This window comes from Citrifermentans bremense (genome assembly GCF_014218275.1).
In the GTDB taxonomy this organism is placed as follows: Bacteria; Desulfobacterota; Desulfuromonadia; order Geobacterales; family Geobacteraceae; genus Geomonas; species Geomonas pelophila.
In genome coordinates this window covers 2,744,282-2,801,952 of record NZ_AP023213.1, presented here as the reverse complement: position 1 = coordinate 2,801,952, position 57,671 = coordinate 2,744,282, and the positions used below count along the sequence as shown (strand labels likewise).

The 57,671-nt window shown below is 59.1% G+C and carries 44 protein-coding genes, 1 pseudogene and 2 riboswitches (2 of these 47 running past the window's edge); of the genes and pseudogenes, 37 read left to right on the top strand and 8 right to left on the bottom strand.

Annotated features, from left to right (window positions below; genetic code table 11):
- Both GEOBRER4_RS12275 and mutS read right to left on the bottom strand, forming a co-directional pair.
- A protein-coding gene (locus GEOBRER4_RS12275) for an N-acetylmuramoyl-L-alanine amidase (protein ID WP_185242536.1) crosses the window boundary here: on the bottom strand, positions 1 to 424 show its beginning. It extends 818 nt beyond the left edge of the window; the window shows 424 of its 1,242 coding nt (coding positions 1–424); the start codon lies at positions 422 to 424; its stop codon lies beyond the left edge, outside the window.
- A gap of 3 nt (positions 425 to 427) precedes the next feature.
- A complete protein-coding gene (gene mutS / locus GEOBRER4_RS12270) occupies positions 428 to 3,037 on the bottom strand; it encodes a DNA mismatch repair protein MutS (protein ID WP_185242535.1) in 2,610 nt (869 codons plus the stop codon).
- Positions 3,038 to 3,393: 356 nt separating this feature from the next.
- On the opposite strand from mutS, the gene GEOBRER4_RS12265 reads away from it, so the two are divergent.
- Both GEOBRER4_RS12265 and GEOBRER4_RS12260 read left to right on the top strand, forming a co-directional pair.
- Positions 3,394 to 4,680, top strand: a complete 1,287-nt coding sequence (locus tag GEOBRER4_RS12265) for a nucleotide sugar dehydrogenase (RefSeq protein WP_185242534.1) — start codon at positions 3,394 to 3,396, stop codon at positions 4,678 to 4,680.
- A 27-nt stretch (positions 4,681 to 4,707) separates the two neighbouring features.
- Positions 4,708 to 6,078, top strand: coding sequence for a putative sensor domain DACNV-containing protein (locus tag GEOBRER4_RS12260; RefSeq protein WP_185242533.1), 1,371 nt, complete (start codon positions 4,708 to 4,710; stop codon positions 6,076 to 6,078).
- Between the two features lie 6 nt (positions 6,079 to 6,084).
- Here the strand turns inward: GEOBRER4_RS12260 and dinB are convergent, their stop codons facing one another.
- Genes dinB through lexA form a run of 3 tightly spaced genes read right to left on the bottom strand, consistent with a single transcriptional unit; the run spans position 6,085 to position 8,182 of the window.
- Positions 6,085 to 7,314, bottom strand: coding sequence for a DNA polymerase IV (dinB, locus tag GEOBRER4_RS12255; RefSeq protein WP_185242532.1), 1,230 nt, complete (start codon positions 7,312 to 7,314; stop codon positions 6,085 to 6,087).
- Positions 7,315 to 7,326: 12 nt separating this feature from the next.
- Entirely contained in the window at positions 7,327 to 7,572 is a 246-nt protein-coding gene (locus tag GEOBRER4_RS12250; protein ID WP_185242531.1) for a hypothetical protein, read from the bottom strand.
- Between the two features lie 4 nt (positions 7,573 to 7,576).
- Positions 7,577 to 8,182: a transcriptional repressor LexA gene (gene lexA, locus GEOBRER4_RS12245; protein ID WP_185242530.1), complete on the bottom strand. Its 606-nt coding sequence runs from the start codon at positions 8,180 to 8,182 to the stop codon at positions 7,577 to 7,579.
- A gap of 174 nt (positions 8,183 to 8,356) precedes the next feature.
- Between lexA and GEOBRER4_RS12240 the strand changes: the two genes are divergently transcribed.
- Positions 8,357 to 9,733, top strand: a complete 1,377-nt coding sequence (locus GEOBRER4_RS12240; RefSeq protein ID WP_226377778.1) for a porin — start codon at positions 8,357 to 8,359, stop codon at positions 9,731 to 9,733.
- A gap of 194 nt (positions 9,734 to 9,927) precedes the next feature.
- Here GEOBRER4_RS12240 and GEOBRER4_RS12235 read toward each other — a convergent pair.
- Positions 9,928 to 10,544 (bottom strand): annotated as a pseudogene (locus GEOBRER4_RS12235) (ChaN family lipoprotein).
- Between the two features lie 231 nt (positions 10,545 to 10,775).
- Between GEOBRER4_RS12235 and GEOBRER4_RS12230 the strand changes: the two are divergent.
- Together GEOBRER4_RS12230 and GEOBRER4_RS12225 are read left to right on the top strand one after the other, a co-directional pair.
- Positions 10,776 to 12,827 (top strand): M1 family metallopeptidase, encoded by a 2,052-nt coding sequence (locus GEOBRER4_RS12230; protein ID WP_226377777.1) that lies wholly within the window; start codon positions 10,776 to 10,778, stop codon positions 12,825 to 12,827.
- A gap of 278 nt (positions 12,828 to 13,105) precedes the next feature.
- Positions 13,106 to 13,315 (top strand): GSU3473 family protein, encoded by a 210-nt coding sequence (locus GEOBRER4_RS12225; RefSeq protein WP_185242529.1) that lies wholly within the window; start codon positions 13,106 to 13,108, stop codon positions 13,313 to 13,315.
- 322 nt (positions 13,316 to 13,637) lie between these two features.
- Here GEOBRER4_RS12225 and GEOBRER4_RS12220 read toward each other — a convergent pair whose 3' ends face one another.
- Together GEOBRER4_RS12220 and GEOBRER4_RS12215 are read right to left on the bottom strand one after the other, a co-directional pair.
- Positions 13,638 to 14,348, bottom strand: a complete 711-nt coding sequence (locus GEOBRER4_RS12220) for a CAAX prenyl protease-related protein (protein WP_185242528.1) — start codon at positions 14,346 to 14,348, stop codon at positions 13,638 to 13,640.
- Between the two features lie 181 nt (positions 14,349 to 14,529).
- Positions 14,530 to 15,228, bottom strand: a complete 699-nt coding sequence (locus GEOBRER4_RS12215) for a PEP-CTERM sorting domain-containing protein (protein WP_185242527.1) — start codon at positions 15,226 to 15,228, stop codon at positions 14,530 to 14,532.
- A gap of 784 nt (positions 15,229 to 16,012) precedes the next feature.
- On the opposite strand from GEOBRER4_RS12215, the gene prsT reads away from it, so the two are divergent.
- From prsT to GEOBRER4_RS20090, 32 genes are all read left to right on the top strand, one after another.
- Positions 16,013 to 18,661, top strand: coding sequence for an XrtA/PEP-CTERM system TPR-repeat protein PrsT (gene prsT, locus GEOBRER4_RS12210; RefSeq protein WP_185242526.1), 2,649 nt, complete (start codon positions 16,013 to 16,015; stop codon positions 18,659 to 18,661).
- A 121-nt stretch (positions 18,662 to 18,782) separates the two neighbouring features.
- Positions 18,783 to 20,159 (top strand): TIGR03013 family XrtA/PEP-CTERM system glycosyltransferase, encoded by a 1,377-nt coding sequence (locus GEOBRER4_RS12205; RefSeq protein ID WP_185242525.1) that lies wholly within the window; start codon positions 18,783 to 18,785, stop codon positions 20,157 to 20,159.
- Between the two features lie 18 nt (positions 20,160 to 20,177).
- A complete protein-coding gene (locus tag GEOBRER4_RS12200) occupies positions 20,178 to 20,984 on the top strand; it encodes an XrtA/PEP-CTERM system exopolysaccharide export protein (protein ID WP_185242524.1) in 807 nt (268 codons plus the stop codon).
- A gap of 66 nt (positions 20,985 to 21,050) precedes the next feature.
- Positions 21,051 to 22,550: an XrtA system polysaccharide chain length determinant gene (locus GEOBRER4_RS12195; protein ID WP_185242523.1), complete on the top strand. Its 1,500-nt coding sequence runs from the start codon at positions 21,051 to 21,053 to the stop codon at positions 22,548 to 22,550.
- Between the two features lie 22 nt (positions 22,551 to 22,572).
- On the top strand, positions 22,573 to 23,418 hold the full coding sequence (locus tag GEOBRER4_RS12190) for an XrtA-associated tyrosine autokinase (protein WP_185242522.1): 846 nt from the start codon (positions 22,573 to 22,575) through the stop codon (positions 23,416 to 23,418).
- 64 nt (positions 23,419 to 23,482) lie between these two features.
- Positions 23,483 to 24,601, top strand: coding sequence for an XrtA/PEP-CTERM system-associated ATPase (locus GEOBRER4_RS12185; RefSeq protein ID WP_185242521.1), 1,119 nt, complete (start codon positions 23,483 to 23,485; stop codon positions 24,599 to 24,601).
- Entirely contained in the window at positions 24,598 to 24,963 is a 366-nt protein-coding gene (locus GEOBRER4_RS20095; protein ID WP_226377776.1) for a hypothetical protein, read from the top strand. The genes GEOBRER4_RS12185 and GEOBRER4_RS20095 overlap by 4 nt, the downstream gene beginning before the upstream one ends.
- Positions 24,936 to 25,856: a porin family protein gene (locus tag GEOBRER4_RS12180; protein ID WP_226377775.1), complete on the top strand. Its 921-nt coding sequence runs from the start codon at positions 24,936 to 24,938 to the stop codon at positions 25,854 to 25,856. The genes GEOBRER4_RS20095 and GEOBRER4_RS12180 overlap by 28 nt, the downstream gene beginning before the upstream one ends.
- Positions 25,857 to 25,915: 59 nt before the next feature.
- Positions 25,916 to 26,755 (top strand): XrtA system polysaccharide deacetylase, encoded by an 840-nt coding sequence (locus GEOBRER4_RS12175; RefSeq protein WP_185242520.1) that lies wholly within the window; start codon positions 25,916 to 25,918, stop codon positions 26,753 to 26,755.
- Between the two features lie 10 nt (positions 26,756 to 26,765).
- On the top strand, positions 26,766 to 27,800 hold the full coding sequence (locus GEOBRER4_RS12170) for a FemAB family XrtA/PEP-CTERM system-associated protein (protein ID WP_185242519.1): 1,035 nt from the start codon (positions 26,766 to 26,768) through the stop codon (positions 27,798 to 27,800).
- 6 nt (positions 27,801 to 27,806) lie between these two features.
- Positions 27,807 to 28,742 carry a glycosyltransferase gene (locus GEOBRER4_RS12165; RefSeq protein ID WP_185242518.1) on the top strand — a complete coding sequence of 312 codons (936 nt, stop codon included), beginning with the start codon at positions 27,807 to 27,809 and terminating at the stop codon, positions 28,740 to 28,742.
- Positions 28,739 to 31,150 (top strand): glycosyltransferase family 2 protein, encoded by a 2,412-nt coding sequence (locus GEOBRER4_RS12160; RefSeq protein ID WP_226377774.1) that lies wholly within the window; start codon positions 28,739 to 28,741, stop codon positions 31,148 to 31,150. The genes GEOBRER4_RS12165 and GEOBRER4_RS12160 overlap by 4 nt, the downstream gene beginning before the upstream one ends.
- The gene (asnB, locus tag GEOBRER4_RS12155) at positions 31,150 to 33,039 is read left to right on the top strand and encodes an asparagine synthase (glutamine-hydrolyzing) (RefSeq protein ID WP_185242517.1); all 1,890 of its coding nucleotides are present in this window, start codon (positions 31,150 to 31,152) and stop codon (positions 33,037 to 33,039) included. Before GEOBRER4_RS12160 ends, asnB begins: the two co-directional genes overlap by 1 nt.
- Positions 33,027 to 33,554 carry a serine O-acetyltransferase gene (locus GEOBRER4_RS12150; RefSeq protein WP_185242516.1) on the top strand — a complete coding sequence of 176 codons (528 nt, stop codon included), beginning with the start codon at positions 33,027 to 33,029 and terminating at the stop codon, positions 33,552 to 33,554. Before asnB ends, GEOBRER4_RS12150 begins: the two co-directional genes overlap by 13 nt.
- Complete coding sequence (locus GEOBRER4_RS12145; RefSeq protein ID WP_185242515.1) at positions 33,551 to 34,780, top strand: glycosyltransferase family 4 protein; 1,230 nt, start codon at positions 33,551 to 33,553, stop codon at positions 34,778 to 34,780. Before GEOBRER4_RS12150 ends, GEOBRER4_RS12145 begins: the two co-directional genes overlap by 4 nt.
- A gap of 1 nt (position 34,781) precedes the next feature.
- Positions 34,782 to 37,286, top strand: a complete 2,505-nt coding sequence (locus GEOBRER4_RS12140; RefSeq protein WP_185242514.1) for an RIFT barrel domain-containing protein — start codon at positions 34,782 to 34,784, stop codon at positions 37,284 to 37,286.
- A 17-nt stretch (positions 37,287 to 37,303) separates the two neighbouring features.
- A complete protein-coding gene (locus tag GEOBRER4_RS12135) occupies positions 37,304 to 38,359 on the top strand; it encodes a polysaccharide deacetylase family protein (protein WP_185242513.1) in 1,056 nt (351 codons plus the stop codon).
- Between the two features lie 22 nt (positions 38,360 to 38,381).
- Positions 38,382 to 39,512, top strand: a complete 1,131-nt coding sequence (locus GEOBRER4_RS12130; RefSeq protein WP_185242512.1) for a GNAT family N-acetyltransferase — start codon at positions 38,382 to 38,384, stop codon at positions 39,510 to 39,512.
- A complete protein-coding gene (locus tag GEOBRER4_RS12125) occupies positions 39,509 to 40,387 on the top strand; it encodes a formyl transferase (protein WP_185242511.1) in 879 nt (292 codons plus the stop codon). The genes GEOBRER4_RS12130 and GEOBRER4_RS12125 overlap by 4 nt, the downstream gene beginning before the upstream one ends.
- Before the next feature lies 1 nt (position 40,388).
- Positions 40,389 to 41,459, top strand: coding sequence for a DUF362 domain-containing protein (locus GEOBRER4_RS12120; RefSeq protein ID WP_185242510.1), 1,071 nt, complete (start codon positions 40,389 to 40,391; stop codon positions 41,457 to 41,459).
- Complete coding sequence (locus tag GEOBRER4_RS12115) at positions 41,456 to 42,589, top strand: radical SAM/SPASM domain-containing protein (RefSeq protein WP_185242509.1); 1,134 nt, start codon at positions 41,456 to 41,458, stop codon at positions 42,587 to 42,589. Before GEOBRER4_RS12120 ends, GEOBRER4_RS12115 begins: the two co-directional genes overlap by 4 nt.
- A 13-nt stretch (positions 42,590 to 42,602) precedes the next feature.
- On the top strand, positions 42,603 to 43,772 hold the full coding sequence (locus tag GEOBRER4_RS12110; RefSeq protein WP_185242508.1) for a glycosyltransferase: 1,170 nt from the start codon (positions 42,603 to 42,605) through the stop codon (positions 43,770 to 43,772).
- Positions 43,760 to 45,100 carry an O-antigen ligase family protein gene (locus GEOBRER4_RS12105; RefSeq protein ID WP_185242507.1) on the top strand — a complete coding sequence of 447 codons (1,341 nt, stop codon included), beginning with the start codon at positions 43,760 to 43,762 and terminating at the stop codon, positions 45,098 to 45,100. The genes GEOBRER4_RS12110 and GEOBRER4_RS12105 overlap by 13 nt, the downstream gene beginning before the upstream one ends.
- A complete protein-coding gene (locus GEOBRER4_RS12100; protein WP_185242506.1) occupies positions 45,097 to 46,518 on the top strand; it encodes a phosphotransferase in 1,422 nt (473 codons plus the stop codon). Before GEOBRER4_RS12105 ends, GEOBRER4_RS12100 begins: the two co-directional genes overlap by 4 nt.
- The gene (locus GEOBRER4_RS12095) at positions 46,511 to 47,653 is read left to right on the top strand and encodes a glycosyltransferase family 4 protein (RefSeq protein WP_185242505.1); all 1,143 of its coding nucleotides are present in this window, start codon (positions 46,511 to 46,513) and stop codon (positions 47,651 to 47,653) included. The genes GEOBRER4_RS12100 and GEOBRER4_RS12095 overlap by 8 nt, the downstream gene beginning before the upstream one ends.
- 47 nt (positions 47,654 to 47,700) lie before the next feature.
- Positions 47,701 to 49,215 carry a flippase gene (locus tag GEOBRER4_RS12090; RefSeq protein WP_185242504.1) on the top strand — a complete coding sequence of 505 codons (1,515 nt, stop codon included), beginning with the start codon at positions 47,701 to 47,703 and terminating at the stop codon, positions 49,213 to 49,215.
- A 380-nt stretch (positions 49,216 to 49,595) separates the two neighbouring features.
- The gene (locus tag GEOBRER4_RS12085; RefSeq protein ID WP_185242503.1) at positions 49,596 to 50,879 is read left to right on the top strand and encodes a phenylacetate--CoA ligase family protein; all 1,284 of its coding nucleotides are present in this window, start codon (positions 49,596 to 49,598) and stop codon (positions 50,877 to 50,879) included.
- Between the two features lie 2 nt (positions 50,880 to 50,881).
- On the top strand, positions 50,882 to 51,865 hold the full coding sequence (locus tag GEOBRER4_RS12080) for a glycosyltransferase (RefSeq protein WP_226377955.1): 984 nt from the start codon (positions 50,882 to 50,884) through the stop codon (positions 51,863 to 51,865).
- Positions 51,855 to 53,036, top strand: a complete 1,182-nt coding sequence (locus GEOBRER4_RS12075; RefSeq protein ID WP_185242501.1) for a sugar-transfer associated ATP-grasp domain-containing protein — start codon at positions 51,855 to 51,857, stop codon at positions 53,034 to 53,036. The genes GEOBRER4_RS12080 and GEOBRER4_RS12075 overlap by 11 nt, the downstream gene beginning before the upstream one ends.
- 886 nt (positions 53,037 to 53,922) lie before the next feature.
- Positions 53,923 to 55,107: a fibronectin type III domain-containing protein gene (locus GEOBRER4_RS12070; protein WP_185242500.1), complete on the top strand. Its 1,185-nt coding sequence runs from the start codon at positions 53,923 to 53,925 to the stop codon at positions 55,105 to 55,107.
- Between the two features lie 17 nt (positions 55,108 to 55,124).
- The gene (locus tag GEOBRER4_RS12065) at positions 55,125 to 55,613 is read left to right on the top strand and encodes a hypothetical protein (RefSeq protein WP_185242499.1); all 489 of its coding nucleotides are present in this window, start codon (positions 55,125 to 55,127) and stop codon (positions 55,611 to 55,613) included.
- 238 nt (positions 55,614 to 55,851) lie between these two features.
- Positions 55,852 to 55,928: riboswitch (cyclic di-GMP riboswitch) on the top strand.
- Positions 55,929 to 56,317: 389 nt separating this feature from the next.
- Positions 56,318 to 56,393, top strand: a riboswitch (cyclic di-GMP riboswitch).
- A 1,013-nt stretch (positions 56,394 to 57,406) separates the two neighbouring features.
- On the top strand, positions 57,407 to 57,671 hold the start of the coding sequence (locus tag GEOBRER4_RS20090; RefSeq protein WP_226377773.1) for an Ig-like domain-containing protein. It continues 1,229 nt past the right edge of the window; only the first 265 of its 1,494 coding nucleotides appear in the window; it begins with the start codon at positions 57,407 to 57,409; its stop codon lies off the right edge, out of view.

Below are 57,671 nucleotides of genomic sequence, written 5' to 3'. Positions count from 1 at the left end.
ATGGGTCGGAGAAGGTGAAGACCTTATAGTCCTTTATGCTGTCCAAGTCGAGCACCACACGGACGGTCGACGCCTGGAACTGCGCGATCCTCACGCTTTTCAAAAGGCCGTCCCCGATGCTCAGGTCTTTCACCCCCGGGTTCAGCTTGGCGCCCTGCAGGTCAAGGTAGAGGCGGTTCGGGAGTTTGTGATGCTCGTAGGGGAGTTCGCTCCCTGTCGTGATGGCGATGCGAGTGTAGTCTGGAGTGGACCAGTGCTTCAGTTCGGTGACCGGGACCAGCCCTGCGGCGGTGGCAGCGCCGGCTTGCGCCGGGAGAAAAGGTGTGAGCAGAAGCGACCCCTGTGCCGCCAGCATCCGGCAGGATAGCCACTGGTAGTAGGGGAGCGAAAGTCCCAGGTATTTTACGAAGTCCCTTCTGTCCATCGTCTAGATCATCCTCTTCAGTTCATCCACGAGATTCAGCGCTTCCAGAGGCGTCAGTAGCGCCACTTCGACATCCTTGAGCCTCTCCCTGATCTGGTCGTCGCCGCCGCCAAAGAGCGAGAGCTGCGGGGACGGGGGAGGAACCTTCTTGCCGCGCGCAAGGCGCGGAACCCCTCCTTCGCCGTACTCACCCTTCTCCAGGTTGGTGAGGATCTCCTTGGCCCGGTCGATCACCGCCTGGGGGAGTCCGGCCAGTCGGGCGACCTGGATGCCGTAGGAGTGCGAGGCGCCGCCTGGAACGATCTTCCTCAGAAAGATGATGCGCTCGTTCCATTCCCTGACGGCTATGTTGAAGTTCTTGATTCCCTGGCGGGTTACGGCGAGCTCGGTCAGTTCGTGGTAGTGGGTGGCGAAGAGGGTCTTGGCCGCGTGCGTCTTGTTGTCGTGCAGGAATTCCGCCACGGCCCAGGCGATGGAGACGCCGTCGAAGGTGGAGGTGCCGCGGCCGATCTCGTCCAGGATGACCAGGCTCTTGGCCGTAGCCCCCCTGAGTATGGCGGCGCTCTCCATCATCTCCACCATGAAGGTGGAGTGGCCGCGGGCCAGGTTGTCCGACGCGCCGACCCTGGTGAAGATGCGGTCGACCACCGGGATGAGCGCCTTGTCCGCCGGGACGAAGCTCCCCATCTGGGCCATCAGCGTGATCAGGGCGACCTGGCGCATGAAGGTCGATTTACCGGCCATGTTCGGGCCGGTGATGATGATGAGCTGGTTCTCTCCGTTGTCCAAAAGCGTGTCGTTGGGGACGAAGCGCTCGGAAGAGTGCATGTCCTCGATGACCGGGTGCCTCCCCTCCGTGATGCTGAGCTCGCTCCCCTCGTGCACCTCGGGACGGCAGTACCCTTTGTCGTGGGCGAGTTCGGAGAGGCTGACCAGGACGTCGAGGCAGGCCAAGCGGTCGGCGGTGCGGGCGATCCTCTCCCCTTGCGCCGCGGCTGCCTCGCGCACCTCCTGGAACAGTGAGAACTCCAGGTCCTTGATCCGGTCCTCGGCTCCGAGCACCTTCTCCTCGTATTCCTTCAACTCCGGGGTGATGTACCGCTCGGCGTTGGCGAGGGTCTGTCTTCTGATGTAGTCGTCAGGGATGGCCGAGACGTTCGCCTTGGTCACCTCGATGTAGTAGCCGAAGACCTTGTTGTAGCGGATCTTGAGCGAAGAGATCCCGGTGCGCGCCTTCTCCTGCGCCTCAAGCCTTGCTATGAACCCTTTACCCTCGCGGCTGATGGCCCGCAGCTCGTCGAGTTCCTGGTTGTAGCCGTCCGCGATGATGCCGCCGTCGCGAAGGACGAAGGGTGGGTCGTCCACGATTGCCCTGGCGACGAGGTCGCAGAGTTCGTCGAGCGGGTCGACTCCTGCGTCCAGTTCCTTGATAAGCGGGGCGCCGCAGGACGCCATCTGCTCCTTAATTGCGGGGAGGCGGCTGAGCGAAGACCTCAGGGCGGAGAGGTCCTTGGCCGAGGCGGAGGCAAGGCTGATGCGGCCGTTCAGGCGCTCGAGGTCGTAGACCCCGCCCAGGAGAGACTTGATCGTTTCGCGGGTCCCGGGGGCCTCCATCAGCTCCTGAATCGCCTCTTGCCGCTGCCGGATCTTCTTCAGGTCCATGAGCGGGTAGTTGATCCACTGTTTGAGCTTTCTCCCTCCCATGGCTGTGACGGTACGGTCCAGAAGTCCCAAAAGCGATCCCTTGCGCTTTCCCTCTGAGAGTGTCGCAGTCAGCTCCAGGTTCCTCCTGGTCGACTCGTCCAGCAGCAGATGCTCGCTCTCGTTGTACGGGGTGATGCCGGTGACATGGGGAGCGTGCCCCTTCTGGGTGTCCACCAGGTAGTGCAACACGGCGCCGGCGGCGAGAAGGGCGGTGGGGAGGCCGTCGCACCCAAGGGACTCGGCAGTAGCCCCCTTGAACTGGTTTGCCACCAAGCGTTTGCAGTAGTCTGGGTCGAAGACCCATTCCTCGAAGTAGGTGATGCTGCGGTCCACGAGGACGTGGGCCACTCCCTTTCGCTTCGGTTCCTCACGGAAACTGACCGGGAGGATGATCTCACGGGGGCCTATGCAGGTCACCTCGGCCAGAGCCGCCTGGAGCCCGTCGAGTTGCGTGACCCGGAATTCGCCCGTGGAGAGGTCGAGGTAGGAGAGCCCGTAGCACTCGCCGTCACAGCAAAGGGCGAGCAGGTAATTGTTTTCCTTGGGGGAGAGAGAAGCGTCCTCGATGACCAAGCCGGGAGTGATCACCTTCACCACCTCGCGCTTGACGATCCCCTTGGCCTGCTTCGGGTCCTCGGCCTGTTCGCAGATGGCGACCTTTTCCCCTGCCTCGACGAGCTTTGCGATGTAGGGGGCGCAGGAGTGATAGGGGACGCCGCAAAGAGGGACCTCGGAGCCGTCGGCGTTCTTGTTGCGCGAGGTGAGGGTGATGCCGAGGATGCGGGAGGCTTTAACCGCGTCCTCCAAAAACATCTCGTAGAAGTCGCCGCATCTGAAGAAGAGGATGGCGTCGGGGTGTTCAGCCTTGATCTCAAGGAATTGCCGCATCATGGGCGTCATTTCAGACATTTGGGAACCTTTGTGGGAGATAAAACGGTGGCCATCTTAACAAAATAGCCACACCATGTAAAGCACCGCCAGCTGCGCTGTTGACCTTTTGTTCCGCCTTTTTCGGTTCGATAGAAGGTGCAGGATGGGCTTGCCCTGAGCATGAAGCGGGCAGAGGCGATGGCAGGCCCATTCTTTGGACCGAATCCCGAACTTTGCGACAAAATATTTAAAAATAAGCTAATATTTGAAGCTGCTGATGACACGGAAGACGTTTGGCAAGGTATCGGGGTAACGGACCAGGCGAGATTGTCGAGCACGATGCGCTCACAACCGCAGAGGCATATTGAAAGATGTGCCGCATAGGGAGGTGCAACATGGCGCATAATCGCAAGATTTCCGTGGTAGGTCTAGGGTACGTCGGGCTTCCGGTGGCGGTCGCCTTTGGCAGGGTGCAGCGAACCATCGGGTTTGACATCAGTTCGAAGAGGATCGAGGAGCTGCGCTCCGGGCTGGACCGCACCGGGGAGGTTTCCTCCGAGGACCTGCTCAGCGCGGAGATCTGCTTTACCGACAAGATTGAAGATCTTGCGCTGGCGGATTTTCACGTTGTTGCGGTGCCGACTCCGGTAGACCCGGCGAACCAGCCGGACCTATCCCTGCTCTGCAGCGCGTCGGAAACCGTGGGCCGGGCGCTAAAGAAGGGGGATATCGTGGTCTACGAGTCGACCGTTTATCCAGGCGTGACGGAGGAGGTCTGCCTCCCCATCCTGGAGTCGGTATCGGGGCTGAAGAGTCCAGATGACTTCACGGTCGGCTACAGCCCGGAACGGATCAATCCCGGCGACAAGGAGCACACCTTCACCAGCATCCTCAAGGTCGTTTCCGGTCAGGACCAACGTACCCTGGAGCAGGTGGCCGCAGTATACTCCTCGGTTGTCAAGCCGGGGGGGCACCTTGCTCCCTCCATAAAGGTCGCCGAGGCCGCCAAGGTCATCGAGAACACCCAGCGGGACCTGAACATCGCGCTCATGAACGAACTGGCGCTGATTTTCGACCGCTTGGGGATAGATACCAGCGAGGTCTTGGCTGCGGCGGGGAGCAAGTGGAACTTCCTGAATTTCAAGCCGGGTCTGGTAGGGGGACACTGCATCGGCGTTGACCCCTACTATCTCACCTACCAGGCGGAAAAGATCGGCTACATCCCCCAGGTGATACTCGCTGGGCGGCGCATAAACGACGGCATGGGGAAATTCATCGCACAGCGGGCGGTGAAGGAGATCATCAGGGCAGGGCACCACGTTCTTGGCTCCTATGTCACGGTGCTGGGGCTCACCTTCAAGGAAAACTGCCCTGACCTGCGCAACTCGAAGGTCGTTGACATCCTCACCGAACTCAGCGACTACGGCTTGAAGGTGCAGGTGTGCGACCCGATAGCAGACCCGGCGGAGGCACAGCAGGCGTACGGGGTGACGCTCCATGAGCCGGAAAGACTCCATCCCGCAGTTGCAGTTATCGCTGCGGTCGCCCACGATTCATACCGTGCCTGGGGGGCAAAGAAGTTCGCGAGCCTCATGGTCGAGAACCCTGTGCTCATAGACGTGAAGGGTATCTACGACAGCCGGGCCATGTCTGCGGCAGGCATCCGGGTCTGGTGCTTGTAATCGCGGGTGCAGGCTGGGGAGAGGAGAATGAATAAGATAAAGGAATCGCTCACGCGCACCCCATCGCCGTTTGGTCACAGTTATCCGAGAGACCTGGTCTCCTTCATCTTCGAGCGCTGGGAGGATGAAGCTTTCGTGGCGCGCCTTTGCCGGGAAGAGGGGGGGGAGTTCCAGCTTCCGGACCGGGGGACACTGGAACAGGTGATCTCGACCTGCTACCAGGCGAGTCTTTTGCGGGAAGAAGAGCGACCGGTGATGTTTCGACTCATCATAAGGGACTCCTACCTGTTCGCCGCCAATGAAGGGCCGCCCACCGGGATGCATCGACTGATCTTCTCCAGGACCCGTCCCTTTAACGAGTACGAATTGCACCGTCTGGCGCCGGCGGCTGATTTTTACCGTACCTTGATCGGGATCTTCGTTGAGCCGGCGCTGGGTGCCCAGATCTGGGGGCTGCTGCATTCCGGGACCCGCTGGATGCACGCGGTCTACGGCGGGAGGAAGACTTCGCCTCCCATGCCGTTGAGCCTGGTGGTGTACGTTACCGGCCCCGGGCAGATCTCAGTCTGTATTGGAGACAACATCATAGCGTCTTTGAACGGTGGACAGATCAACTGCCCCACGCTCGACGTCTTCAACTCGAAATGGCTCAATACAAGCCTTGGCGCTCTCAACGCGGAGACTTGGGCTCTGCACCAGGCCGCTCGCGTCCGCACTGAACGCGCTTGGGCAGAGTTGGACCCGGAATTCGGCAGCAGCATAGGGCAACAGGCCATACGGCGGATCATCAGCGTGATCAGAAACTCGAACCATGGTGGCCTGCTGGTTTACCTTCCTCCTGAGATGGCAGAGGAGATTCTGGAGGAAAATCCTTACCTGACCCTCAAATACCAGTTCCTGGAGTACGATTCCAGGCAGCGCTTCCTGAGCCTGACCCTGCGAATCATGAATACCTTGGCTGAGATCCACGGGGACCCAGATGCTCCAGAAAAACAGGTGGGGTGGCAAGAGTACGTAAACAGCAAGAACGAGAACATAGCCCTTCTGGACGAGGCCATTTTCGATGTCGCACATTTCATAGCCGCGCTTTCCGCAGTCGACGGCGCTGTGGTGATAACCAAAAGGCAGGAACTTCTAGGTTTCGGCGGGGTGATCTCCGGTGATCTGGACAGCGTAGGCATGGTGGCGCACGCACTTGATACGGAAGGGGAGCAGTCCGAGCCGGTCCTAAGCGAGGGTGTCGGGACCCGCCACCGGGCGGCCTACCGTCTGTGTCAGAAGCTGCATCAGGCTATAGCCATAGTGATCTCGCAGGATGAGAGCGTACAGATAGTGAAGTGGCATAACGGCATGGTCACCTATTGGGACCAAGTGCCGACGGGGGTGCCGGGGTTCTGACAGGGATCAGTCGGCGTCGACGTTCCTGACGCCTTCCGGCCTCCACGCGGGCGAGATCACCTTCGCCCCTTTTTCTTTGCCGATAAGGCTCCCAAAGGTGACGGCGAAATCTCCGAACTTGTTATTCACATCGTCCATGGCGCTCGCAACGAGCGCCTTTTTGCGTTCCTCGGCAAAAAGCGGCAACTGTTCGGTGTGGTGTCTCAGGTTGGTGATCTTAACGCCCAGGAGCCGGACCGGTTGCGTCAGGTCCAGGGTGTCCAGGATCTTCACCGCAGCCCGGTAGATCTCCTCGCTGTTGTTGGTGTAGTCTCCGCGGCTTTGCTGCTTGGAGAATGTGGTGAAGTCGGCATAGCGGACGGTGAGAGTGACGGTTCGACCAGTAACCTGGTACTTCCTGGCGCGCCTTCCCACCATCTCTGAGAGCTGCAGCAGTTGGAGCAGAATCTCGCTGCGGTCCGTTATGTCGCGGTCCAAGGTGGTACTGTGGCCGACGCTTTTGACCTCTTCTGCCTCGTCTTCAGGGACAACAGGCGAGTCATCCACCCCGAGCCCCATGAAATGAAGCCTTTCCCCGGTTACGCCGAAATGCTTCCTCAGTGTCTCGACCGGAAACCTCCCGAGTTCTCCACAGGTCTTGATGCCGAATTTGGTCAAGTGCTGCTGCATCTTCGCGCCGATGCCGCAAAGCGCCTGGATCGGCAGGCGTTCCATTACCTGGGCCACCTTTTCCGGCTCGATTATGGTCAGTCCGTCGGGCTTTTGCATGTCGGAGGCAAGCTTGGCCAGCAGTTTGTTCGGGGCTATCCCCACCGAGCAGGTGAGGCCGAAACGTTCCCTGATCTGCAGCTTGATGAGATGGGCGATCTTCTCTGCGGAGCCGAAGAGCGAGAGGCTTGCGGTGACGTCTAGGAATGCTTCGTCTATGGAGAATACCTCTACCTGCGGGGTGTACTGCCGCATGATGGCGATAATCTGCTTCGAGGTGTAGCTGTATTTGCGGTTGTTGCCGACCACGAAGATGAGCTGGGGGCATTTTTGGCGTGCCTCCCAGCTGTTCATGCCGGTCTTGACCCCGAAAGCGCGCGCTTCATAGGAACAGGTGGTGATAATGGTTCGCTTTGCCGCACCTATCACGGCGACGGGCTTGCCTGAAAGCGCCGGGTTCGACTGCTGTTCCACCGAGGCGAAGAAGGCGTTCATATCGATGTGTAGGATGATGCGGTTTTGTTCCAAGTCTCGATCCGGCTACTGCGCCTCGACTCCCACCAATGTCCAGCTCTGATCGGAGGTGTCGAACATGAGCTCAAAGAGATTGCTGCCGTCGCTTACCGCGAAGTGCAGCCGCGTCGCGGCGCCGAGGGAGTCCTTCCAGAAGTAGGAGGTCGCGGCAATCGCGTGCTTGCGGCAGCGCCACTCGAACCATACCGGCTTGATCTGTGTCCCGGGAGTGAAGATAGCGGCGACTCTGATGCTTTCGGCAACGGGCTGCATCAAACTACTCCATCTGCCGGTAGATGCCAACAACTTTCCCCACTATGGAAACCTCCTGCTTGCCCTTCTCGATGATGATCGGCTCGTAGTTCGGGTTCTCCGGCTGCAGCCTGATGCGGTCCGCTTCACGGTAGAACCTTTTCAACGTCGCCTCCCCCTCCACCATGGCCACGACTATGTCGCGGTTGGAGGCATGGGGTTGAGGGCGAACCAGGGCGAGGTCCCCTTCCACGATGTGGGCATGGACCATCGAGTCTCCCTTGACCCGCAGAAAGAAAGCCCCACCCGACGCCAGCTGGGAGCGGTCAATGGCGAAGTGCCCTTCGATATCCTCTATGGCCGGATGCAGCAGACCAGCGCGCACCACTCCGACAATGGGGAGGCTTGCGGCCTGGTTTTGGTGGCACAGGGTTATCCCCCTCGTACTTCCCTCTTGTCGACGCAGGTATCCTTTCTTCTCCAAGGCTTCCAGATGCTTCATCACTCCCAGTGTCCCCGAGATGCCGAGCTTCGTTGCGATCTCGCGCAGGGTAGGGGGGTAGCCGTACGTCTCCTGATGCTGCGTGATGATCCGAAGCACCTCTGTTTGTCTTTCCGTTAGCTGTTCCATGGGTATCCTCCCTTGGTTTACTTATGGTAACCATAGCAGATGACAACCATGCGTTGTCAAGTCGCAAAATGCCCCTTTGTGGCCGGTGCGTTAGTTTTTCTTGAGCAACAGGATTTATCCATTATAGTGTAGCGTGTTCACGGTTCAGGAGCTGACTTCAGGTGGAGGGAAAACATGCGTAAAGCCGAAAGCTTCCTAAAGATGGCAGCAGCGGCGCTCCAAATGGAAAAGACGAGCGGATACGGTGGCTTTGGCAGGCGTCAAAACAGCTCGTGCTCGGCTTCGCCAATCAGGGGGGGCACCCTGATCAGCATGGCGCTGTTGTTTTTCCTCACTCTATCTACGCCTTGTGCGGTTTGTGTCCGCGCGGACGACAGCTCTTCGATTTACCATACTCCTCTTGCAGGAGAGCCAGGCGAAGTGGTCTTCATGGGTGAGAAAGTCGCCATCCCTCCGCTTGATCGCAGCGATATGACCTCCATCACCCTTGGGGCATCGTTACTCACCCCGCAACAGGGGGGGACCACTGCTTTGCCGGTGGCTGTTTTCTACCACCGCCGTATCAAGGAACATTACCGCGCCCGCTATACGGTCAGCCTCTTTGTGAATGAACTGGAGTACGACAAGAACCTTGGGGGTGTCGAACTCGTCACCCACTTCGAGAACTACACACTCCCGGTGCAGCAAAGCGAGGTGCTTGAAGGCGCGGAAATGAAGGGGACTTCTCTTTACTGGGGAACGCTCCTGGGCTCGATGGGGGTGGGGTGGCGAATTCCGGTGCACCCGTTGGAGGTGGATAATGACCTGCGACTGCAACTGCTGGGACGGGTAGGATATTTTTATGCCAAGTTGGGTAGTGACACGGCGGCTGACCTCTCAGTCCCCAGCGACACCATGCTCTATGGCGCCAGGGGGCGCGTTCACTATGATACGATGCGCCGCAACCTGCTGGAACTGCCGCACAAAGGATTTGCCGCAGGAGGGGATCTGGACTTTATGCATCGGGACAGGTGGAGTGATCAATCAGCTACCGCGACGCTTGATGGAAACCGCAACTACCTGCAGCTTAGCGGCTACCTTGCCGGTGCCGCGGGCATTCCGGGCCGGTCGGAGCGGGATCGCCTCATCTACTGTGCATATGCCGGTCATACCTTCAACAACAACGGGGACAGGTTTAACGCCTTTCGCCTTAATGGAGCCTCTTTTCCGAGTGAAGCCGACGATGTGGTGCGTCCTCACTACACCGGCATCATCTACGACAATATACCGGTGACCTCCTATGCCACTGTATCCGCAGGATACCGCCGGGAGCTTACCTTCTTTCTTTACCTGAGCCTTTATGGGTCCTACATCTGGGCCGACCGTGCCACAGTTGAGGGAGGAAACCGCGTGGTTTTCCGAGACAAGGAAGCAGGCGCGGGTACCATCACCCTCGATAGCGCTTTCTTGTGGGATTCCTCCTTTTACCTCGCGTATACGTGGGAGTCGGGTATGATTCGGAACGGTCGGTCTGGCGGGGGGTACACGGTGATGTGGAACAAACTCTTCTGATGTTTTTACCGCGTGGGATTCCCTGCTAAGGAAATGGTAACGGGAATAGGGTATTGCTGCCGTGCAGGACATAGCCCAGGCCCCTTGCCTTCATAGGCGCAGGGTAGAGGCCTTTCCCCTTTTACTGTGACGGCAGTTGGACAAGGTAGTCTATCAGGTCGGCAGTTCCCTTTCCGCCGCTGAACTCCTGAATCTCAGGCAACTACGCTGCTCAGCTTGTTGCCCTTTCGGTCCAGCTGTTCGGGGACTGCGTTTTTGATGGCATGCCAAATCCCGGCGAGAACTACCATTCTTGTTTTTGGGTGTTGTCCCACGTACTGCGCGAGGTTCATCGCCATGCCGCTGTTGCGCAGTGTCTGTGCTTCAACGCCCGCTTTAAAAATTCGGTGTGCGTGTTGTTGAGATCGGCGTTGGTGCCCGGGGGCAGGTTTTTAATTTCCTCCTTGCTTAACGCCTTGTACCCCTGTCGTGAGACTTTTACCACTATCTCCTTGGGGACGTTCAGCGCGATCAGGGGGATCTTGTTGTCCCGTGCAAAGATGAAGATGTCGCGGTACAGGCGCCAGTCGTAGGACCAGTTCTGCGCGAATACAGGCTGGAACTGCTCCTCTGTCATTTTGCCGCTGACCCAGTCATCGAGTTGCTGCTGGCTGTTGGACTGCATTACCTCCAGCCCGATCGCCATCGGTTGTTTTTTGTCCTGAAGCGAACGTATTATCGACAGTTGCAAATCGTGGACGGCAGGTTTGTCATGGACCTCTCCTATCAGTACCAGATCAACTGCTTCTGCCTTTGCCGTTAACTGTTGCATGGTGACCGTCTGGTGATCGCTCACTCGGGTTATGGCACCTGCATGGGCCTGGGCGGAAAAAAACAGGCATAAAAGCAGGAGTACTGGTATACGAAACGTTTTGGACATCTGCATTCTCCCCTTGGGTATGGCGTCGAAAAGGAAACTGCAGAGCTGTTCGAGAAAAAGGTAAAAACGTCCCGCCGCAGGAGCTTGCGGCTGCCCGGAAGGTGCATAAGTAAAGGGGGGAGTGTGAGATTTTCATTGATCTATGGTGCTATGGTTCTCTTTGTAATGGCTGGGGGAGGGGGGGCTGGCGCTGCCGAACTGGGGCCACGGGTGAAGGTGCAGGAGATTTCCATCTCGCTGGAGCCTGAGCGCCACTTGGTAACGGGGCAGAGCGACGTTATTTTCGACCATGGTGCCGATCGGGTTTCGCTGGATTTGGCTGCAACGGCGCAAGTAGAGTCAGTTCGCGCCGCTGGCAAAGAAATCCCCTTCAACTTTGCGCGGGGGAAACTCGTTTTGGATCTCCCTGAAGGGGACAGCTTAAAAGTAACGGTCTACTATCGGGCCGAGTTCAACGATCCCGTTTCTCGAAGCCCTGCGGCAAGTGAGGATCCAAGTTACGGTGTCAATGCTGCGATCACTGCAGGGGGGACTTTTCTGGGTGGCGCGTCGCACTGGTACCCCGTTCCGGCGCAGGTGCCTCTGAGCCGCAAAATCACCATAACCGCACCGGCTGGCATAGAGGGCATCACCAACGGAGCCAGGGTGCTCAGGGAAACATCAGGGAAAGTGACTAAGTCAGTCTGGCAGGAGTCCCGGCCGGTTGGGGTGCCATCTGTCAGTGCCGGGCCATACCTCGTCGAGGAGAGGCAGGTATCTGGTGTCAGGCTTTACAGCTACCTATACCGCAGCAACGCCAATTTGGCGCCTCGTTACCTGGAGGCGGCGGCGAAATACCTGTCCTTTTATCAGGACCTCATTGGTCCCTATCCTTTTGAAAAGTTTGCGATCGTGGAAAACTTTTTCCCGACGGGGTATGGTTTCCCCTCCTTTACGCTTCTCGGTGGGGCTGTGATCAGACTTCCCTTCATCGCCGACACCAGTCTTCCCCATGAGATAGCGCATTCTTGGTGGGGTAACGGGATAGACGTCGACCTGAGTCAGGGGAACTGGTGCGAGGGGCTCGTCACCTATCTCGCAGATTACCTGCTAAAGGAGCGCAGGTCACCAGCCGAGGCGTTGGAATACCGCAAACAACTCCTGATCGACTACGCCTCGCTGGTTAATGCTGAAAACGATTTTCCCCTCACAAGTTTTGTCAGTCGCAACGATCCTGCTTCCCGGGCAATAGGTTACGGCAAAGGAGCGATGCTGTTTCACATGATCCGTTCTGAAATAGGTGATGATGCGTTTTTCAATGCCCTGCGGGCATTAGCTCGCGACCGCATGTATGCTTCGGCTTCCTGGCGGGATATTGTTGCCGCGTTCTCACGTAGTGCTGGCCGTGACCTTCATCATTGGCTTGAGCCGTGGCTGTCCCGCCCTGGTGGACCACGTCTTTCACTTGCACAGGTGGAGAAGAAACGCCAGGGGGATGGATGGCTGGTGACCGGAACCGTCTTGCAGCCATCTCCTCCATTCGAGGTACGATTGCCGCTACGGCTTGAGATGGAGAGCGGAGCAATTGAAAAGGTGGTGCCGGTGCCAGATCAAAATGCAACCAGGTTTGCCGTATTCACGTCTGCACGACCAAAGCGGATCCATCTTGACCCTGCTGCCTCAATTTTTCGAATAATTTCCCCAACAGAGATCCCTGCTACCGTAAACAGCTTAAAAGGGTCAACGTCGCTACTCGGTGTCATTACACAAGATTGCCAGGTGCAACCCGAGATATTTAAGGCGATGCTCGCATCGCTTTCCCAAGGTGACGCGCGAGTAATGGTAGAATCCGCCTTGGACCAGGACCAGGCTGCTTCACACGATGTCGTCTTTTGCGGAAAGCCACAGAGGTTGTCTCTGCCTTCCATTCCTCCGGAAGTAGAAACAGCCTATGAGTCAGCAATTGCAGTCGCAGGCGGGGACACCCTTCTTTTCGTGGTGCTAAAACGGCCTTCCACGGAAAGAGGAGTTGTCGCGTTGTTTCAGCCGGAAACAGTTGAATCAGCTAAAAAATATGCGTGGAAAATTACCCATTATGGCAAATATGGTTTTGTCATTTTTTCTGCTGGCGCCATTCAATCCAAGGGGACCGGTAACGCAACCGGAGAAGGTGGCGTAGTAGACTTATCAGACTAAACCTGCAACAGGCTTAGCGAGTGCTCTCTCTGTAGATCCCACTGTCTTCCTATCGAGGTGGGCGGCCACCATTTCTGTCTTACCGCATCATTTGGTTGACCTTGCGGCGCAAAGTATGAGATCGCGATCAGAACCGGTCATTGAAGCGCGATCTATGACCTTTGGCTTACGTTTAGTATGTCGAAGCTGGCCCAGTTACGACCCCTATGGGGCCTGATATTTGCATTATGGTTTGCGTCTTTTTAGAATGGTTACACTGGCGGGTTGAGGAGGGGCGCATGCTTGTTCAGGTGAATTGGACAAACAATCGTTACGACTACGTGAATGATTACATGCTTGACAGTCTGATAGAGGCTGGAGTTGTCGCCAGATTCCTTCGCTCCACAGGTTGGGTCACCGTCGGCGTTGATCCCATCCGCTCCGCAAACCACCCCCAGATGTATAACGGTCCCGAGAGAAGAATGTTCGGTGAGTGCAACACCCAGTGATGCCAAGCGCATGTCGGATCCTTTTACAACGATCTCACAGACGTGTCGGCTTCTTTTACAGCTTCGAGTATGCAGTGCCCTCCACCGATGTTTCCATCTAACTCCTGTTATGTGTCAGGACCTTGATGAGGTACTGGCTGATTCTGAATTAATGAAACTATACCTGTATCGGTTCTAGAGTCGCTTTCAGTCGAGCGTGACGCCAGCAACCTTGTCAGACTTCTCACCACTTCCAGAATGGTACGGCATAATCTGTGGTTCAGAAACTTAAACTGCTACAGTTCACTCAACCCCAGCTTTAACCGTAATCCCGAGCATCCCTTCACCAGAAATACCATTTGCCAGTGTAGAGCACATAGCAGGCGAGGGCAAGGTTGGTGATGGCGTGTGCCAACACGCATTGCACAATGCTTCTTGTCTTGTACACTATCAGGCTGTAAATAACGCCGGCTATCATGCCTGCCACAAAAAAATGATGTTCCAACCCGAACAAAACTGTGGAGATGATGAAGGAACTCCAGGTGAAGGAACCGATAGGAATGGACTCGAAGTCAGTGTCCACTAGGTAGCGTAACAGGAAAGACCTCCAGAAGATTTCCTCCATTAGAGGCACGACAAATACGGCGCCGCCAAACCTAAATGCCGTCATTACTACCCTCACTGCTCCGTCCGAGAGCATTGTTGGATTGAAACCTGGGGCGGGGGTAAGCGTGACGGCCCAATCCGCGGATATCCAAATGACGAAAGTTAAAATACCCAATACTACGACACAGACTGTGCTCCTCAGTTGCCAAAGATCCTGGAAGCGCAGTTCATGATAACGACTTAAGAACTTGTATAACAGAAACCCAACAGTGACAGTTTTCACAGGATACAGGTAGTACAACAGTGTGACAGGAAGATTCAGCCAATGCTGTTGTGCTGCAAACCGTATGGCCTCTTCTACTGCGATGAATGCCATGAACATGGCGAACGGCGCTGTACGTTGGAAGGTGGCAGAGTTAAGTCGCCCAAGAAACCGGCTATCTGTCATGATTGTCCTTTTTAAACCTGAGTTTGCCCCGTACTCTTGCAGAAGAGGGGTGTCGGGATATTTTACAGCTACTGTTGGGTGTCGGTTTTTTTTACAAGGCATGTATCGTTAATGCAACTGATTTAGGTAAAAAAAAGGCGGCACTAAAGAGTGCCGCCATCACAGCTGGTTGCCTGGCGTCCTAAACGTTTTTCCTTCGTTTGCAGTAGATAGCAAGGCTAAGAAATCCTGCACCGAGCAGTACCATGGTTGCAGGTTCCGGAGTGGGGATGATGTTTACTGCAGCGTCGAAACTTGAGGTTCCTGGATTACGCCCAAAATCTATAGTCACGACTTCGCTAATGGTGAAGGGGTTTGCCAGATCCACCAATGCATTATCCTCTGCTTTGAACGACATCCCAGAGCCTATCAAGGATAGTCCTGGGAGCTGATTTGTATCAGTGCCATTCGTGCTGTAAGTTATGGTGTTGGTGATTTCGTCGCCTTTTTGGATGGCGCCACCGATCCCATACTGCATGATGGCATTCGGCGATAAGTCAGATCTCAGATTCGGTAACGACAGGCCAGAATCAGTCAGTATGAATGTGAGGGATCCTCCCGGTGCGGTTGATGTGAAAGCAGCACTCAGATGAAGGGCTTGTGGCCAAGAAATGTAAGGGTGGCTGAATCCCAGGGCTGTATCAACTGTTATCAAGTAGTTGCCTACAATCATATCATAGACTCTAATCTTGCCTTCCGTGGAACTCATGTCGCCGGCTTGGCCGTCTGTGATTGTCTTGGAGTCAGTTCCGCTTGTAACTGTTAAGGTGAGCGCTTGTGCCGTGGTTCCGACTCCTAACATCAACATCACACCTGCCAGGATTGCAGCCATGCGTTTCATAGTAATTTCTCCTTTATTGACACTCGCTATCGAATTCGCTAAGACGTGGATGCGGTGTTTCTGCAATAGGGGTACCAACCTCGTCAACGTGCCAGAATGCCGATGTTTATGCACAAAGGTGGTCTGGAAGAGGAGTTGTGTGTAAAAAAAACCGACAGTGTCGGGCTGGGAGCGAAGGCAAAGCTATATCAATCTGCAGGCTCTTTTAACTAAGGGGGGTGCACCTCTTTGGAGGAATTGTGGAAAATACATATGAGGGAGTAATATGCCCCACGCGAGCAACTACCTCGGTATTTCTGGCTAAAATTCAGAGAGTTAATCAAAACTCTTCATCATCTGTACCTGCAAAAAACTGCGGACACATGCCACTTGCAAAATTCCCAAACTTGGCGCACAACGCGTTTCAGCTCTCATCGGGCTTATGCTGGCACGCGAGATGCTACCAGACGAGGTTCGGCTAGGACCGAGATTGCTGCTGACGTCACCTTTAACATAAGTTGAAAATAGATAATTTGAACTTGCCAATGATTTGATTTTATCGATTGTGCAGCCAACTTAGCTACTGTAGTCGCTCGATGTCCCGATGCTAACAACATCCTATGTCTTGGGGGCCGCTTATGGCAACTCGTTGTTTTACCGGGTATAAGTGGGGCAATTCCACCTAGTCGAATCAAAAAATTAACTTGATAATTAGAGCCCCTTCTGTTAAGAAACCCGACAGCAACCTTTAATATTGTTTCTCTAGCAGAAGTTTTCAACTTTCGGCTATCTCCGAGGTGTAATTATGCTGAAGAAGTTTTCTCTCGTGTTGGTCATACTGCTTACCTGCATTGGATGCGACAGCAAGACGAAAGAGTCCCTTTACAACGAGGGGGTGCAACAATTAGAGGTTTCAAATCCCGGTGCAGCAATTGTCTTTTTCAAGAACGCGCTGGAAAAAGACGGAAACTACTTAGACGCACGTTTCCAACTGGCCAAGGCATACGCCGCTCTTGGAAAGTATGAACAGGCTGAAAAGGAGTTCACCAAAGTCCTTACACAGAATCCGTCCCGTGACGAGGTGCTGCTGGAACTGGCTAGGCTGAACAACGCGGCAGGAAAAGGTGACCTGAGTTTCGGATATGCAACCCAATACCTCTCAAGACATCCAGGAACGGTCGAGGGGCTTGAGGCAGCTGGAATTTCCTGTCTAGTTCAGAAAAAGTATCAGGACGCGCGCCAGTACCTGATCCAGGCACTCAACGTCGATCCTTCCCGGAGTACGACTAAACTTAAGTTAGCCTCCGTTGATATGGCCACGGGAGACATTGAAAAGGCCAAGGCGCTCCTGAACGAGGTAGCTCAGGCCGACCAGAAAAATTTCAAGGCGCTCTACATGCTGGCAGCGATAGAGAACAGCTCGGGCCATGGCGAGAGGGCAGCCACCCTGTACCAGAGAATTTTGCAACTGGATCAGAACCAGATCAACGCCCAATACAAGCTGGGGCTGTTGCTATTGGAGAAGGGAGAGGTGGACAAGGCGGACCAAAGTGCCGATCAGATGATCAAGACTTTCCCCAGTAAGGGGGATGGATATCGCTTGAAAGGATTGGCCGCGTTCTATCGCAAGAAGTTCGACGAGGCTATCACCTCGCTGCAGCAGTCTGTGAAGCTCTCTCCGACCCTTGAGGCGTATCACTTCTTGGGGCTTAGCTACTACAGCAAGGGCGAGTTGGAGAATGCCCTGAGCCAGTTCCGCGTAGTCCTGGACCGGGTGCCTGAAGCGCGCAAGTCGAGGCTGATGACCGCACAGACCCTGCTGGCGCAAAAACGTACTGAGGACGGCATAACCGAGATCAAGAAAGTTTTGGCTTCCGACGACAAAGACGCTTTGGCTCACAACCTTCTGGGAGGGGCCTACATGTCACAGGGGCTCTTCGAGGATGGGATGCGAGAGCTGAACCTCGCGACGAAACTCGATCCAAAGATGGTAAATGCCCACCTCAAGAAGGGTGCTTTTTACTTCAGCAAGGGAAGGTATGCCGAAGGGGAAACCGAGCTTGCCACCGCCGTTCAAGCCGCTCCCGACGCGCAAAACAACCGGCTTCTCCTTGCCTCCTATTACCAGAGTCAGAAAAAAACTGCCAAGGCGCTTTCCACTTTGCAGTCCGGCCTGAAAGGTGGCAAGACGGATGCCCCGCTTTATAATGCCATCGCATCACTGCAGCTTTCCGCAGGGAAGAAAGCGGAGGGGATCAAGACTCTGGAGCAGGCCAAACAGGTTGATCCAGCGTTTGCCGCAACCTACCAGAACCTGGCCGGCGTTTATGCCGCAACCGGCGACTATCCCCGCGCCATGGCAGAGCTAAACCAGTTGCTGGCCCGCAATCCCGGGAACCTGCGCGCCCTGCTAGGATTGGCAGCGTTGAGCGACATCAGTGGCAAAGAGGCGGACGCAGTCGCCTATTACCAGAAGGCAACCCAGACCAAGGCACCGGAAGCGTTCCTGGCCCTGGCCGGCTACCATCAGAAAAAAGGCAATACCGCGAAGGCTATCGCCGTTTTGGACGAGGAGATAAAACTTGATCCTCGCGCCATTTCAGCTCTCGAAGCAAAAGGACGCATCCTGGCGTCCCAGAAGGAATACCAGAAGGCCCTCAAGGTATTCGACCAGGTCGAGGCCCTGAATGAGGAGCGTGGCGTCGCCCTGAAGATCGGCGCATACGTCGCGATGAACGACTCCTCCAAGGCCATCGAGCAGGCAGGGCGTCTCATCGCCAAGCGCCCCGGCTCCAGCCAGGGTTACCTGCTCCTGGCCACGGTGCACCAAAGCCTGAAGAACATTCCAGCCGCTATCAACGAGGTCAATAAGGCGATCCGCGCCGATGCAAAGAGCGTGGAGGCTCGGGTCGCCCTCGGAAACCTGTACCAGGCGACCAAGGAATACGACAAGGCGCTTGCTTCCTACCAGTATGCGCAGAGGCTAAATCCTGATTCCGTAGCGGCCCAGTTCGCCATCGCAGCCTTTTACGACGTAACAGGTAATAAGAAGCAGGCGGTGGGAAATTACCGCGCCGTGCTGCAAAAAAACGACAGTTACGTGCCTGCTCTAAACAATCTCGCCTACCTGTGTGCCGACGGCTACGGCAGCAAGGAGGAAGCCCTGCGACTTGCCATCAACGCTTTCAAGTTGCAGCCGGGTAACCCAGGCGTCATGGACACAGTCGGCTACGCTCTCGCCAAGAACGGCCGCAGCGCAGATGCCGTGAAGGTTATGGAGCGCGCCGCAGCGCTGCTTCCTAACGACCCTACGGTACGCTACCACCTGGGGCTCGCCTATTATCTTGCCGGGGACAAGGCCAAGAGCGAACAGGCGCTGCAGAAATCGCTCTCCCTTGGGCAGTCGCCAGACGCCAAGGCAGCACAGACGCTCCTTTCCCAGTTGAAGAGATAGACTCTCGCTGCATCGGCGCCGAAAGGGTTTCCTGTGACCAGGGGACGGCAGGCCGCGTGTTTCGACGGTTTCCTGTTATTGCAGAAGGCCCCTATAACCAGCAGACCGGGAACGATATTTTATGAACCTGCGCGTAGCCCTCAATCTTTTCACCGACGCCCTCATGGCCGTGGCCGCACTGATCTTTGCGGCCGGGGTCCGTTTTGGCGGCTTCGACCTGCCCGATGACTGGCAGGCGGAGCGGGGAATTACCGCCGGCATCATCTTCGTCGGAGTAAACCTTTTTTCCTCCTACCTGATGGAGGTCCATGCCCTACCCAAAGAGAGCCGCAAGCGCGAGATCTTCACGGCCTGTCTGCAGTCAGGCTGCGCGGCCTTCTTCCTGCTTTCCGTGCTTTACTACCTGAACCCGAGCCTCATGCTCGGGCGCGGCGTCCTGTTCTTCGCCCTCGGCTTCTTCATCATCTTCCAGTTCTCCTGGTACGCGATTTCGGGGATGGGAGCCCGCGCCGTTCCCTTCGCCCAACGCGTCCTGATCCTTGGCACCGGCGACCTTGCCTGGCAGTTGGGGGAGATGATCGGGTCGCAAAGCGGTTCCTTCACCCTGGCCGGCTACCTGGAGTGCGGCGATGCGGTTGGGGCAACGGTGCCCCATTGCGAACGCCTGAAGTCGCAAATGATACCTCATGAGGGGGATCTGCTGCAGATCGCGCGCACCCACAGGGTCTCCATCATAGTGGTCGCGCTCACCGAGAGGAGGGGAGTCCTGCCGCTGCAGGACATGATGCGCTGCAAGCTAAACGGGATAGAGATCGTCGACGCCCCAACCTTCTACGAGATCGTGCAGGGAAAGCTCATGCTTGAAGAGATGACTCCGAGCTGGATCATCTTTTCCTCGGGATTTCGCAGGAACGCTCTCATCAACGTCTACAAGCGTTGCGTCGACATCCTACTTTCCGTCTTCGGGCTCTTTTGGGCCGCCCCCTTCTTCCCCTTGATCGCCCTGGCCATCAAGCTGGACTCCCCGGGGCCGCTCTTCTTCAAACAGGTGCGCGTCGGCAGCGGGGAAAAGCCGTTTCTTTTGTACAAGTTCCGCTCCATGTGCCAGAACGCAGAGCGAAACGGCGCCGTGTGGGCCGCGAAAAATGACGCCCGAATCACCCGGGTGGGGAAGTTCCTGCGCAACTCCCGTATCGATGAAATACCCCAGCTCTATAACGTGCTCAAAGGGGAGATGAGCTTCATCGGTCCCAGACCCGAGCGCCCGGAGTTCGTGGAAAACTTGAAAAAGGATATTTACTACTACTCCAAACGGCACACCATCAAGCCAGGGCTCACCGGATGGGCCCAGGTCCGTTACCCCTACGGCGCCACGGTGGAAGATGCCAAGGAAAAGCTCCGCTACGATCTCTACTACATCAAGAACCTCTCCTTTCTCCTTGACACACAGATCATCTTCGAGACTGTGAAGGTGGTGCTGTTTGGCAGGGGGCGGTAGAGGGCAGGAGGTGCCCAGATGAAGCTGAAAGTCCTGCTTTTCTCCGTCGTGCTGATCATGTGCTTCCCCCTATTTGCGCTTTCGGCCGACTACCAGATCGGCGAGGGGGACAGCCTGGATATCGCCGTGTGGGGGGTGAAGGAGCTGAATTTCCCGGTAAAGGTGCGCCCTGACGGAAAGATCACCGTCCCGGGGCTTGGCGAGGTGGTTGCGAGCGGCATGGCCCCGAGCGCTCTGCAGGCGCATCTCGCGTCTAGGCTCAAGGAACTGGTGAAAAACCCCATCGTCACGGTAACCGTGCGCGAGATCACCAACTCCAAGGTCTACATCTTCGGCTCCGGCGTCAAGGCTGCCGTATACGACCTTTCGCGCCGCACCACGCTGTTGCAGCTTCTTTGCACCCTGCCGGACGTGAAGACCGCCGATCTCCGCAACGCCTATCTGCTGAGGGGAGGGCAAAAGGTGAAAACGGACCTGTACCGGCTCTTCACCCTGGGTGACATCGGTCAGGACCTGCTCCTCGAATCCAACGACTCCCTCTTCATCCCGCTTCTGACCGACCGCAGCGTCTACGTCCTGGGCGCGGTCAACACCCCGAAGGCGATCGAGTACCGGGAGGGGATGAAGGTGATGGAGGCGATCCTGGAGTCCGGGGGGTTCAACAAGTTCGCCAACCAGAACGAGGTGCTGGTGCGCAGGAAAAACGGCGCCCAGGAGCAGTCGCTGGAGGTTAAGGCGAAGAAGCTTTTCAAAGACGGTGACCTGAGCCAGAACATCGAGCTTAAGCCGGGCGATTACGTGCTCGTGAAAGAGAGTTTCTTCTAGACGCTGGAAAACTTCCCGAAGCAGCGCCCCGAAGCCTGAGCAGCAACATTTAAGGACAGGAGCTTTATGCAGTCGCCAGAGACGGATTACAAGAAATACCTGCAACTGTTGATCAGCAACAAGGAGCGTTTCGTCGTCATCGCCCTGCTGCTTATGACCTTGGTGTTCGTCGTGAGTTTTGTACTTCCGCGCAAGTATGAGGCCACAAGCACCGTCTTCATCGAGAAGAATGTGATCAGCGAGCTGGTCAAGGGGATTACGGTGACCCCCTCCATGGAACAAACCATAAATGTCCTCACCTACGAGATCACCAGCCGCACCCTCCTCACCAAGGTCGTCGACAGCCTAGATTTGAACTTGGGGAAGAGCGACAGCGAGACCGAGGAACTGATCAAACAGCTGCAGCTTAGCACCAAGGTGAAGGTGAAGGACAAGAACCTTTTCACCATCTCCTTCACCCACACCAACCCCCGCGTCGCCAGGGACTACGTGAACACACTGGTGCGCCTGTACATAGAGGGGAACATCTCTTCCAAGCGCGGCGAGTCCTATGACGCCACAAAATTCCTCTCCGAGCAGATCGACACCTTCAACACCAAACTGCAGAAAGCCGAGAGCGAGGTGAACGCCTACAAGCGCGACAAGGGGGGGATCATCGCCATCGACGAGGGGAGGCTCTTCGAGGAGATCAATACGGCCCAGCAGAAGCTCTACGACCTCGAACTCAGGCGCCGCCAGTTGGAAGGGATGCGCCAGATCACGAAGAGAACAGGGGATCCCCTGCAGAGCAGGCTGGCCGCGCTGCAGAAAAGGCTGGACGAACTGCTGGTGGAGTACACCGAAAGCTTCCCCGAGGTGTTGAAGATCAAGGGTGACATCGAGACGGTCAAGGCGCAACTGTCGGAGCGCCGGGGGCAACAGTCCCAGCCGTTGGACCCGGGGGAACTGGCCAAGATCGAGTCCGAAATCGCCGCCATCAAGATCACGGAGAGCGGCCTCAGGCGTTACATAGAAACCAACCGTTCCCTCTTGCAGACCATCCCTTCGGCGAAGGCGGGGCTTGAGAAGCTGGAACTGGAGAAGAAAAACCAGAAGAACATCTACGACCAACTCTTTGCCCGTCACGGGCAGTCCGAGGTCTCAAAGCAGATGGAGGTGCAGGACAAGTCCACCACCTTCCGCATCGTCGATCCGGCCCTGCTCCCGGTGAAACCCTCCAGTCCAGACCGGCTCAAGCTGATGCTGTTGGGCATTGTAGGGGGAGTGGCCGGAAGCCTTGCCCTCATTTTCCTCCTCGACCACCTGAACAGCACGGTGAAAGAGGTGGAGTTCGTAAAAGGGCTGGGGGTGCCGGTTCTGGCCGTCGTTCCGAGGCTGCACGACCCGGCGGTCGAGGCGAAGCGACGCAAGCGCTCGCGGCTGATCTTAGGGTGCGCGCTGTTCTACTTCCTGGTGCTGATGGTATTCCCGGGGATGGAGCTTTTGGGGCTTCCCTACATGGACAAGGTGCTGGACATGCTCTCCGGGCCCGAAACCCGGTTGCAGCTCAAGGGGCTTTTGCAGTGACCGGCGCAGAAACGAGGTTGATATGAGCAGAATAGAGGAAGCGATGGAAAAGGCTGCGCGCATGCGGCAGGGGATGGACCAGTCGCCGCCTGCAAGCGCGCGGCAGCCAATGGAAAGCCCGGCGCTCCCCCCCCTCCCGCCGAGGGTGCCGGCGATCTCCCCGCAGTACGGCAGGCTTGAGCCGCAGAACCCCTTTCTGGTCAACCTGCACGACCCGCACTCCGCTGCGGCCGAGGAGTACAGAAAGCTCAAGTCGGCGCTGGTGAAGATGACCACCGGCGAAGTGTTTCGCAACTGCCTCATGGTCACCAGCTCGATTCCCAGCGAGGGGAAGAGCCTGACCGCGCTGAACCTGGCCTTGAGCCTCGCACAGGAGCTGGACCACACGGTGCTCCTGGTCGACGCCGACCTGCGCCGCCCGTCGGTGCACCGCTATCTAAACGTGGAGCAGGGGGTGGGGCTGTCCGAGCTTCTCACCGGCGAGGCCCAAGTGGGCGAAACCATAATCCCCACCGGCATCGGCAAGCTCTCCATAATCAGGGCCGGGCGCGCCATCGAAAACCCCGCGGAGCTTTTCACCTCCCAGCGCGGCAAGGCGCTTTTAACAGAGTTGAAGCTCCGTTACCCCGACCGCTACATCATCCTGGACACCCCGCCGGTGCTTCCCTTCGCCGAGGCGCGCTCCCTGGCGCACCTGGTGGACGGGGTGCTCTTCGTGGTCATGGAGCGGCTCGTCTCTCAGGAGAACCTCAAAGACGCGCTGGAATCGCTCAAGGCGTGCCCGATTCTCGGGATGGTGTACAACGCGGCTACGGTGGACCACAACGACGGGCGCTACTCCTATTATCGCTCCGCCGAAAACCAGTAGCTTACCGGCGCACCAGGCGCCCGTGGCCGAGAAGCTCCGGCCTCCGCAATACCCGGGAGTGAACATGTACGAAGCGTTTTTCCGACTGCAAAAAAAGCCGTTCGAGCTGATCCCGGACCCCGAATTCATCTACCTGAGCCGCTCGCACAAAAAGGCCCTTACCTACCTCGACTACGGCATCAGGGAACGGGTGGGGTTCATCCTTTTGACCGGGGAGGTGGGATCCGGCAAGACCACCATCATCAGGGACCTCCTGAACAAGCGCTACGAGCGGGTGGTCCTCGCCAAGATCTTCAACACCCGGGTCAATTCGGAGCAGTTGCTGGCCATGATCAACGACGACTTCGGGCTTCCGGTCGCCGGCAAGGACAAGGTCTCCCTGCTCAGGGAGCTCAACGATTTCCTCCTGGAGCAGTACGCCCTGGGGAACCACCCCATGCTGATCATCGACGAGGCGCAGAACCTGGAGGCGGATCTCCTGGAGGAGATCAGGATGCTCTCCAACCTGGAGAGCGCCCACGGAAAGCTCTTGCAGATAGTGCTGGTGGGGCAGCCGGAGCTGCGCGAAACGCTGGCCAGGCCCGAGCTTTTGCAGCTCAGGCAGCGGATCAGCATCAACTGCCACTTGAAAGCGCTCTCCCTGGACGAGATGTCGGAGTACATAGAGCACCGGATGACGGTGGCGGGAAACAAGGAGGCGCTCACCTTCCCGCCGGGAACACTCGACCTCGTCTACCAGTTCAGCAGGGGGATCCCCCGCCTGGTCAACATCATCTGCGACTTCCTGATGCTCTCCGCCTTCGCGGAGGAGAGCAACGTAGCCTCGGTCGAGATGGCGCGCGACGTCCTGGGGGACCTGGAGTTCGAGCAGCATTTCTGGGGGGACGGCAAGACCGGCACGAGGCCTGCCACCGAGGACGCGGTGCGGATGGCGGGCGGGGCGGATAGCGAGCGGCTCTCGGCTGCCCTCTCCGAGGTCTGTGCTACCCTCGCCTTGTTGCGCGAGGATTTCAACAGCCACGTGGCGAAGGTTGACACCGAGGTGGCGCAGTTGGGGCGCTCCGTGGCGGGGCTTGGCGCAGCACTCGAGCAGATACGGGAACAGGCGGTTCAGGAGGTTAACGTAGAGGGAGGCTTCGTGCGCAGGCTCTTCGGTTCCAGCGCGGCGAATGGAAGCAAATGAGAAAATGCCCGGGAAATAGATCCAAGCTTTTACGGCTCGGCCTGGCCGGCGCCGCCCTTCTTGCGGGTGTCGCCCCTGCCGTTGCCGGCGACCTCACTTTCACCCCGCTTTTGACGCTCTCCGAGGAGTACAACGACAACGTCTTCGAGGTGGCCCACGACAAGAAGTCCGATTTCATCACGAGGGTGCAGCCCGGCGCGGCGCTGCGCTGCGCTACGGCTCCCGGTTTCTATCGGGGGATGCGAGCTACAACTTCGACTACCACTACTACGCGCGCGGGACCCGAGACGAGGAGAAGAACCACTACGCCACCCTGCACGGCAGCGCCGAGATCGTGGAGAATTTTTTCTTCCTGGAGGTGAGCGACACCCTGAGCCGCGTCTCCCTGGATGTTACGCGCGACGTGACCGGCGAGAGCCTCTTCGCGAACCAGTCCGACCAGAATACGGCCGTGGTTTCCCCGTACCTGCTGTGGCGCCTGGGGGAGAAGGGGACGCTCAAGACCGGGTACCGCTTCCGCGACACCTCCTACTGGGGCTCGACCGCGATCAGCAAGCGGGAGAACCAGGGCTTTGCCGACCTGAGCGTCGAAGCCTCGCCGAAGCTTACGCTTTCGGCCGGGTACCGCTTTGCCACCGTCGCCACCGACATCGTCGACTACGATCAGCACGACCTGAACGGCGGGTTCAGATACGAGTACGCCGACAAGTCCTTCCTCTTCGGCGGCATAGGAAACAGCTGGCAAAACTTCTCCGACTCGCGCGACGTGAGCAACCTGTTCTGGAACGCCGGGATCAGCAAGGATTTCGGGCAGCTGACCGCGACCGTGCAGACCCGGGTCGTCTTCACAGAGGACCCGCTGGCGATCTCCACCAAAGAGAACAACTACGAAGCATCGCTGGAGAAGACCCTCGAAAACGGTGCCTGGGGTGGGGCGGTCGGCTACTCGAAGTACACCGACACCGGGACGAGGGCCCCGGACAGGAAGAAGGCCTACGTCAGCGGCTTTCTGCGCCAGGAGCTCGCCCCGCGCCTGAGCAGCTCCCTGGTGCTGCTCCTGGATAAGGTGAGCCGCCGCGACGCGGCCGACTATGCCTACCACCTGAGCGGAACCGCCGGGTTGAACTACGCCTTCAACGACGACTTCTCCGCCTCGCTCAGCTACAGCTACATCGACTACCGCCGCGACTGGGAGAGCTCGGCCGACGCCAGGGCGACCAACCGGCTCATCCTGGCCTTGAAGAAGCTCTTCTGAAGCTTCCTGCCTGATCCGGATCAACAGACCGCGCCGCCATTGCGCCCGGGAGGTGAACAGTGCTGAACGCGCTCACCATAGACGTCGAGGACTACTTCCAGGTAAACGCCTTCGAGCCGTACATCCCCCGTGAGTGCTGGGACCACTATCCCCTGCGGGTAGCCGACAATGTGGCGCGTCTGCTCGATCTTTTGGACGAGTACCAGGTCAAGGCGACGTTCTTCGTCTTGGGGTGGGTGGCGGAGCGCGTTCCGCGCACGGTACGGGAGATCCAGGCCCGCGGCCACGAGGTGGCAAGCCACGGCTACGGGCACCAGCTCATCTTCCGGATCGGGCCTCAGGCGTTCCGCGACGACATCCGCAGGGCCAAGGAGGTGCTCGAGGATATAACGGGGAGCGCCGTCCGGGGGTACCGCGCCCCGACCTATTCGATCACCAGGGAGTCGCTTTGGGCTTTCGATCTCCTCCTGGAGGCGGGGTTCAGCTTCGATTCCAGCGTCTTCCCGGTCTATCACGACACCTACGGGATACCCGACGCCCCCAGGTTTCCTTACCTCGTGCGGCGCCCGGCGGGAACGCTGCAGGAGTTCCCGCTTACGACGCTTCCCCTGAAGTTAGCGGGAAAGAGCGTGCAGCTTCCCATCGCCGGGGGGGGGTACCTGAGGCTTTTGCCGGTGGCGCTCATCAAGTGGGGCATCGACCGGATCAACCGGGTGGAGCAAAAGCCCTGCGTCCTTTACCTGCACCCCTGGGAGATCGACCCGGGACAGCCGCGCATCAAGGCGGGGTGGAAGTCGCGCTTTCGGCACTACAACAACCTCGAAAGGACCGAGGAGAAGCTCCGCTACCTGCTCAAGGGGGTCCGTTACGGCACGATGAGCCAGGTGCTGGGGCTCTAAAAGGAGCGAGATGCCAGGCTACCGCGTCACACAAGAACTCGACCCCTCCCGCTGGGATGCCTACGTCGACTCCATGCCGGCGGCGACCTGCTACCACCTGAGCGCCTGGGGGAAGATCATACGCGAGAGTTTCGGGCACCCGACCCACTTCCTCGCGGCGCTGGATCCGGGCGGGGAGGTAGCCGGGGTGCTCCCGCTGGTGCAGATGAAGAGCGCCCTCTTCGGCAACTTCCTGGTGTCGGTCCCCTTCGTGAACTACGGGGGGCTCCTCTGCCGGGACCCCGGGTGCGTCGAGCCCCTTCTGGGTGCGGCGGAAGAGCTGCGCCGGTGCTGCGGCGCTGAACATGTGGAACTGCGCCACCTGGGAAGCGGCATCGAGGGGCTCCCCACCCGGGAGCACAAGGTGACCATGGTGCTTTCGCTCAGCGCGGACCCGGACCAGCAGTGGGCTAAGTTCAACGCGAAGCTCAGGAACCAGATCCGCAAGGCGCAGAAAAGCGGGCTTTCCTTCCGGACCGGCGGCTTAGAGCTCTTGGACGGCTTCTACGACGTCTTCGCCCGCAACATGCGCGACCTGGGGACGCCGGTGTATGGCAAGGGGTTCTTCGCCAGCGTCCTCGGCTCGCTCCCTCAGACCACGCGCATCGCGGCGGTGCAACTGGAAGGGAAGGTGGTCGCCGCGGGGATCTTGTCCCGCTACAAAGAGACCATGGAGATGCCCTGGGCCTCCTCCATCGCCGAGTACAAGCCGCTTTGCCCCAACAACCTCCTCTACTGGGAGTCGATCCGCCTGGCCATCTCTGAGGGGTGCGCTTTCTTGGACTTCGGGCGGTCCACCCCCAACGAGGGGACCTACAACTTCAAGAAGCAGTGGGGGGCGGAGCCGGTGCAGCTTTACTGGCAGTACCTGCTGGAAGAGGGGAAGGCGCTTCCCGAGTTGAACCCCAAGAACCCTAAGTTCCAGGCCGCCATCGCGATCTGGAAGCGGCTGCCGGTGCGTTTCACCCGGCTGATCGGCCCCGCCATCGTGCGCAACATCCCGTGAGGGTCCATGCAATTCTCCGTGATCATACCGGCAAAAAATGAAAGGGAGAACATCGGGCGCTGCCTCGACTCCATCTTCCAGGTCGACTGGGACCCGGCGCAGTACGAGGTGATCGTGGTCGACAACGGCTCCAGCGACGACACCCCGCTTATCGCCGCCCAGAAAGGGGCCAAGGTCTACCTGCAGCCGGAGCTCACCATCTCGGGGCTGCGCAACTTCGGGGCTTCCATGGCCAAGGGCGAAATCCTCGCCTTCATGGACGCCGACTGCACGGTGGATCCCTCGTGGCTCGGTGCGGCCTCAAGGTACCTTGACGCAGAAGAGATCGTCTGTTTCGGCAGCCCCCCTCAGGTCCCGCCCGACGCGACCTGGGTGCAAAAGGCCTGGTACCAGGTGCGCAGGAAGAAGGAAGAACTGGGGGAGACCGCCTGGCTCGAGTCGATGAACATGTTCGTCAGGCGGGAGGCCTTTTCCCGCTGCCGCGGCTTCGACGAGGAGCTCGCGACCTGCGAGGACTACGACATCTCGCTGAGGCTCAAGGCGCTGGGTAAGGTGTACGCCGACTCACGGCTGGTGGCCTACCACCACGGGGAAGCGCGCACCGTGGCCCACTTCTTCCGCAAGGAGAGGTGGCGGGGCATTGGGAACCTGAAAGGCGTTTTCCGTCACGGGATAAAGACCGGGGAGCTCCCCAGCGTCATTTTGCCGGTGCTGCACTGCCTGGCGCTTTTTTCCCTGCCGCTTGCCGTCTTGCTCCGCGTCCCCCTGGGGGATGCGCCCCCCGTTTTTCTTGCTGCGCTTTTCCTCGCCTGGCAGGCGTTCCTGCTCTTCGTTTCCCTGGCCAGGTACTACCGCAAGTCTCCGCGCCACGTGCCCCAGATATACCTTCTTTTGAACGTCTATTACCTGGCACGCGGCATGGCGATGCTGAGGCAACCATGATGGCCTGGACCGAAATCATCATGATGGCGCTGCTTTTGCTCCTGGGATACATCTACCTGGGGTACCCGATGCTCCTCTGCCTTCTGGCGCGCTTCTTTCCCACCCCCCATCGGTTCGACGACGGTTACCTCCCCACGGTCACCCTGGTCATCTCCGCCTACAACGAAGCGGCGGTGATCGGGGCCAAGCTGGAAAACTCGCTCGCCCTCGATTACCCGCCGGAGAAGCTATCCATACTGGTCGTGTCCGACTGCTCCAACGACGGGACCGATGCCGAAGTGCTCCGTTTCGCTGAGCAAGGGGTGAAGCTCCTCAGGGCAAAGGAGCGCCGGGGGAAGACCTCGGCCCTCAACACCGCCCTTGCCGGGGTGGAGAGCGAGATGGTCGTCTTCTCCGATGCCAACGCCATCTACGACGCCATGGCCATCCGTCGCCTGGTGCGGCATTTCGCCGATCCCTCCATAGGGTACGTCGTCGGCTGCGCCCGCTACGTGGAGGAGACCGTCAGTGCCGCAGGCGGCAGCGAAGGGACCTACTGGGACCTCGAGGTGATGCTGAAGCGCTGGGAATCCGCCTTTTCCTCCGTGGTCGGAGGGGACGGGGCCATCTACGCCATCCGCCGCTCGCTCTACGACCCCCTCAGGGAAGAGGACATCAACGACTTCGTCAACCCTCTGCAGATCGTCGCCAAGGGGTACCGCGGCATTTTCGACGAGGAGGCCTGGTGCACGGAGCACCCCGCAGGCGAGTTCCACAAGGAGTTCTCCCGCAAGGTGCGCATCGTGAACCGCAGCTTCAGCGGCTTTCTTCGGGTGCCGCAGGCGGCCAACCCGCTGGTCACCGGCACCTTCGCCTGGCAGCTCGTCTCGCACAAGGTCTTGCGCTGGTTGTCCCCTTACTTCATCTGCCTGTTCTTCGCCTTGCTGTTGCTGGACCTGCTGCTGCACCCTGGCTCCCTCACCGGGGAGGTCTTGCTGACCTTGACTGTTGTGGGCGCGATTCTCTCCATGCTCGGCGCACTCCTGAACCGTTTCTGGCGGCTCCCCCTCCCGCTGCTGCTTCCCTACTACTTCGTGCTGGTGAACGCCGCCTCCGCCCTCGGCGTCTTTTACCGCCTGATGGGACGGACCATCGTCACCTGGAGCACGGTACGAGAGGGGGAGAGGGCACCAGCACCGGCGCCGCTTCTGCCGCGCCTGACCTTTTTCTGCGCGGCTGGGCTGCTCGTTGTGACGGCAAGCGGGCTGGCGCTGGACGAGGAGTACCTGGGCGCAGCCGCCATCCTGCTGATGCTGCTGCTGGTTCATACCTTCGTCGGCTACCAGCTCCTTCTCCTGCCCTTGTCGCGCTTCTCGGGCAGGGAACCGGCGCGCGACGAAAGCTACACCCCGACCGTGACCCTGCTGGTGGTCGCCTACAACGAGGCGAAGGTGATCGAAAGGAAGATCCAGAACTCGCTCGAGCTTCAGTACCCCGGCGACCGGCTGCGTATCCTGGTCGCCTCGGACGGGTCCCAGGACGGAACCGACGAGATCGTCTCCCGCTACCTGGATCAGGGGGTGGAGCTCATCTCGTTCCCGGTGAACCGCGGCAAGATCTCCGCCCTGAACGACGCCATGCGGATGGTCGACTCGGAGATCGTGGTCCTCTCCGATGCCAACGTCTACTACATGCCCAGCGCCGTCAGGAAGCTGGTGCGCAATTTCGCCGACCCGGGCGTCGGGGCGGTTTCCGGGAAGGTGGTGCTTTTAAACGACACCCTGAGCTACAGCGCCGCCGAGAAATCGTACTACTCCATCGAGCATCTGATCCAGGAGTTGGAGGGAAGGCTTGGCGCCCTCATCGGCGCCGACGGTGCCATGTACGCCATCCGCAGAAAGCTTTTCACCCCCCCAAGCCCCGACACCATCCTGGACGACCTGGTGATCGCGATGGACATAGCCCGCCAGGGGCACCTGGTGCTGCACGAGAAGGAGGCGTTAGGTTTCGAGGAGAACCTCCTTGAGATAGTGGGCGAATTCCGCCGCAAGGTGAGGATCATCGCAGGCGGCTACCAGTGCCTTTTGCGCGGGATGGTTACTCCCAGGCTTTCCCAGCCGCTGCTCATGTTCTGCTTCGTCTCGCACAAGCTGCTGCGCTGGGTGAGCGGCTACCTGCTCCTGGCCCTGGTCGCAGTGCTCGTGCAGATCCAGCTGCGCCATGCCTCCTCCAGTTTCGCCCTGGTGCTGGCAGTGCTTTTGGCGGCCCTGGTGCTGGCGCTGTTGGTGCAGTTCTTCCCGAGGCTCAAGTCGGTCAAGATCGCCTCGCTTTGCCACTACTTCTACATGCTGATGGCCGCATCGCTTTTGGGTGGGTACCGCGGCGTTACCGGCAGGCAGAAGGTTACCTGGCGCGGGGGAGTCGCCTGATGTGCGGCATAGCCGGCTTCTTCAGGTCCCTTTGCCCCGAGGGGGACGCGCGCCTTTTACGGCGCATGGGCGAGGTGATCAGTCACCGCGGCCCCGACGCCTCGGGCGAATTCCTGGACGACGAGGTCGGGCTTTCCCACAGAAGGCTCAGCATCCTCGACCTCTCCCCCCAGGGGAACCAGCCGATGCACTCCCTGGACGGAAGGTACGTCATTGTCTTCAACGGCGAAATCTACAACTTCCTGGAGTTGCGCGGGGAACTGGAGCGGGAAGGCGTTCCCTTCCGGACCAGAACCGACACCGAAGTGATACTCGCCCTCTACGCGCGCGAAGGGGTGGCCTCGCTCAAACGCCTGAACGGGATGTTCGCCCTTGCCCTTTGGGACCGGGAGAGTAAGATGCTCCTTCTGGCCCGGGACCGGATCGGCAAGAAGCCTTTGTACTACTACCACGCCGGCGGCGACCGGATCGCCTTCGCCTCAGAGATCAAGTCGCTCCTCGAGGTCCCAGGGGTGGAGCGGCGCGTCGAGCCGACTGCGGTTGCCGACTACCTGAAGTACCTCTACATCCCGGCCCCGAAGACCATCTACCGGCAGCTCTACAAGCTTCCCCCCGCGCACTACCTGGAGCTTAGGGCAGGGGAGGAGCCAAGGATCAGCGAGTACTGGGACGTGGAGTTCGGGAGTGCTCCCGGCCTCGACCAGGAGGAGGCGGAAGAAGAGCTTTTGGAGCTGCTGCAAAAGGCGACGGCCTGCCGCATGATCGCCGACGTGCCGCTGGGCGCCTTTCTTTCCGGCGGGGTCGATTCCAGCGCGGTGGTGGCCCTCATGGCGCGCGCGGCGCGTGAGCCGGTGAAAACCTGCTCCATCGGCTTCGACGACAAGCGCCACGACGAGACCCCCTACGCTCGCGAGGTGGCCCGGCTTTTTAACACCGAGCACAAGGAGTACCGCGTCAGCGCCGACCTGGCGGGGACGGTGGCGCTCCTGCCGCGCTATTTCGATGAGCCGTTCGCCGACTCCTCGGCGCTCCCCACCTACCACGTCTCGCGCCTGGCGCGGCAGTCGGTGACCGTGGCGCTGGCGGGAGACGGCGGCGACGAGAGTTTCGCCGGGTATGAGAAGTACGCCATCGAGCTGAAGGAGGACCTGACGCGGCGCGCTGTCCCCAAGGCGCTCCTCTCCCTCGTCGGCAAGGCCGCAGGGGCCGTGCAGCACCCGCTGTTCCGAAAGGCCCGCTCCCTCACCCGGAGTGCGCTCCTGGAGCCTGCTGCGGCCTACTACCGGACCAACACCTTCGTGGAGGACGACCTTTTGGCTGAGCTTCTGTCGGAACCCTTCCGGCGCGCCTGCGCCGGTTACGACCCCGCCGGCCAGACCACGCGCTACTTCAGCCGGATGCAGGGGGCCGATCACGTCACCGCAATGCTCTACACCGACTTGAAGAGCTACCTCCCAGGCGATATCCTCGTCAAGGTCGACCGGATGAGCATGGCGCATTCGCTCGAGGTGAGGGCGCCGTTTCTCGACTACCGGATCGTCGAGTTCGCCGCGAGGCTTCCCTCCCGCTGGAAGATCGACGGCGGGGAGAAAAAGATCATCCTCAGGAAGACCTTCGGGCGCCTGCTCCCCGAAAGCGTGCTGAATCGCCCGAAGCAGGGGTTCACCGTGCCGCTTGATGCCTGGTTCAAAACCGATCTGAGGGAGTTTGCGGAAAGCCGCCTCCTGGATGACCCGACCCTGTCGCAGTACCTCTCCCTCAACGTGGTGAGGCGGGTCTGGGAGGAGCACCAGCAGGACCGCGCCCGGCACGGGACGCTCCTTTGGAGCCTTTTGATGCTGGCGCTCTGGCACCAGCAGTACCAGGGAGGTGCAGCATGTTCGAACTGATCAGCAAGGACCTGGCCCGGCTCGACCCGGACGGCAACGCCTCCGCGAGGACGCTCGTGGCGGGTCTCCTCTCCCAAGGGTTCCAGGCCATCCTCGTCTACCGCTTTTTCCACTGGCTGCAGCAAAAAGGGTGGTCCGGGCAGCCGCTGCGCTTTTTCTGCGAGCGCTTCATCGAGATAACCGCTGGGATCTCGATACCGGCCAGCTGCCGCATCGGGGAGGGGTTCCGCATCCACCACTTCGGCGGGATCATCTTCCACCCAACGGTCCAGATCGGCCACAACTGCACCCTGTACCAGGGGGTGACCATCGGCGACCGCGGGGGGAGCGGGGGCGCAGCCAGGATAGGGGACAACGTCCTGATCGGCGCCGGGGCGAAGATCATCGGCCCCATAGAGATAGGAGACAACTGCGTGGTGGGGGCGAACACCGTGGTGACCAGGAGCATGCCGGCCGGAACCACGGCCCTTGGCGCCCCCTGCCGCCTGAAACACCCCGACGGAAGGATCGAATGATGGAACCGAGACCGACACAGGGGGTGCCGCGGGTGATGGACCTGCGGGGAACCTACAAGGGTGGGGGAGGGCCGGACAAGACGGTTCTTAACTCCGCGGCGCAGCACGACCCGGCGCGGGTCTACGTGCTGGTGACCTACCTGCGCCAGCCCGGCGACCACGAGTTCCAGATCCCGGAGATGGCCAAAAAGCTCGGCATCGACTACGTCGACCTCTGCGACGGCAGCACCCTCGACTTCGCCTGCCTGCGCGGGCTGGCGGCGCTATTGGACCGGCACCAGCTGGAGCTGGTGCACGCCCACGACGACAAGACGCTTCTCTACGCGTTCATCCTGAGGCTGATGCGCCCGGGGCTGCGCATCCTCTACACCTGCCACTCCCACGCCATGCTCAAGCGTGAGGATTTCTCGTCGCTTGCCGGCTACCTCAAGTTCCGGGCCCGCCAGAGGCTGCAGATCTGGCTGATGCAGCATTACCTGTGGCCGGTCATCGCCGTCTCCAACGACACCCGCGACCGGCTGGTCACGAACGGTCTGGACGAGTCCGCAGTCGCGGTGCTGCATAACGGCATCGACACCTCGGTCTGGCGGCGCGCCGGGAGCACGCCGGTACTGCGCCGGGAACTCGGGATAGGGGAGGGGGGGCTTCTGGTGGGGACCGTGGCCCGCATCACCCCGGAGAAGGACCTGGATACCTTCTACGAAGTGGCCAGGCGCGTGTCACAGAAGCTTCCCAGGGTGCGCTTCGTGATCGTCGGTGACGGCTACGGCGACGAGCTGGACCGGGCGCGGCGCGAAGTGGCGCGTCTGGGGCTCGAGGAGGTGGTGCATTTCACCGGACACCGAAACGACCTGCGCGACGTCTACGTCTCCCTCGACGTCTTCCTGATGACCTCTGTCACCGAAGGGCTCCCCAACACGCTCCTTGAGGCGATGGCCTTGGGGATACCCTCTGTCTCCACCAACGTCGGGGGGATCCCGGAGCTCCTCTACGACGGCGAGGGGGGGTACCTGGCGCCGGCCGGAGACGCGCAGGAACTGGCGCGGCGGGTGCTGGAGCTGCTTGAAAGCCCCAAGTTGAGGGAGCGCTGCGCGCGGGAATGCCGCGAGCGGATCGAAGGGCATTTCTCCTTCGCGCGGCGGGTGCGCCTCATGGAGGATTACTACCACTGGTTTGCCGGCAGCGGGGAACTCCCGGACCCGGCAGCGGCGATGGGGGAGCCCTGATATGCAGGTTAAGGAGATCGTAGTCAGGGAGAGAGCCGGAGTGGCGAGGACGGCCGAGCCGGTGCGGGTCTCGGTCCCCTTTGCCAAGGGGGAGCTGGCCGATCCGGGTGCCATGTGCCTGAAGGACGCGGCAGATGAGCCGGTCCCGTCACAGATGCAGGTGTTGAGCCGCTGGAAAGACGGCACCGTGCAATGGCTTCTCTGCGACTTCGCAGCCAGCATCTCGGCGCAGGCGGAGCTCCGTTACCGTCTGGCGCCAGGGGAGCCTCCGGCTCCCGGTTCGGCATCCCGGTTGTGCGTGACGCCCGGAGAGGAGAGCTGGCAGGTCGATACCGGAACGTCCCGCTTTCGGATCGATGCGAGGACGCTCCGCCCCTTCCTCCAGGTGCAGCGGGAGGAGGTAGCCGCTTCCGGCGCCGGGCGTTGCCGCCTGGTTGGCCGCGCCGGCGAGGATCTGCCGGGAACCATCGAGCAGATCACCCTGGAGAGCTTCGGGGCGCTGCGGGCGACGCTGCGGCTGGACGGCTCCTTCGCCGCCGCGGCGCGCTTTTGCTGCCGGCTCCACTTCTTCGCCGGCAAAAGCCTCTGCCGCCTGGAACTCACCCTGCACAACCCGCAAAGGGCACGCCACGACGGCGGGCTGTGGGATCTAGGTGACGCCGGCTCCTTCCTTTTCCGCGGACTCTCCTTCGAGCTTCCCCTTGAGCGCCCCGGTGAGCGCCTGGTGATGCCGGAGCAGGGGGGGAGACGGGTCCTGCCGAAAAGCGGCGCTTCGCTGTCGCTTTCCCAGCTTTCCAGCGGGGGAAGCACGGTCCAGGGGGGGTACCGGCTGCTGGAGGGGGACGAGCTGTTGCTGGAGGGGAAAAGGGCGACGCCGCTTGTCTGGTGCGGCATCGGTTCGGAGGGGATCGGGGCGCTCTTACCCCGCTTCTGGCAGGAATTCCCCAAGTCAGTCGCGGCCGGGACCGCGGGGCTTTGCCTCTCGCTCTTCCCCGAGTGCAGTCAGCCGCACGAGTTGCAGGGAGGGGAGCGGAGCACCAGTTCCTTCTGGCTGGACTTCTGCTGCACCCCGGAGGACTTGGCGCCGCTAGCCTTGCCGCTTGCGCTTTATCCCGCCCCGGAGACGGTGCAGGCCTCAGGTTTCCTCAAGGATCTCCCGCCTGCCGCCGGCGATTTGGTGGACCGGTTCCTCCCCGGGCCACAGGCGCTCTTCGAGCGGCGCGAGGCGATCGACGAATACGGCTGGCGCGACTTCGGGGACATCTACGCGGACCACGAGGCGGTCTACCACCAGGGGACGGATCCCTTCGTCTCCCATTACAACAACCAGTACGACGTCTGCGCCGGGCTGTACCGCAAGTTCCTCGCCACGGGCGACCCGCGCTGGGGGGAGCTCGCCTCGGACCTGGCCCGCCACGTGCTCGACATCGACATCTACCATACCGGCGAGGACCGGGAGGAGTACAACGGCGGGCTCTTCTGGCACACGGACCACTACATCAGCGCCGGAAACGCGACCCACCGCACCTACTCGAAGCTGCACCTGGGGGTGAAGGACCCCCGCTACTGGGGAGGGGGGCCTGCCGCCGAGCACTGCTACACCACCGGGCTCATGCTGCACTATTACCTGACCGGGGAGGCCGATTTCCGGGATGCCGTGCTGACCCTTGCCGACTGGTGCTACGGCGCGCTAGCCGGTCCCAGGCTGCTGCTAGCGACGGCGAAGAGGTCGCTTCGCTACCTGTCGCTTTTGCGCTACGGCAAGGGGAGCCTCTTCCCGCGCTATCCCTTCACCAGGGGGACCGGAAACGCGCTCACCGCATGTCTTGACGCCTTCGAGCTCTCCGGGGACCGGGTCTACCTCGCCCGGGCCGAGAAGCTGATCAGGGGCTCGCTGCACCCGATGGACGACATCGATGCGCGCGGGCTGGGAAACCCGGAACTGGCTTGGTCCTACACGGTGCTCCTGGGGGCGGTGGCGAAGTTTCTGGACAAAAAGAGCGAGCTTAACGAGCGGGACGAAGCTTTCGCCTTGGCCCGGGCGGGGCTATTGGCCTACACGGAGTGGATGGAACAAAACGAGTTCCCCTACCTGCGGCGGACCGAGCTTCTGGAGTACCCGAACGAGACCTGGGCCGCGCAGGAACTCAGAAAATGCGTCGTCTTGTACCATGCCGCCCGCTATGCGGGGAGGCAGAGGGGCCTGGCGTTCCTGGAGAAGGCGCGGCGCCTGCTGGATGAGGCCCTTATCGACCTGGAGCGCTTCCCCACCAGCAGCTGCACGCGGCCGGTGGCGCTCATGCTGCAAAACGGCTGGATCGCCGCCGCGCTGAAAGATGGGCCTGACCTGCAGGGTTTGGATGAAGAACCCGTCCCCCCCGCCGGCGCGGGGACCCCCAAGGTGTCGGGGGCGGCCGTCGCGGCCAGGATTGCCCGGGAACTGGGGGATGCGCTTCGGGAAACCACGCTTGAAAGGGAGCTGGCCTGGCTGAAGTCACGGCTTTAGCCGGCTCGGGGTGAGACATGGAAGCTGTCCGGGAAATGGTTAAAAAAGCTCTGACCAAGGCGCTCGTCGTTTCCTGTGCCGACGTGCTTTTTCGTCACCTGAACCGGGACCGGCTCCTGGTGGTCATGTACCACGGCGTCACCCGGCAGAGCTACCAGCCCCCGGTCTGGACCCAGCTACCACTGCCGGTGTTCCGTAGCCAGCTCGAGTTTTTAAGCAAGCACTACCGGTTCGTCACCCTGCAGCAGGTTGTCCGGGCGCTGGACCAGGGGGAGCCCCTGCCGGAGCGCTCCGCACTGATCACCTTTGACGACGGGTTGAAAAACAACTACTCCGTCGCCTATCCGGTGCTCAAGGAGATGGGGATCCCCGCCGCCATCTTCCTCACCATCGACATGATCGGGGAGAGCGAGATGTTCTGGTTCGACGAGCTCTACCTGTTGATCCGCGAGGGGGCGGCGCTTGGCGCAGAGCTGGAACTGCCAGGCCCTGGGGCTCAGGGGCATTACCTTGGGGGAGACGTCTGGCAGGCGTACGTCGCCTGTGTCGAGTACGCCAAGCGCTGCGGCCGTGAAAAGCGCCAAAGGCTACTGAAGTATCTGCGCAGCAGAATCCCCCTGGAACGCGAGCGGCATCTGGACGATTTCGGCCTGCTCGACTGGGACCAGGTGCGTGAGATGGCGCGCTCGGGGTTGATAGGCTTCGGGGTGCATACGGCGACGCACCGCATCCTTTCGGAGCTGAAGGAGCACGAGCTGGAGGAGGAGGTTCTAGCCCCCCGGATGAAGTTCGCCGAGCAACTGGGGGTGGAGGCGGAGAGTTTCTGCTTCCCCAACGGACGCCCCGGGGTCGACTTTTACCCAAGCCACCTGGAATACCTCCACTGCCGCGGCTACCTCTGTGCCTTCAGCACCTGCGAGGAGCTTTTCGACCTCCACGCGGGAAACCGGATGGCGATCTCGAGGATCCCTGCCGGAAACGACGGGAGTTCCCATCCCGACTATTTCAGGCTCAACACGGCTGGGGTGTTCTGCCCGTTCAGGAAATGGCGTTTGAGGGGCATACAGGAGTGAAACTCCGCGCGGAGGAAGCGAGTTGGCTGCATCTGCGATTGACATAGAGGTCGTCTCCAACCACGGCCGGTTTCTGGAGTTGAAACCCGAGTGGGACCTGCTCCTGGCGCGGTCAGGCGAAGGGGCCTCCGTGTTTCTGAGCCACTATTGGCTCGACTGCTGGTGGCGGCATTACGCAGGCGACGCCGAGTTGCACCTTTTGGTGCTGCGCCGCGAGGGACGGACGCTCGCCATCGCGCCGCTGATGCGGCGGCGCTTTTCCCTTTACGGCCTTCCGGTACGCTGCCTCTGCTTTCCGGAAAACGGAAACACGCTTCACAACGACCTGCTGGTCGGAGAGGCCGAGCGCGGGGAGTGCCTGGCGGAGCTTTTCAGATACCTGGACCGGAACCGGCGGGAGTGGGACCTGGTCCACCTATACCGGATGCCTGGAGACTCGCCGAACCTGGCCGCAGCCCTGAAGCTGCTGGTAAATGGCGGGCTGAAGCACCACCTGCGCAGCGTCTATGCCTCCCCCTACCTGGAGATCTCGGGGGGGTGGCAGGCGTTCCATGCCGGGCGCAGCCAAAGAGTGCGCAAGACCCTGCGCAACGTGAAAAACAGCCTTGAGCGCACCGCTCGCCTAGAAGTGGTGCGGGTGGCGAGCTGGAAGGAGTTCCTCGAGCACCGGGAGGCCATCTGTCAGGTCGCCTCCCGCAGCTGGACCCATGCGCAGGGGGACTCCCTGGCGACGCCGGCGAACCGTGCCTTCTTCGAGGACCTGGCCCGGGAGGCGGCCCGCGAGGGGGGGCTGCGCGTCTGGCTCCTTTTTCTGGACGGCCGCCCGGCAGCCTTCGAGTTCCATCTGTGCGGCTTCGGCAAAGAGCACGCACTGAGAGCCTCCTTCGACGAGGAATTTGCCGGCCTTTCTCCCGGCGCCTTCCTGGAGATGGAGCTGCTCAGGGAGATCTACGATGATCCGCAGGGGGTCGCCCGCTTCGATTTCGGGGGGAGCATCGACCCCTACAAGAAGCGCTGGAGCGATCAGGCCCGGGAACTGGTCCAGTTGCAGCTGTTCAACTCCGAGCCGTATTCAAGGGTTTGCTCTTTTTACGCCACGTCGCTGATACCGCTTCTGCGCCAGGTGCGCGACCTGTTAAGGAGAAAGGGATGAAAGATCTGCGGGTGGTACTGGTGGTTTCGACGGATCCCTCCGACCTCTTCTTTGCCAACCAACTGGCCCGGCGCTTTAGTGCCGTGGCTGTCGTGGTGGAGGACCAGGCGGCTGCACCGCTTGGCCCCCGCCTGCGCAGAACGGTGCGCCGGCTGTTAAGCCCCTGGAAACTCCCGGAGCACCTGCGCGGCCAGCGGATCATCGCGGAGCATGTCCGCAGGACCGCCCTCATCGACCGGGAGGGGTTCGGCGAGGAGGGGTACCAACTGCAACTTCCCCCCGGGTGCCAGCTGGTCGAGCTCTCGGGGAAAGGGGTGCTGAACCGCCCGGAGACCGTGGAGCGGGTGCGGCGGTTGGAGCCCGACCTCCTGGTCCTTTGCGGCTGCTCCATCCTGAAGAAGGAGATCCTCTCGGTGCCGCGCCTGGGAACCCTCAACCTGCATGGCGGGCTGGCCCAGCGCTACCGGGGGGTCTGGACCACGCTTTGGGCCGTGGTGAACCACGAGCCGGAGTACGTCGGGGCGACGGTGCACTTCGTCACCCCGGATATCGACGACGGCGACATCGTGCACCAGGGGCGCCCGGAACTCGGGGCGGACGACGACCCCGAATCGCTTTACGTCAAGGTGGTCCGCCTGGGGGTCGAGATGATGGCGAGCGCCGTGGCAGGGGTCGCCGCCGGGGAGGTTAAGCGCTATCCACTGGAAGAGCGAGGCCGGCTCTACCTCTCCTCCATGGTGACCCCGGAAGTGCTGGCAAGGGCATGGCAGGCGACCGAGGAAGGGGTAATGCGGGAGTACCTCGCCGACCGCGACCGGCGGGACCAGGCGGTGCTCCCATTGATGCGGGGGGTGTTCCCTCCGCAGGGGAGGTAGCATGTTCTGGATCTCCATGGGGCGTCGCGCATTTCTGAAGATGTTGACAGCCATGCTCGTTCTTGCGGCAGGTGGCAGGGGGGAGGCCGCCCAGGCCGTCCCCGCCGGCAAGAGGAGCAGAGTGGTGGTGGTGCACGATGCCGGGGCCTCTCCCGGTCCGGGTCTCGACAACGCGGACCTGGACCAGGAAACGGTCAGACGGATGGTGAACCAGGGGGTCATTGCCTTCACCGGCGCCGCCGATCTTAAAAGCGCCTGGAAAAAGGTGATCCCCGACCCCTCCAAGCGGGTCGCGGTCAAGGTGAACTGCCAGATAAAGGGGATCTTCACTAAGGCGAAGGTGGTGCAGCCGGTCCTGGAGGGGCTGATGCTCGCCGGTGTTCCCGCGGACAACATCCTCGTCTACGACATGACCGACAACGCCTTTCAACTGGCGGGCTTCAGGCGCAACCTGGGAGCCGGGGTCAAGGTGGGGAAGGTGGCTGATTTCGGTGGCTATTCCAGGATCTTGTACCATAGGATGGCGAACCTGCTCACCGGCGGACACGAGTATAGCGTCGCGAACCTCGTCGCCAACGCCCTGCACGGTGCCCCCGGGCGCTGGGACTGCGACTACCTGATCAACGTCCCGGTGCTGAAGGCCTTGGACGGCTACTGCGGGGTGACCCTCAGCATGAAGAACCATTACGGCTCCATCGGCAACCCGGGGGAGCACCACAAGGACATCATGGATCACATACCGCTCATCAACTCGCAGCCGGAGATAAAGAACAAGACGAGGCTCATCTTGATGGACGCCATCTTCGGTGAGTACAAGTGGGTGAACGGCCGCAACCAAAGCAATGTGGTGCGGGTGAACAAGGTCCTCGTTTCTTGCGACACCGTGGCGATCGACGCCACCGGCTGGCGCATGATCGATGCTCTCAGAAAGGAGCACGCTCTCCCTCCGGTTGCGCCCAGGCCCGAGTACATAGCCAAGGCGGCGGCCCTTGGGCTCGGGGTTGCCGACCCGTCGCAGATCGAACTGGTCCAGCTTGAAACAGGCAAGGGAAACGGGGGGAGGGGACGATGAAGCTTCTCATCGGGGCCTATCGCGAGCTTGCCGCGGAACTTTTGCGGGAGCGCCACCACAAGCGCGTGCAGGCGCTTGACTGCATCGCCTTTCTCACCTATCGCTGCACCAGCTGCTGCAGGACCTGCACGATCTGGCAGCGCGAGGGAAGCGGCGTGGCGGAACTTAGCCGCGAGCAGTGGTTGGAGCTGGTGCCGGGGCTGGCTGACTACGGCATCCGCTCCTTCGAGATCTTCGGCGGCGACGCGCTACTTCGAAAGGAGGTCATCTTCGACCTCACCGGGCGCCTGACCGAAAGCGGGATCGCCACCTATTTCCCGACCAACGCGAACCTCTGCGACCGCGAGGCCGTGGAGCGGCTGGTGGGAGCGGGGTTGGGGACGGTCTACCTCTCCATCGACGACGTCGACGAGATGCACGACCGGGTGCGCGGGGTGCCGGGGGGCTTTTCCAAGGTGGCGCAGGCGCTCCAGCATTTCTCGGACGTGCGCGGCTGCGCGGAGCGCCCCTACATCGTGATCTGCACCACCCTCTCCAGCCTCAATTTCAGGAACTTCCCGAAGCTCCTGGAATTCCTGCGGGGCTTTCCGGTTCAGGCGGTCTACCCGCGGCCTTTGGGGGAATTCTCGTCTGCCAACGTCGCCGCCTCCAGGCTCGACGGCAAGCTCCCCGAGCCTTACTTCGCCTCCTCCGACGGCAATTCCCACCTCATGTCGCCCGAGGATCTGGCCGAGATGCGGGAGATGATCCGTGAGGTCAGAAGCCGCAGCTACCCCTTCTACGTGAACTGGCGCACCTACTACAGCACCACCGACCGCACCTTCCTCTACGGTGAATACCCCCTTTGCCATTGCCGGGTCGCGAGCACCGTGCTCACTATCAACCCCAACGGCGACGTGGTTCCCTGCCCCTTTTTCCGCAGCTACGTCCTGGGGAACCTGACCTGCGAGAGCCTGGACGCCATCTGGGGCAACCGGCGCCACCGTGAATTCCTGGCCGCCCAGCGCGAAGGGCGCCTGGCGATCTGCCGCAACTGCAACACCAGGGCCTACTACACCTCCCTCACCGAGACGCTCGGCTACTACGCCAAACGCGCCATGGAGCGGACGGGGCTGTACCGTGCCATTTAGGAGATAGCCGCAGATGGATCTGCTCATTCCCAAGGTAATGCACGTCATCCTCTCGCTCGATGCAGGCGGCGGGGCCGAGAGGCTGGTCTACGACCTGGTGCGTGACGCCGCTTTTTGCCCCGCCCCCCCGGTGGTCTGCTGCCTCTACCATCCCGGCAAGCTGGGAGCCCTGCTGCAACAGGAGGGGTTCCGCGTCTACTCACCAGCTACCAAGCCTGGCGGGCTCCAGTGGTCCCTCGTCCCCTGGCTCGCCCACATCATCCGCCAGGAGATGGTGGACGTGGTGCACGCCCACCAGTACACCCCTATGTTCTACAGCGTCCCCGCGGCGCTTGCTGCCGGCCGCAAGCGGGTCATCTACACCGAGCACGGCAGGCTCTACCCGGACCTCCCCAACTGGAAGCGGCGCCTTTGCAACCCGCTTTTGTCGCGGGGGATCGACCAGATCGTCTCCATCTCCGACGGCACCAAGGAGGCGATGGTGGCGATCGACAATTTCGCCGAGGAGCGTATCGCTGTGGTGCACAACGGCGTCCTCTTCGCCAGACCCGGCTCAGCCTTCGACCCGGAGGAAAAAAGGCGCTCCCTCGGCATCCCCCCCTCGCACCGGATCATCGGTACCGCGGCGCGGCTGGAGCGGATCAAGAACCTCCCCATGATGCTGCGCGGTTTCAAGCGCGTGCTGGAAAAGATGCCCGAAACCTCGCTCCTGATCGCGGGGAGGGGGTCGCGGGAAAATGCGCTGAAGCAGTATGCGCAGGAACTCGGGATCGAGAAAAACGTGCGTTTCCTCGGTTTGCGTGACGATCTCCCCGAGATCTATCCGCTTTTCGAGCTGTTCCTGCTCACCTCCTTTTCGGAAGGGATCTCCGTCACCCTTTTGGAGGCGATGTCTCACGGGGTGGCGCCCATCGCCACCCGGGTGGGAGGAAATCCGGAGGTGGTGCTTGAGGGGGAGACCGGCCTACTGGTGGCCGACGACGACTACATCGAACTGGGCGAGAAGATCCTGGAACTCATGGCGTTCCCGGAGCGGGCCCAGCGCATGGGGGATGCCGCCCGCAACTGGGTCGGCAACCACTTCTCCTTCGAAAAGATGGTCCAGGATTATCTGCGGCTCTACCGCGGAGCCGAGGCCGACCCCGATGCTCAGGCAGGAACAGGTGGAACATGCGTGAGATAGCCCTCTACATCCTAATCGCACTGTCGGCTCCGGCCGTCCTGCGTCGTCCCTTCCTGGGCGTGGTGATCTACCTGGGCGCCAACATAGTGCGCCCCGAAATGCTTTTCTGGGGGGGCGGGGGGGGGAGTTTCGTCTTCATCACCTATTACCTCCTGATCCTGGCCGGTTGCCTGCTGCGGGGGGAGCTTTCCGGGCTGGGCCGGATCTTCCAGCGGGAGTATCTCCTCATGCTCTGGATGCTGGCGGCGATTTACCTCTCCATCCTGCTGACCCAGTTCCAGGTGCCGATGTCGAGCTACTTCGCCACGGACCTGGCCAAGACCCTGGGTTTGTGCGGCCTTTTGTACCTGCTGATCAAGACGCTCGGGGATGTTGAACTGCTTGAAACGACCCTGCTCGGCTGTCTGACCTTCCTGGGCATCTGGGGGATAGAGCAGCAGATGCTCGGAAACGAGCGCCTCGAGGGGCTCGGGGGGGCGGCCTGGGGGGATTCCAACGGCGTCGCCTCGGTCTATGTGCTCTTCCTGCCGGTGGCGCTTGCTTTCGCCTACGCGGCTGGCAAGCGCCGCCGATTCTGGATCTTCATGGGGGTCGCCGCGGTGATGGTCGCCCTCATCGTCTGCACCAAGTCGCGCGGAGGGCTTCTAGGGATGACGGCCTGCCTATTCAGTTTCGCCATCTACGCCCGCAAAACGGCAGCTACCCTCAAGGTCGCGCTCCTTTTCGCCCTCGTGGTGGCCCCCTTTGCCACCGATGCCTACCTGGAGCGGATGAAGACCTTGCAGGGGGTAAGCGACGTGGAGAACTTCGAGGGGTCTGCCCGCTCGCGCTTCATCCTGTGGGAGGCGGGACTCATGGTCTTCAGCAGGAACCCGGTGGTCGGCACCGGGTTTCTCACCTACCCGGAAGCGAAGATGGAGTTCGAAGGGAGTTTCTACCACTTGGATGACCAATTCCGCGAGTGGGTCTTCAGGAAGGAGTCCAAGAAGGTGACGCACAACACCTACATCCAGATGCTTTCCGACTGTGGGGTGTTCGGGGCGTTGCCGTTCTTTCTCCTGGTCGCCGGAGGGATCAGGAGCGGGTTCAGGGCCCGCGGCAGCCTGAAACAAGAGCGGGACCGGGCAGCCGGCCTCTGGCTTGCTGGATGCAGCGCCGGTCTCACCGGGTTCTCCGTCTGCATCATCACCATCGACTCCATCACCATGCCCTTCATCTACGTGCAGCTGGCGGTGATCGGCATCCTCTCCAGGACCTTGAGCGGCTCTTCGGCAGGACTGCCACTGGTTGTGGAGCCTGAGCCGGTCGTCGCGGAGCAGCCCGCATGAGCCGGTACGATATTGATCCCAACCTGGTTCTTTTCGTCGATCCGGCGGGGGGGCGTAGCGAGGAGAAATGGCTCTTCTTCGAGGGATGTCCGAAGAACGCCCTGCAACTGCTGCAACAGCGGAGCAATCTCGTCTGCCGCTTCCCGCGCAGTCGGCTTTGGCACCAGTTGCTCGACTTGGCGGCCCTGAGGCTCAAGGGGGTTACCGCTTCAAGGGTGCTCTTTGTCAACGACGGGCTTCTTTCCTGCTTCCTGCACGCCGGAAGCAAAAAGGCCTACCGCCTTTACGCGAGGCACCACTTGCCGAAAATGACGTCGCTGCGCCGGCGGATCCTTTCCCGTCTGCCGCTGTCTCTTCGCAGCGAATCGACGTTTCTGGTCCTTTTCGGCGGCGAGGAGCCCGGCCAGGCCGCCGGCGCTGACCGCGCGCAGGTCGAGGCGACCGAGCTAATGTTCTTTTCTAACCGGCTCGGTAAGCTCCTGCTGCTAGACACCCGCAACATGGCGAGCGAAAATGGGGAGATCGTGAAGACGACGGCCCACCGCGGCTATTTGCCCGTCATGGAAAGGGAATTCGCCACCTTGTCAGAGATATCCAAGAAAATGGCGGGCAGCCGCTCCCTGCCGCAGTTGGGGAGGCATTTCGTCCTAAACGGCAGGCATTTCTTCACCGAGAAATACATCGCCGGAGAGAGCCTGCGCGCTGTGCTGCACCGACACGGGACCCGGGGGGGAGCTGCGCAGGCCTGCCGCATCCTGCACCAGCTCGATGAGTGGTACGTCTCGTACCTGGGCGCCTTCATCGCCCCCTCCAGACCCTTTTCCGCGTTGAGCGCACACCTGCTCCCGCTGTTTTCCTCCTGTTATCGCGGTGGCAGTCCGGAACTGGTCGATGCGGCGCGCCGGCACCTGGCTGAACTGGACCGCTCACTGGTCGGGGTGGTCCCGGTGGTGAGCCACAACGATCTTTGGCCGGGGAACTTTCTATGCACCAAAAACGGGCTGGTGGTGCTCGACTGGGAGCGCGCTACACCGGAGAGGGCCCCCTTCTTCGATTACTTCTGGATGATGGTTTCCGCGACGCTCGAATACCTGGCCGGCGCCAAAGGCGTCCGCTACTACTCGGACACGATGGACTCCTTCCTGAAAGCGGAGGACGAGGTGGCGCTCGAGGCACACCGCCTGCTCCGGCTCTTTCTCAAGCGCATGGGGGTGCCGGAGCGGCATTTTCAGACGTTGCTTTTCCTGTTCCTGATGGAAGGCTCGGTACAGGGTTACCAGGCCCTGGGGAGGCAGACCGACATGGACGCCCTGATCTTCAGCCAGCTGCTGAAGTTCACCGGCCGGGAAGCCGCCGACGCCACCGGTTACCTTGGCAGGGATGCAGACGAACCCGAGCAGGAGGATGAACTTGCATAGTAAAGAAGGGAAAAAAACGACCGGCGGCGAAGCCGGCCCTGTCCGCGTCGCCTTCACCGAAAGGCATGGCATGGCGAAGGAACTGGCAGAGTTCCCCCCATCGGATGTCAGCTACTCGTTCCTCAGCCCGTTGCCCAGGAAGAACCTCCTGGTGAGAAGCGGCATCAAGGGGTACCTGGGGCATTACGAGAGTGCAGAGCATGACCTGATAGAGGCGATACTGAGCCCGATCATCACCCGGAACAGGTGGATCTACTCCATCGCCAACTTCCAGGAGGCGACCACCTTCAACCTGCTCGGTTGCCCGCTCCCCCGCTCCGCGAGGGTGGCCTACCTGCGCTACCTCATGTCCAAGAAGAACTTCAAGAAGCTCATTTTCTGGAGCAAATCGGGAAGGGAAACTCTGCATAGCTACGGCGGGGTCGGCGAGGGGGTGATGCAGGAAAAGGTGGCCGTGGTCTACCCGGCGATCCGCGAGGTGCCAAACGAACTGATCCGCTTCGGTTCGCGGCAGGTAAACCTCCTTTTCAGCGGCGATTTCTTCAGAAAAGGCGGGGCCAACGTGGTCGACGCCTTCGAGAAAGCACAGCAGATCTATCCCGGCATCAGGTTGAGGCTTTGCTGCGACGAGCAGGACTTCTGCACCATGAATGAGGCGCTGCGCCAGGAGTACCTGGACAAGGTGAGGAGCAACGGCGCCATCACCTGCGGCCGGGTGCCGCGCGAGAAACTGATCGGGGAGATCCTCCCCGAGACGGACATCTACCTCCTGCCGACCTATACCGAGGCCTTCGGCTTCGCCATATTGGAGGCGATGGCGTACGGCATCCCGGTGATATCCACCAACTACTTTGCCATCCCCGAGATGGTCAGCCACGGCGCCACCGGCCTCCTCGTGGACACCAGGGGCTTCGATTGCGACAAGCTGTTCAGGGGGTACCTGGTGAACGACATCCCCGACGAGTTCAACCGGCACGTCACCGAAAACCTTTTTACCTATATCTGCCAGCTGATTGAATCTCCGGAGCTCCGGAACGAGTTCGGCAGGGAGGCGATGGCCGTCGCCAGGAGCAAATTCTCCTTTGCCACCAGGAACCGCGCCATGCAGCAAATCTACCGTGAGGCGCTAGGGTAAGGCGTCTGCCGTCACCCCGCCCACCTGTCTCACCAGTCAGGAGCAATATGCAGCTGCGCAAGATAATAGAAAACATCCTCTCCAACTGGGTCAACCTGTTGGTGACCGTCACCATAGCCTTCGTTGTGAGCCCGGTATTGGTCAAGAGCCTGGGCAAGGAACTGTACGGCGTATGGACCCTGGTGGTCTCGGTCACCGGCTATTTCACTGTGCTCGATTTCGGGGTCAACACCGCGATCGTGCGCTACATCTCCAGCAGCACCGCCCGCAATGACCACGACCGTGCGCGCGCCGTCTACTCCACCTCGATGACCATCTTCGGGATAACCTCCTCCGTGGTGCTCCTCTTCTCCCTGGTTTTCGGCTACTTCTTCCAGGACCTGTTCCAGCTCTATCACATTCCGAGGTCCTACCTGTACGCCGTTTTCCTGATCTCTGCGCTGGATCTGGCGGGGGGGCTGGTCTGCTCCGTTTTCCTCGGGACTCTGGCGGGGCTGCAGGAATTCAAGTTTATAAACGGCACCTCCATCTCCATCAACATCGTCAGGAGCGCGATCCTGGTGCTGATGCTTAAAAGCGGCTACGCGCTCCTTGCCCTCGCCTCGCTGCAACTGGCGGCGAGCGTGGTGAGGGCGCTCTGCCAGTACCTTCGTTTGCGCAGGAAACACGTTCACCTCCGCTTCGACCGGTCGGCGGTGAACCGCGACACGGTGAAGCTCATCTACAATTACAGCGTGTACAGCTTCGTGATCGCCGTTGCCCTGAAGCTTCTCTTTTACACCGACTCGGTGGTCATCGGAGCACTGATCGGCGTCTCCCAGGTGGCATTCTACGCCATACCCTCAACCTTGCTGGACTACCTCGAGAAGTTCGTCTGGGCCATGATCTCTGTACTGGTACCAATGATCAGCGCCAATGAGGCTACCGGGGCGGGTGGCGCAAACGAGAGGCTCTACGTCACCGGCACCCGCTACACGCTTCTCTTCAGCATGCCGGTGGTGATCTCGCTTTACTTCTATGGAGATGATTTCATCACGCTCTGGATGGGGCCCGAGTTCGGAGAACGGTCGCTTTGGGTGCTCAGGCTCTTGCTGATCGGTTTCGGCGTCTCCTTCTCGCAGATGATAGCTCACGGGATACTGAAGGGGATCAGCAGGCACAGGGTTTTAGCCTACATACTTGCCCTTGAGGCCCTGGCCAACCTGGGGATGAGCATGGCGCTCGCCAGGCCTTACGGCATCGAGGGGGTCGCCGTGGGGACTATGGTGCCGCTGGTGCTGGCTGCTGGGTGCGTTCTTTGCTACACCTGCAGCCTGCTTCGCATCGGCCTCTGGCGCTATGTTGCCAGGGCCTACGCCCCGGCGCTTGCCGGGACACTGGCAGCGCTGCTCTTCATCGCCTGGAACCCGTACCGGATAACGGGCTACTTCACGCTTTTGGCCACCTGCGCCGTGGTAGCCGCGGTGTTTCTGGCGGCCTCTTTCCCCGCGTCGCTGGAAAGAGAGCACAGGGATCTTTTGCTCAAGAAGCTTTTCGGCAGGGCGGCGGTCTCGGGCGGATGAGCCAAATCCACCAGTTTGTCACCTCTCTGGGCCTACACGACTAATCCGTCGTGATGAGCACAAGGAGGTGGTCACGAGTGACTTAAGAATAAGGTTTCTGTGCGACCTCACCAATGTTGTTCGGCAGGACTGCTCGCGTGCCACGCTGATACGAGCGAGTGTCGGGGATTCTGGTCGATCCGGAGATTCGTGACGCTGGCCTAGTCGCTGGATCAGCTTGTGACGAGGCCTGTTGCTCAGCTGTGGGAGCAGTTGCAAAAGAGAGCGTGACGATTCTGCTTTTAATCCTGCAACTACTGCAAAAAAATACATGGGTATAATGGCCGTCTGCGGTGATATTTTCGATCTATCGTTGAGACTGAGCCAGTGGAGGCTATTTTATGGCGCTTTTCAAATACATATATCTGGCCGGTCTCGCGTATAGGAATAAGAAAATCCTTAAATGCTACCGTTTCCTGAAAGAGAGCGAAAAATGGCAGTTAGATGATCTGCGGCAACTCCAGTTAGAGAGGCTGAAGCTGTTGCTATCCAACGCCTATGCAAACACGGACTTTTACAGAAAAAGGTTCGATGAATGCGGCTTTCACCCAAGTTACCTTTCTACTCTGGACGATTTAAAAAAGTTGCCTGTAACTGAGAAAGAAGATGTCCTCGCCAATGTGTCAGGAATACAGATTAACGTGCCGGCTGAAAAGATGTTCTTTTCGGAGACTTCAGGTAGCACGGGTCGGCCTCTTGTATTTTACAGAAATCAGGAGTGGGATGCTTGGCATAACGCTTCGGTCATGCGTGGATATTCATGGCATGGCGTTTTCCCATGGGAGAGAAACGGTTACCTGTGGGGGTATAATATCTCATTTGTTAAAAAGCTTAAAGTTAGTTTTCTGGATTTTCTCCAAAATAGATTCCGGCTTTTTTCTTATGAGAGCGATGGTTTAGACCGTTTCCTGAGTAAGCTTCAGAAGGCCTCCTACCTGAATGGGTACTCATCTATGATCTATGAGATTGCCAAGCGAGTTAACGCCAGGGGCATATCTTCCAAATTTCGGTTGAAGATGGTGAAGGGGACTTCGGAGAAAATCTACGACGTGTACAGGGAAGAGGTACAAAAGGCTTTCGGAAAACCGATCGTCAGTGAATATGGCTCCGCTGAGGGAGGAATCATCGCCTTTGAATGCACCCAAGGAAATATGCATATCAATATGGAAACGGTGATAGTTGAAGAAATTGATAATGAGATACTGGTTACGAATTTGGTGTCCACTTCCTTCCCCATCATAAGGTATAGGCTTGGTGATTACGTGAAACTTGGAGAAAGCGGGTGTAGCTGTGGTATGGCACATCCTATTATCAAGGAGGTGACCGGCAGGATTGGCGCGTTGATACATGGTAAGACCAACACCTACCCGAGTCTGACTCTATACTATGTCTTCAAAAATATGGCTTCAAGTCATAGCGTAGTGTTGAATTATCAAGCTGTGCAAAAAACTCGGGGCACTCTCGAGTTACTTATCGAAAGTGAGGTCGATGAGGATGGGCTGAAACTGATCAATAAGGAATTTAACAAGTACTTTAAAGCGGACCTTGATGTGAATATTAGGACTGGCGTTCCCAGATCGAACTTCAACAGCAAGAAGAAAGATTTTGTATCGGAGATTGATTGAAAGTGAACGATATGTCGGAGAGAAATGAAGTGAGTGATATTCCGAATGCTGGATACTTTCCATTCGTATCAGTGATTATCCCCACCTACAACTGTGAGGCTTACATCCGGTTGTGTATTGAGAGCGTTTTGGAGTCGGATTATCCGTCCGATCGGTTAGAGATTGTAGTGGTAGACAATATGTCGACTGACTCCAGTGCAACTGTGGCTGGGGGATACAATGTCAGGGTGATAAAATCGACGGCCCGGACCATCGCCAAAGTGAGAAATGATGGAGTGCAAGTCGCCAAAGGTGAAATTCTTGCTTTTGTCGACAGTGACTGCCAAATTCCTAAGAAGTGGATCAGTACAGCGGTCAAACTTCTCTCAAGACCGCAGGTGGGGATGGTTGGCGCCGGATACAGGGTGCCTCCGGATGCGGCCTGGGTCGAAAAAGCTTGGTTATATGAGGCCAAGAATCAGGAAAAGTCGGTGTCCTTTTTACCCTCTGGCAACATGATTGTCACCACAGGATTATTCAAGGATTTGAATGGCTTCGACGAGTCACTGGTCACCTGTGAGGATGCCGATCTATGTGAGAGAGCGGTGAAAAAGGGTGTTGTCTTGCTGAATTCGAGCGATTTGCAAAGCATTCACTTGCGAAACCCCAAAACGCTGCTCCAATTCTTCCTGAAAGAGAAATGGTACGGCTTCAATACGGCTATTTCAATAAAAAACGGGAAGTTCGACATGGTCTTTTTGTTCACGTTGATTTTTTTTGTGTTGCATTTTTTGCTGTTATTCCTGCCCAGCTCATTCTCAGTTGCAATTCTTGTATTGATATTCGTACTTATTAACATAGCAGTTTTTTACCGCCTCTCAATTTCCAAAAAATTCACGCAGTATCTATCCCTACTTGTGCTTTATTACGTATATTTTTGCGCCAGAGGAATTGGATCAGTTTCTTATTTAAAGTGTATTTTATGGGGTAACCATCATGAAGCTTAAAGATGACGGAACCAAGAACAGTTTTGAAAAAGCGTACGATTTTCTTGTCGCTTTTGTTGATCGTACTACGGACTTAACTGTCCTTTGCGTTCGTAGAATAATAAGATTTATTGCTTTACCGTATTGCTTTACCTATGAAATCAACTGGAAAAATTGTAGTAGGAACAAGCTGCATGTAGCTTGTGACTTCCTCTACATCTTTTTCAAACTTAAGTATTATCCTAATAATTATAGCTGTTGCAGGCTCTGGACGAAAAGCAAATCTCTCTGGCCTTATTATTATGGTTCAAATTACGATCCATATCAAAGGTGGAGGTTTCAACGGAATATCTACAAGAAGGAAAACATCGTCATCTTCGAAAACAAGATCATCTGTTACGAACTATGCAAGAATTCAGAATTTCCAATTCCGAGGCAGTACGGCGTCATCTACCCTCAGGAGGCGTACCGTGATCGGATACGGCTTTTTATGAAAGAGTCTGATGGAGGTAAGATCATCATCAAGGTCTATGATGGTATGGGGGGGAAGGGAATTGTAGTGGCTTACCGAGATGGTCATGAAGTTTTTGTAAAGAGGAAAAGTGTTGTTTGTACCCTTGACGAGTTTGAACTCAATCATCCTGCAATTGTCCAGGACTACGTAAGGCAACATCCATCTTTGGAAGCATACTCGCCTTCTTGCAACACAGTGCGGGTAGTGACTCTTCTCAAACGCGATTGCTCAGATGTGCTGATCATTGGGGCTTTTATCAGATTCGGAGTTGGTGCTTCTGATATCGATAACCTTTCATCAGGCGGGATTGCTGCTGGAGTAGATGTGGCAAGCGGAGGCGTGTTCGATACCGCTGTCGACTATGCTGGGAACGTGTACAGCCAACACCCTGTCTCAACTCTTTGTTTTAAAGGTCTTTCAATTCCATACTGGGAGCAGCTTGTTGTATTGTCAAAAAAGATACAATGGCAGTTCCCATTTCACAAACTGTTGGGGTTGGATATTTGCATAACGGATAGCGGTCCAGTACTCATAGAAATCAACTCAGAGCCTGACATGGTGGCCCTTGAGATGACATATGGGCCGATATTGTTAAGGGAGGAGGTTTACAATGAATTTAAATCCTATGATCTGCTTCTTAACGAGCCAAGTCGTAATCTCAAATTCTGTACGAATTAAGGTTTGGCGAGTTCCTGGAAATATGATCTTTCGTGCATTGCTGATGGTAGTTTTGGCTATTGGAGGTGGGGCTGTCACGCCAGACTCTTCACGAGCAGCTGTTCTCTTCAGTGAAAGCTTTAACTCACAAAGTCAGTGGGGACCGCTCCAATTCACCAATGGAGCAACAAATAGTTGTGTGAAGGGGGCGGCGAGTTGTGTTACGCCAGTTCCAGCCGGATTCAGCGATTATCGCATTGCCGCTACTGAGGTATGCAGTAATTTGGATGGATTCCACAACACACTCAACATAAATGGAACCCACCCCAGAGGCGGAAACGGGAAAAGCTTCGTGTTCTGGAGCGAGCCATGCTATTCCTCCGGGGGGAGTTGGGGATCTGATGGCCTTTTGGGTATTTCGTTCGCCGGACAGTCGCAGGTTTACATCAGATACTGGATTCTTTTTCCCTCTGACTGGAAGTGGAACACCGCTGCATCGCCGATGCAAAAGTTCATCCATGTTTCCCACTACGATCCCGGCAATCCTGCTTCTATTTGGGACTTTTTCAGCAGTACGCAGAATAAGCCGCGCTATGTGGGTGGATTTGCCAAGTACGGGGCCGGGACCTACAGGACACAGCTATATATGATGCCGTCTCCTCTGACGGCAGCGCGAGACAATTCAGGCTCTTCCACCACAAATGATTACCTCGGGGCAGCTCCCCTGGACTGGTACAATGCCGGGGCTCCAGGTGATGGGCAATGGCATTCGTTGGAATGGTACGTGAAGTTGAACAGCTCAGGCGGTGTCGCCGACGGTCGTGCGCGTTTTTGGTTCGACGGTGCCTTGGTGCATGACCAGGCAAATATTGCTTGGGTGCCGGCAGGGGATGACCCTGGTGCATGGTTGTGGAACCACGCCTGGATCGGCGGCAACAACTCCAACACCTATGTACCCGCCAAGGAGCAGTGGTACGCCGTCGACGACTTAGTGGTCAGTACCCATTACAGCGGGCCGCCTCCGCCTCCCACAACGCTCAGTGCGGAGGGGATCAGCACCTCGTCGATACGTCTCACCTGGCAAAGCGGCAGCAACGGGGCGAACTACCTGGTGGACGGTTACCGCATCTACTACGGGACCGACCCAGGGCACCTCGACAGCTCGATCACCGTCTTGGCCTCCCAAAGGGAGGCTGTGGTGAGTTCTCTTGCCACCGGCACCAGGTATTATTTCGCCGTTACCGCCTTCAAGCAGGAAGCAAACGACGCCAACGAGAACGAAAGCCGGCGCAGCGCTTCCGCCAACGCGGTCACCGTCGACTTGGTGCCCCCGGACATCACCATGCTCCCAGTCGCCTCTCCCACGCGGCTAGCCACTCAGACCCTCTCCGGGACGGTTGCGGATGCAGGGGGCATCGCTTCGGTGCTGGTCAAGGTCGGCGCTGCGGCGCCCGTCGCCGCGACGGTGACTGGCAACAGCTGGAGCTGCACCATTCGGAGTCTGACCGAAGGGGGAAACAGCATCGTGGTGACCGCAAAAGACCTTTCCGGCAACGAGAAATCGGCAAGCGGCACCGTCGTGCTCGATACCGTTCCTCCCGTGGTCACAGTTTCTGCCTTCACCACCCCGACCATACTCACCTCCCTACCCATCTCTGGAATCGCCTCCGATACCAATGGCTCTGGCGTTGCCTCCGTCATGGTGCAGGTCGGCAACGGGCAACAGACGGCCGCCGAACTTAACGGTCAGTCCTGGAGCTACCTTCTGAGCAACCTGCAGCCGGGAGTCGCCAACCAGGTTATCGTAACTGCGCGCGACGTCGCCGGAAACGAGACCAGGCAGGCCGCAGCGGCCATGGCATCGATAGGGGTCCTGAAAGTGGGGGATCTCTCCGGCGATGCCTCGGTGGGGGTGGAGGACGCCCAACTTGCCATGCAGATGGCGGTCGGGAAGACGAAACCGGATGCAACCCAGTTGCTTCGCGGCGATCTGGCCCCACTGGTGGGGGGGGTGCCGCAACCGGACGGGGTTATCGATACGGGTGACGTGTTGCTGATTCTGGGGATCGTCACTGGAATAACGAGGTTCTGACTATGAGTGTTTCGCGTATGAGATTTTTCTCGTCTGTCGCCTTGCTGTCCCTTATCTTTTTGCTGACCGGGTGCGGTGGGGGAGGGGGAGCCGAAGCGCCGCAGACTCCCGTTGCCGGCAGCAGCGTCATCATAGAGACGGCAGGTGCCGCCACCACCCTGTACGGGGTGGAATTTACCCTGCAACTTCCCCCCGGAGTCACCCTGGCCACGCCGGGGGGAGGAACTCTTGCTGCCGGAGCCATAGTCACCTCGGGAGGTGCCGCCGGAACCGATGCGGCTCTCAGCGCCTATTACGACACGGCCGCCTCGCCGCAGACGGTCAAGGTTTCGCTGGTCAAACCGTCTGGGTTCCCCGTAGGGCGCTTCCTGACCGTGACCCCCGTCCTGGCCCAGGGAACCACCCTGGTGCCAGCTGCTTTCACCATCACCGGGTTCAAGGCCTGGGATGACCTGACAACCTATCGGGTAGATCCGCTGATAACCTCTGTGGTCGCCGCGCCCTAGCCCTGCTGGGAGTTGAAATTTGTTCGCGGCGGGCCTGCCGCTGCTCCTTTCCCGCGACTTGGTGCAGGGTAAGGTCCTGGAAAACTGCAGAAAATGTAATTCAGGTCACATAACTATTGCCTTGAATAGGCGATACTCCCCCCAGACGTTACGGAAGAATGGCCAGACGTAAGGGGAGCCGGAACCTGTGGTCACCGAACCTGGCGCAGTTTAGTTCTTTACAGCAAAAAAGCCAAGCAGACGATAATACTAAACCATCCGCGAGGATGGGGCGGAAAGCCTATAGGGTCTCACCGAGACAGCCGGGTTGCCGAAATGTTTACCTTTTCGGCAACCCGGCTTTTTTTTCGTCCAATAATCTTCTGAGTTAGCTGGCTAAGGCTTCTTTTCCTGTCTGTTGAGGTGCTGATGATTGCTCAGCTGGAGCAGTTGATCTAGAGATAAGCTGGATTCCGGTGTTCTTTTCGCCCGACATACCTGGAGACGTGAAGGTTTAGACATAAGGCCGTTGCTTAACCATGTATGCAGATGAAATCCATAAATGTGATCATGGCTTATATTGGGGAAAACTAAGGATCGGTTTTATGTTTGCACTGGTGTCGCGATAACAACGGCATGGACTGGATGAAAAACTGGTTGAGGAGTTTGCGATGAGCAACAAAACCCGCGCTGGCTGAGTCTGTAGCACACTCAATTGAATAGATGAACGACAATACTAAACCATCCGCGAGGATGGGACGGAAAGCCCAAGGGTCTTACTGAGACAGCCGGGTCGCCGAAACAATTTTGATGGCATTGCCATTAAGAGACAGGCGACCCGGTTTTTTTGTGTCAAGTGAGACAAAGGAGAAAAAATGCAAAGAATTAAGGTAGTGATGGCAGCAGTAGCTCTAGGAGCACTTTTGTCTGCAAACGCTTCGTCTGCAGCGGTTTTGTTCAGTGACAATTTCGATGGACACGCAGACTGGAGTCCGCGTCAATCCACAACGGGTGCGACCACGACCTGCGTGCAGGGCGCTAGCTGCACAACGCCCGTCCCTGCAGGCTTTTATGATTATCGAGTTGCTGCTACCGTGTCATGCAGCAATCTTGATGGTTTGCACAACACCCTAAACATCAATGGGCAGCACCCCAGAGGGCAAGGGAAGAGCTTCATGATGTGGAACGAGCCCTGCTACAGCAGCAGCGGCAGCTGGGGTTCCGACGGCTTGCTGGGAACCGCTTTTGCCCCTCAGCAAGAAGTATATGTCAGAGCTTGGGCTCTCTTTCCGAAGGACTGGAAGTGGAATACTACCTCCTCCCCAATGCAGAAGTTTATTCACCTTTCTCACTACGATGCTACCAATAGCGCATCTGTTTGGGACTTTTTTAGCGGCATTCAAAATAAACCACGCTATGTAGGCGGTTATGCCAAATACGGGTCGGGAACCTACAGGACGCAGTTGTATATGATGCCGTCTCCCCTGACGGCAACACGTGACAATTCAGCCTCTACTACCACTAACGATTTCCTCGGGGCAGCTCCCTTGGATTGGTACAATGCCGGGGCTCCTGGCGATGGCGAATGGCACTCAATGGAATGGTATGTGAAACTGAATAGTGCTGGCGGCGTTGCTGACGGCAAAGCACGTTTCTGGCTGGACGGACGCTTAGTACATGATCAGTCCAATGTCGTGTGGGTGCCCGCAGGGGATAATCCGAGTTCGTATCAGTGGAATCACGTGTGGCTCGGAGGGAATAATGCTAATACCTATACTCCTGCTTCAGAGCAGTGGTACGCCCTTGACGACTTCGTGGTAAGCACCACCTACAGCGGCCCTCCGGCACAGCCGACGAGCGTGACCGCCGCCGCAGGCACTGCAAACGCCGTGAGCCTTCGCTGGAGCGCCGGCAGCAACGGGGTTGCCCACCCGGTTAACGGCTACCGCATCTACTACGGAAAAGACGCTGCCAACCTGAACATGAAAGTGGACGTTGGGAATGTGCTGCAGTACAACATCTCTTCCCTCGACCCCGCGACCAAGTACTACTTCGCCGTCTCCGCATACAACAAGGGTA

Excerpts from the sequence above, each read along its gene's own strand:
- mutS (WP_185242535.1), bottom strand. The coding sequence starts at position 3,037 with ATGTCTGAAATGACGCCCATGATGCGGCAATTCCTTGAGATCAAGGCT.
- GEOBRER4_RS12265 (WP_185242534.1), top strand. The coding sequence starts at position 3,394 with ATGGCGCATAATCGCAAGATTTCCGTGGTAGGTCTAGGGTACGTCGGG.
- GEOBRER4_RS12260 (WP_185242533.1), top strand. The coding sequence starts at position 4,708 with ATGAATAAGATAAAGGAATCGCTCACGCGCACCCCATCGCCGTTTGGT.
- GEOBRER4_RS12250 (WP_185242531.1), bottom strand. The coding sequence starts at position 7,572 with ATGCAGCCCGTTGCCGAAAGCATCAGAGTCGCCGCTATCTTCACTCCC.
- lexA (WP_185242530.1), bottom strand. The coding sequence starts at position 8,182 with ATGGAACAGCTAACGGAAAGACAAACAGAGGTGCTTCGGATCATCACG.
- GEOBRER4_RS12240 (WP_226377778.1), top strand. The coding sequence starts at position 8,357 with ATGCGTAAAGCCGAAAGCTTCCTAAAGATGGCAGCAGCGGCGCTCCAA.
- GEOBRER4_RS12225 (WP_185242529.1), top strand. The coding sequence starts at position 13,106 with ATGCTTGTTCAGGTGAATTGGACAAACAATCGTTACGACTACGTGAAT.
- GEOBRER4_RS12220 (WP_185242528.1), bottom strand. The coding sequence starts at position 14,348 with ATGACAGATAGCCGGTTTCTTGGGCGACTTAACTCTGCCACCTTCCAA.
- GEOBRER4_RS12215 (WP_185242527.1), bottom strand. The coding sequence starts at position 15,228 with ATGAAACGCATGGCTGCAATCCTGGCAGGTGTGATGTTGATGTTAGGA.
- prsT (WP_185242526.1), top strand. The coding sequence starts at position 16,013 with ATGCTGAAGAAGTTTTCTCTCGTGTTGGTCATACTGCTTACCTGCATT.
- GEOBRER4_RS12205 (WP_185242525.1), top strand. The coding sequence starts at position 18,783 with ATGAACCTGCGCGTAGCCCTCAATCTTTTCACCGACGCCCTCATGGCC.
- GEOBRER4_RS12200 (WP_185242524.1), top strand. The coding sequence starts at position 20,178 with ATGAAGCTGAAAGTCCTGCTTTTCTCCGTCGTGCTGATCATGTGCTTC.
- GEOBRER4_RS12195 (WP_185242523.1), top strand. The coding sequence starts at position 21,051 with ATGCAGTCGCCAGAGACGGATTACAAGAAATACCTGCAACTGTTGATC.
- GEOBRER4_RS12190 (WP_185242522.1), top strand. The coding sequence starts at position 22,573 with ATGAGCAGAATAGAGGAAGCGATGGAAAAGGCTGCGCGCATGCGGCAG.
- GEOBRER4_RS12185 (WP_185242521.1), top strand. The coding sequence starts at position 23,483 with ATGTACGAAGCGTTTTTCCGACTGCAAAAAAAGCCGTTCGAGCTGATC.
- GEOBRER4_RS20095 (WP_226377776.1), top strand. The coding sequence starts at position 24,598 with ATGAGAAAATGCCCGGGAAATAGATCCAAGCTTTTACGGCTCGGCCTG.
- GEOBRER4_RS12170 (WP_185242519.1), top strand. The coding sequence starts at position 26,766 with ATGCCAGGCTACCGCGTCACACAAGAACTCGACCCCTCCCGCTGGGAT.
- GEOBRER4_RS12165 (WP_185242518.1), top strand. The coding sequence starts at position 27,807 with ATGCAATTCTCCGTGATCATACCGGCAAAAAATGAAAGGGAGAACATC.
- GEOBRER4_RS12160 (WP_226377774.1), top strand. The coding sequence starts at position 28,739 with ATGATGGCCTGGACCGAAATCATCATGATGGCGCTGCTTTTGCTCCTG.
- asnB (WP_185242517.1), top strand. The coding sequence starts at position 31,150 with ATGTGCGGCATAGCCGGCTTCTTCAGGTCCCTTTGCCCCGAGGGGGAC.
- GEOBRER4_RS12150 (WP_185242516.1), top strand. The coding sequence starts at position 33,027 with ATGTTCGAACTGATCAGCAAGGACCTGGCCCGGCTCGACCCGGACGGC.
- GEOBRER4_RS12145 (WP_185242515.1), top strand. The coding sequence starts at position 33,551 with ATGATGGAACCGAGACCGACACAGGGGGTGCCGCGGGTGATGGACCTG.
- GEOBRER4_RS12140 (WP_185242514.1), top strand. The coding sequence starts at position 34,782 with ATGCAGGTTAAGGAGATCGTAGTCAGGGAGAGAGCCGGAGTGGCGAGG.
- GEOBRER4_RS12135 (WP_185242513.1), top strand. The coding sequence starts at position 37,304 with ATGGAAGCTGTCCGGGAAATGGTTAAAAAAGCTCTGACCAAGGCGCTC.
- GEOBRER4_RS12125 (WP_185242511.1), top strand. The coding sequence starts at position 39,509 with ATGAAAGATCTGCGGGTGGTACTGGTGGTTTCGACGGATCCCTCCGAC.
- GEOBRER4_RS12120 (WP_185242510.1), top strand. The coding sequence starts at position 40,389 with ATGTTCTGGATCTCCATGGGGCGTCGCGCATTTCTGAAGATGTTGACA.
- GEOBRER4_RS12115 (WP_185242509.1), top strand. The coding sequence starts at position 41,456 with ATGAAGCTTCTCATCGGGGCCTATCGCGAGCTTGCCGCGGAACTTTTG.
- GEOBRER4_RS12110 (WP_185242508.1), top strand. The coding sequence starts at position 42,603 with ATGGATCTGCTCATTCCCAAGGTAATGCACGTCATCCTCTCGCTCGAT.
- GEOBRER4_RS12105 (WP_185242507.1), top strand. The coding sequence starts at position 43,760 with ATGCGTGAGATAGCCCTCTACATCCTAATCGCACTGTCGGCTCCGGCC.
- GEOBRER4_RS12100 (WP_185242506.1), top strand. The coding sequence starts at position 45,097 with ATGAGCCGGTACGATATTGATCCCAACCTGGTTCTTTTCGTCGATCCG.
- GEOBRER4_RS12090 (WP_185242504.1), top strand. The coding sequence starts at position 47,701 with ATGCAGCTGCGCAAGATAATAGAAAACATCCTCTCCAACTGGGTCAAC.
- GEOBRER4_RS12085 (WP_185242503.1), top strand. The coding sequence starts at position 49,596 with ATGGCGCTTTTCAAATACATATATCTGGCCGGTCTCGCGTATAGGAAT.
- GEOBRER4_RS12075 (WP_185242501.1), top strand. The coding sequence starts at position 51,855 with ATGAAGCTTAAAGATGACGGAACCAAGAACAGTTTTGAAAAAGCGTAC.
- GEOBRER4_RS12065 (WP_185242499.1), top strand. The coding sequence starts at position 55,125 with ATGAGATTTTTCTCGTCTGTCGCCTTGCTGTCCCTTATCTTTTTGCTG.